At 49.4% G+C, this 50707-nt stretch carries 52 protein-coding genes; 38 read left to right on the forward strand and 14 right to left on the reverse strand.

The window, feature by feature from the left end:
- Positions 1–389 precede the first annotated feature (389 nt).
- From WC052_04310 to WC052_04330, 5 genes are all read left to right on the forward strand, one after another.
- The gene (locus tag WC052_04310; protein ID MFA7286851.1) at positions 390–1433 is read left to right on the forward strand and encodes a C2H2-type zinc finger protein; all 1044 of its coding nucleotides are present in this window, start codon (positions 390–392) and stop codon (positions 1431–1433) included.
- 503 nt (positions 1434–1936) lie between these two features.
- Entirely contained in the window at positions 1937–2308 is a 372-nt protein-coding gene (locus tag WC052_04315) for a hypothetical protein (GenBank protein ID MFA7286852.1), read from the forward strand.
- Between the two features lie 525 nt (positions 2309–2833).
- A complete protein-coding gene (locus WC052_04320; GenBank protein MFA7286853.1) occupies positions 2834–3157 on the forward strand; it encodes a hypothetical protein in 324 nt (107 codons plus the stop codon).
- A 130-nt stretch (positions 3158–3287) separates the two neighbouring features.
- The gene (locus tag WC052_04325; protein ID MFA7286854.1) at positions 3288–3632 is read left to right on the forward strand and encodes a hypothetical protein; all 345 of its coding nucleotides are present in this window, start codon (positions 3288–3290) and stop codon (positions 3630–3632) included.
- Positions 3633–3742: 110 nt separating this feature from the next.
- A complete protein-coding gene (locus WC052_04330) occupies positions 3743–4066 on the forward strand; it encodes a hypothetical protein (protein MFA7286855.1) in 324 nt (107 codons plus the stop codon).
- 45 nt (positions 4067–4111) lie between these two features.
- On the opposite strand, the gene WC052_04335 is transcribed toward WC052_04330, so the two are convergent.
- Together WC052_04335 and WC052_04340 are read right to left on the reverse strand one after the other, a co-directional pair.
- The gene (locus tag WC052_04335; protein MFA7286856.1) at positions 4112–6145 is read right to left on the reverse strand and encodes a hypothetical protein; all 2034 of its coding nucleotides are present in this window, start codon (positions 6143–6145) and stop codon (positions 4112–4114) included.
- Positions 6146–6226: 81 nt separating this feature from the next.
- Positions 6227–6583 (reverse strand): hypothetical protein, encoded by a 357-nt coding sequence (locus tag WC052_04340; GenBank protein MFA7286857.1) that lies wholly within the window; start codon positions 6581–6583, stop codon positions 6227–6229.
- Positions 6584–6673: 90 nt separating this feature from the next.
- Here WC052_04340 and WC052_04345 point away from each other — a divergent pair, with 90 nt between their 5' ends.
- The 4 genes from WC052_04345 to WC052_04360 all read left to right on the forward strand — a co-directional run bounded on the left by WC052_04345 (position 6674) and on the right by WC052_04360 (position 10654).
- Positions 6674–7519: a hypothetical protein gene (locus WC052_04345; protein ID MFA7286858.1), complete on the forward strand. Its 846-nt coding sequence runs from the start codon at positions 6674–6676 to the stop codon at positions 7517–7519.
- Positions 7520–7838: 319 nt separating this feature from the next.
- Positions 7839–8432, forward strand: a complete 594-nt coding sequence (locus tag WC052_04350; GenBank protein ID MFA7286859.1) for a hypothetical protein — start codon at positions 7839–7841, stop codon at positions 8430–8432.
- An 84-nt stretch (positions 8433–8516) separates the two neighbouring features.
- Positions 8517–9878 (forward strand): hypothetical protein, encoded by a 1362-nt coding sequence (locus tag WC052_04355; GenBank protein ID MFA7286860.1) that lies wholly within the window; start codon positions 8517–8519, stop codon positions 9876–9878.
- 83 nt (positions 9879–9961) lie between these two features.
- Complete coding sequence (locus WC052_04360; GenBank protein ID MFA7286861.1) at positions 9962–10654, forward strand: hypothetical protein; 693 nt, start codon at positions 9962–9964, stop codon at positions 10652–10654.
- A 152-nt stretch (positions 10655–10806) separates the two neighbouring features.
- Here WC052_04360 and WC052_04365 read toward each other — a convergent pair whose 3' ends face one another.
- From WC052_04365 to WC052_04375, 3 genes are all read right to left on the reverse strand, one after another.
- Positions 10807–11460, reverse strand: a complete 654-nt coding sequence (locus WC052_04365) for a hypothetical protein (GenBank protein MFA7286862.1) — start codon at positions 11458–11460, stop codon at positions 10807–10809.
- Positions 11461–11548: 88 nt separating this feature from the next.
- Positions 11549–12175: a hypothetical protein gene (locus WC052_04370; GenBank protein ID MFA7286863.1), complete on the reverse strand. Its 627-nt coding sequence runs from the start codon at positions 12173–12175 to the stop codon at positions 11549–11551.
- Positions 12176–12218: 43 nt separating this feature from the next.
- Entirely contained in the window at positions 12219–12824 is a 606-nt protein-coding gene (locus tag WC052_04375; protein ID MFA7286864.1) for a hypothetical protein, read from the reverse strand.
- A 71-nt stretch (positions 12825–12895) separates the two neighbouring features.
- Between WC052_04375 and WC052_04380 the strand changes: the two genes are divergently transcribed.
- The 23 genes from WC052_04380 to WC052_04490 all read left to right on the forward strand — a co-directional run bounded on the left by WC052_04380 (position 12896) and on the right by WC052_04490 (position 37532).
- A complete protein-coding gene (locus WC052_04380) occupies positions 12896–13093 on the forward strand; it encodes a hypothetical protein (GenBank protein MFA7286865.1) in 198 nt (65 codons plus the stop codon).
- A 112-nt stretch (positions 13094–13205) separates the two neighbouring features.
- Positions 13206–14303: a hypothetical protein gene (locus WC052_04385; GenBank protein ID MFA7286866.1), complete on the forward strand. Its 1098-nt coding sequence runs from the start codon at positions 13206–13208 to the stop codon at positions 14301–14303.
- 64 nt (positions 14304–14367) lie between these two features.
- A complete protein-coding gene (locus WC052_04390; GenBank protein ID MFA7286867.1) occupies positions 14368–15441 on the forward strand; it encodes a hypothetical protein in 1074 nt (357 codons plus the stop codon).
- 62 nt (positions 15442–15503) lie between these two features.
- The gene (locus WC052_04395) at positions 15504–16574 is read left to right on the forward strand and encodes a hypothetical protein (protein ID MFA7286868.1); all 1071 of its coding nucleotides are present in this window, start codon (positions 15504–15506) and stop codon (positions 16572–16574) included.
- Between the two features lie 90 nt (positions 16575–16664).
- Positions 16665–17717, forward strand: coding sequence for a hypothetical protein (locus WC052_04400; protein ID MFA7286869.1), 1053 nt, complete (start codon positions 16665–16667; stop codon positions 17715–17717).
- Between the two features lie 70 nt (positions 17718–17787).
- Entirely contained in the window at positions 17788–18855 is a 1068-nt protein-coding gene (locus WC052_04405) for a hypothetical protein (protein MFA7286870.1), read from the forward strand.
- Positions 18856–18966: 111 nt separating this feature from the next.
- A complete protein-coding gene (locus WC052_04410) occupies positions 18967–20043 on the forward strand; it encodes a hypothetical protein (protein MFA7286871.1) in 1077 nt (358 codons plus the stop codon).
- 101 nt (positions 20044–20144) lie between these two features.
- Positions 20145–21203, forward strand: coding sequence for a hypothetical protein (locus WC052_04415; protein MFA7286872.1), 1059 nt, complete (start codon positions 20145–20147; stop codon positions 21201–21203).
- 80 nt (positions 21204–21283) lie between these two features.
- Entirely contained in the window at positions 21284–22381 is a 1098-nt protein-coding gene (locus WC052_04420) for a hypothetical protein (protein ID MFA7286873.1), read from the forward strand.
- A 75-nt stretch (positions 22382–22456) separates the two neighbouring features.
- Positions 22457–23527 (forward strand): hypothetical protein, encoded by a 1071-nt coding sequence (locus WC052_04425; protein ID MFA7286874.1) that lies wholly within the window; start codon positions 22457–22459, stop codon positions 23525–23527.
- A 63-nt stretch (positions 23528–23590) separates the two neighbouring features.
- Positions 23591–24652: a hypothetical protein gene (locus tag WC052_04430; GenBank protein ID MFA7286875.1), complete on the forward strand. Its 1062-nt coding sequence runs from the start codon at positions 23591–23593 to the stop codon at positions 24650–24652.
- A 177-nt stretch (positions 24653–24829) separates the two neighbouring features.
- Positions 24830–25867 (forward strand): hypothetical protein, encoded by a 1038-nt coding sequence (locus WC052_04435; GenBank protein ID MFA7286876.1) that lies wholly within the window; start codon positions 24830–24832, stop codon positions 25865–25867.
- A gap of 79 nt (positions 25868–25946) precedes the next feature.
- Entirely contained in the window at positions 25947–27023 is a 1077-nt protein-coding gene (locus tag WC052_04440; protein MFA7286877.1) for a hypothetical protein, read from the forward strand.
- Positions 27024–27127: 104 nt separating this feature from the next.
- Positions 27128–28222 (forward strand): hypothetical protein, encoded by a 1095-nt coding sequence (locus WC052_04445; GenBank protein ID MFA7286878.1) that lies wholly within the window; start codon positions 27128–27130, stop codon positions 28220–28222.
- Positions 28223–28324: 102 nt separating this feature from the next.
- Positions 28325–29389 carry a hypothetical protein gene (locus WC052_04450; protein ID MFA7286879.1) on the forward strand — a complete coding sequence of 355 codons (1065 nt, stop codon included), beginning with the start codon at positions 28325–28327 and terminating at the stop codon, positions 29387–29389.
- Positions 29390–29443: 54 nt separating this feature from the next.
- Complete coding sequence (locus WC052_04455) at positions 29444–29632, forward strand: hypothetical protein (GenBank protein ID MFA7286880.1); 189 nt, start codon at positions 29444–29446, stop codon at positions 29630–29632.
- Positions 29633–29662: 30 nt separating this feature from the next.
- A complete protein-coding gene (locus WC052_04460; protein ID MFA7286881.1) occupies positions 29663–30490 on the forward strand; it encodes a hypothetical protein in 828 nt (275 codons plus the stop codon).
- A 67-nt stretch (positions 30491–30557) separates the two neighbouring features.
- Positions 30558–31613 carry a hypothetical protein gene (locus tag WC052_04465; protein MFA7286882.1) on the forward strand — a complete coding sequence of 352 codons (1056 nt, stop codon included), beginning with the start codon at positions 30558–30560 and terminating at the stop codon, positions 31611–31613.
- Between the two features lie 111 nt (positions 31614–31724).
- The gene (locus WC052_04470) at positions 31725–32774 is read left to right on the forward strand and encodes a hypothetical protein (GenBank protein ID MFA7286883.1); all 1050 of its coding nucleotides are present in this window, start codon (positions 31725–31727) and stop codon (positions 32772–32774) included.
- Between the two features lie 72 nt (positions 32775–32846).
- On the forward strand, positions 32847–33992 hold the full coding sequence (locus WC052_04475) for a hypothetical protein (protein ID MFA7286884.1): 1146 nt from the start codon (positions 32847–32849) through the stop codon (positions 33990–33992).
- A 161-nt stretch (positions 33993–34153) separates the two neighbouring features.
- Positions 34154–35218: a hypothetical protein gene (locus WC052_04480; protein ID MFA7286885.1), complete on the forward strand. Its 1065-nt coding sequence runs from the start codon at positions 34154–34156 to the stop codon at positions 35216–35218.
- An 86-nt stretch (positions 35219–35304) separates the two neighbouring features.
- Positions 35305–36372 carry a hypothetical protein gene (locus WC052_04485; protein ID MFA7286886.1) on the forward strand — a complete coding sequence of 356 codons (1068 nt, stop codon included), beginning with the start codon at positions 35305–35307 and terminating at the stop codon, positions 36370–36372.
- Between the two features lie 116 nt (positions 36373–36488).
- Entirely contained in the window at positions 36489–37532 is a 1044-nt protein-coding gene (locus WC052_04490; GenBank protein ID MFA7286887.1) for a hypothetical protein, read from the forward strand.
- Between the two features lie 8 nt (positions 37533–37540).
- Here WC052_04490 and WC052_04495 read toward each other — a convergent pair whose 3' ends face one another.
- Complete coding sequence (locus tag WC052_04495; GenBank protein MFA7286888.1) at positions 37541–38701, reverse strand: hypothetical protein; 1161 nt, start codon at positions 38699–38701, stop codon at positions 37541–37543.
- A gap of 367 nt (positions 38702–39068) precedes the next feature.
- Here WC052_04495 and WC052_04500 point away from each other — a divergent pair, with 367 nt between their 5' ends.
- From WC052_04500 to WC052_04520, 5 genes are all read left to right on the forward strand, one after another.
- The gene (locus tag WC052_04500) at positions 39069–40151 is read left to right on the forward strand and encodes a hypothetical protein (protein ID MFA7286889.1); all 1083 of its coding nucleotides are present in this window, start codon (positions 39069–39071) and stop codon (positions 40149–40151) included.
- A 418-nt stretch (positions 40152–40569) separates the two neighbouring features.
- Entirely contained in the window at positions 40570–41166 is a 597-nt protein-coding gene (locus WC052_04505; protein ID MFA7286890.1) for a hypothetical protein, read from the forward strand.
- A gap of 149 nt (positions 41167–41315) precedes the next feature.
- The gene (locus tag WC052_04510; GenBank protein MFA7286891.1) at positions 41316–42038 is read left to right on the forward strand and encodes a hypothetical protein; all 723 of its coding nucleotides are present in this window, start codon (positions 41316–41318) and stop codon (positions 42036–42038) included.
- Positions 42039–43003: 965 nt separating this feature from the next.
- Positions 43004–44059, forward strand: coding sequence for a hypothetical protein (locus tag WC052_04515; GenBank protein ID MFA7286892.1), 1056 nt, complete (start codon positions 43004–43006; stop codon positions 44057–44059).
- Positions 44060–44211: 152 nt separating this feature from the next.
- Entirely contained in the window at positions 44212–45306 is a 1095-nt protein-coding gene (locus tag WC052_04520; protein MFA7286893.1) for a hypothetical protein, read from the forward strand.
- A 19-nt stretch (positions 45307–45325) separates the two neighbouring features.
- Here the strand turns inward: WC052_04520 and WC052_04525 are convergent, their stop codons facing one another.
- The 7 genes from WC052_04525 to WC052_04555 form a co-directional block, all read right to left on the reverse strand.
- Positions 45326–46543 carry a hypothetical protein gene (locus WC052_04525; GenBank protein ID MFA7286894.1) on the reverse strand — a complete coding sequence of 406 codons (1218 nt, stop codon included), beginning with the start codon at positions 46541–46543 and terminating at the stop codon, positions 45326–45328.
- 65 nt (positions 46544–46608) lie between these two features.
- Complete coding sequence (locus WC052_04530) at positions 46609–46950, reverse strand: DUF5654 family protein (GenBank protein MFA7286895.1); 342 nt, start codon at positions 46948–46950, stop codon at positions 46609–46611.
- Positions 46951–47042: 92 nt separating this feature from the next.
- The gene (locus WC052_04535; GenBank protein MFA7286896.1) at positions 47043–47690 is read right to left on the reverse strand and encodes a hypothetical protein; all 648 of its coding nucleotides are present in this window, start codon (positions 47688–47690) and stop codon (positions 47043–47045) included.
- A gap of 71 nt (positions 47691–47761) precedes the next feature.
- Positions 47762–48286, reverse strand: a complete 525-nt coding sequence (locus tag WC052_04540) for a hypothetical protein (GenBank protein ID MFA7286897.1) — start codon at positions 48284–48286, stop codon at positions 47762–47764.
- A 150-nt stretch (positions 48287–48436) separates the two neighbouring features.
- Positions 48437–48829 (reverse strand): hypothetical protein, encoded by a 393-nt coding sequence (locus WC052_04545; GenBank protein MFA7286898.1) that lies wholly within the window; start codon positions 48827–48829, stop codon positions 48437–48439.
- Positions 48830–48959: 130 nt separating this feature from the next.
- The gene (locus tag WC052_04550) at positions 48960–49532 is read right to left on the reverse strand and encodes a hypothetical protein (protein ID MFA7286899.1); all 573 of its coding nucleotides are present in this window, start codon (positions 49530–49532) and stop codon (positions 48960–48962) included.
- Positions 49533–49620: 88 nt separating this feature from the next.
- Positions 49621–49914, reverse strand: a complete 294-nt coding sequence (locus WC052_04555; protein MFA7286900.1) for a hypothetical protein — start codon at positions 49912–49914, stop codon at positions 49621–49623.
- A 158-nt stretch (positions 49915–50072) separates the two neighbouring features.
- On the opposite strand from WC052_04555, the gene WC052_04560 reads away from it, so the two are divergent.
- Positions 50073–50273 (forward strand): hypothetical protein, encoded by a 201-nt coding sequence (locus tag WC052_04560; protein MFA7286901.1) that lies wholly within the window; start codon positions 50073–50075, stop codon positions 50271–50273.
- Positions 50274–50336: 63 nt separating this feature from the next.
- Here the strand turns inward: WC052_04560 and WC052_04565 are convergent.
- On the reverse strand, positions 50337–50707 hold a 371-nt coding region (locus WC052_04565; GenBank protein MFA7286902.1), incomplete at its 5' end, for a hypothetical protein.

Consider the following 50707-nt stretch of genomic DNA (forward strand, 5'->3'; position numbering starts at 1 on the left):
GTAGAAAAAAACTCCACCGTTTTGGTTCGAAACCTTTTTGGTGGAGCTATCTGAAAAAAAGTTAGCGCGAAAACGACGTCATAGCTATCATGTTTACGATTGCACATTTACTTGGTAGTAGTCGTATTTTTTATCAACAGTGATGTGGTGATAGATATATGGTTAATTATCATGGTACGAGATAATATAATCGAACGATATATTGCATATAATATGTGTAAATTGTAAACATAACAACAATAAATTGAAATTGAGGCGATTAAGGCGTTAAACGATCATGATAACGACTACAATGGCGACGCAACGATCCGATATCATCCCGAATGGGTGTGGCTACTGGTGCTAAATTATGTTAAAGATTGAGAATAGGTCATATAATCATTGCGAAGATGGCCGAGATATCAAATGACCCTGCTTTGCAGTGTAAGCGGTGTGGGGAGAATTTCACCGAAATCGAACACTTGACACGACATGTCAGACAAAAAACACCATGTGACCCCGCCCCACTCTCATTGGAAGTCGATCATTCATCGAAGCCCGAGAAAATTAACAAATGTCAAGAATGTGGCAAAGTGTATTCCACTCGCGGCAACCTTCATCGGCATATCAGAACAACGTGCAAATTCAAGAAATTTGACAGGCTGGGAGACGCTACCAGAAAGGCAGAAACATTTAACAAACTATTACATGTTGCTAACGAGCTCATTGGAGAAACTAAAGTAGTTGACATATGCACCGAGGCATTAATATCAAATATATCATCGCAAATGGTGGTGAGTGGTCTTTCTAAGATTCAAGATAGTAACCCACAAACTAATTACAATATTGTCAATGCCGCCATACAAAACAATGTCGTACAAAACAATACCGTACAAACTATACAAAACAATATCGTGCAAAACAATGTGGTACAAAACAATATCGTGCAAAACAACATTGTAATCATTCCATGGGACAGTGACTCGCCTATTACGATAACCGCAGAAGATATCACAGCTGCGTTTGCTGACAATGCTAAACTACAAGACTACATGCAACTTCATGATTACGAACGAACTGACATGAAGGTTGCGCCGCCGTACGTGGCGGAGATGTACGTGGATTTGATTCGCAAAGTTCACCAAAACCCTGCCGCTCAGAACATTTATCTGAACCCCAAACGTTCCGATCAAGTTCTTGTCTATCATTCAACAGGGCAATGGAAAATATTATGTCTGAGTGATGCTTCCGCTCGTTTGCTCAGTGGCGTACACGATTCTATGGGTAAAATAGTATTAAGCGCCGATGGATTGGCTCAGATTCCACCCGATACCCTAAACGCCGCTTCGATTGCGAGAATGATGTACAATGCGGAGCCGGAAGAGTATGCAAAATTGGTTAAAGCTCCCCTTGTGGCGCATCTGGCCAACAATGCCAGCTCTGCCGGCAAGTGACATACTTCTTGCAAACGTGGTCTTTGCGAGGATTTAGCGTTTTTACGGGCCACGGTACCAAATTTGATTGCTCAAACATGGAGAGTATCAAAGCATGGCCGCCAGGTATTACTATCCGGGCGCGATTCATGTAACTCCCTGCGGCAAATGCAATGGAGGCCTTATCGAGGTGACAGACCGCCGGCGCGACATGCTGACCGGCGTTGAGCGGGCGCGGACCCGCAGCGTCAAGTGCGAGGAGTGTAGAGGCGTGGGCCGCATGATTGAGGGCGACACGTACCACGGCGCGGCGGTGGACTGGTGTGCGTGCGAGGGGGTTCTCTACCTGGGAGCGGACAACGACTGTCATGATGCTAGATGCGCGGGGGACGCTAGCGCGCACAGCCACTGCCAAAAATGCGGAAAAGTATCCTACATACGTTGTGAATGCGGTTGTTTAAACCAAGGGACCTGACATTTTTTGTTAATGAGTTATATTTGAACAACACCTTGACTGAGACAAAATGGCGTCAGAAACTATGATTGCGTCGAGCGGTTCTATGACTGTATTGAAGATCAAACAATCCACGGTTTCGATAAGCGCCGCGTTGGAAGAAAAATGGCCAAACAGTACGGCCTTGCTGTACGTCACAACGATCGATAATGGCGATCTAGGACACGACATACCAACCACGTACAAGGTGAAACTCGCGGTCTACTCGAATGAGGACTGTGACGGGGAAAACATGCTATCACCAGGGTGGAGCGATAGCGGACACTGGCACGTGACACAAGAAGCGGCAGTTGGAGGCGTAGTAATTGCATTGCTACATAGTGAAGCCGTCAATACAGCGTACAAAACTCGCACGCCGACATGGAGAACGCTCATTCACTAAGAATCAATGCGGAATGTATCAATTACGTAGACGAGGTCTGAAATCAAGGCCGTTCTTAACAATTATTAAGAACGCCTCGATGTGAGACCTCGGCTAATTGTGTTTTTACAATTCCGTGCGGCGGCCAGTTGTCTAACCAACTCACCTTTGGCGACCTCAATTGTGTTGTTGCCCCTGGTTCTCATTTATGCATCAGTGAGCAACAAATTGTAATAGATTGCCAACCATAGTTTAATCCCGTCCATAATAGTTGAATCGACGAAAAATGATATTCCGCGGCGTGATTGCCCTGGTGGCCTATGGTCGAACCGCCCGCCAAATCTCTTTTGATGACTCTCAACTTTGAGTTGGCCCTGGTTCGCATTTAGGCACCTTTGATCAATAGGTTGGTCACACCTGCTGCTTGGTTTTAGAACTCTGGTTTTAGAACTCTGGTTTTAGAACTCGTGTTTGAACTTGAACCCTACCGCGTTTGCCGAAATTAAACAAGACGTTATATCGATTATAAGCCTCACCGAGCAGACCATGCAGACAGCTCTACCGCAGACAATTATTCAATCCACGGCCTCATTCAGCGCCGCAATGGAAGAAAGGTGGCCCGGCAGCTCGGTGTTGTTAAAATTCGTCACCGACGAGAGTATGTGTCTACTCAAAATTAGAGTGGAAATGGCGGTGTACTCGGGAGAAGACTGCGTAGAAAAGAACCGATTGACGCCATTTTACACTAGTGGGCGTTATGAAACACGAGAATCGGCTGTAGCGTCCGTGGTAATTTCTATTCTGGTAAATACGGGCGGCATTGATGCCACATATGACTCTGGCGCAAAAACGTGGCGATCTCCAATCTGATAAGTTGCGATCCATGAGACGATTTACTTAACCATGTAAGCTATAACATGATATGCAATCATTGTGATATTTATCAGGGTTTTTAGAGTTTTAAAACTGAACGCCATTTTTGTGGAGATTACTCTTATCAATGCAAAGAATCGTTCAATCCACCGCTTCATTCAGCGCCGCAATGGAAGAAAAGTGGCCTGGCAGCATCGTTGTGCTGCTGATAACACCGGTCAACAATAACCGCCATCATGGAACACACATCCACGCCGAACCCATACCAGACACGTACAGCGCGAAAATCACGATCTATTCGAGCGAGGATTGCGCCGAGGAAAACAGATTAGCAGGGCCCTTCGAGAGCAATTCGTGGCATGAAACACAAAAGTCGGCGGTTACTATGGCGGCAATGATGCTATTGCATGCGGAGGACGTTGATGTTGCTGTGCACAAACCAATCGAATTGACGTGGCGGTTTCGGATCTAGCACGGTTACAACGTCTCAGCGAGGGGTCGCTCGGTCAAAAATAATGCTAGTTTATCATGGTTTTAGCGTTTTAAAACTGAACATCATTTTTGTTGAGATTACCCTTATCAATGCAAAGAATCGTTCAATCCACCGCTTCATTCAGCGCCGCAATGGAAGAAAAGTGGCCCGGCAGCATCGTCGTGTTGCTGATAACACCGGTCATGAGTAAAACCGTCAACCCCGTACTGTACGGGTACAAGGCGAAAATCACGATCTATTCAAGCGAGGATTTCGTTGAGGAAAACAGACTAGCAGGACCCATTAAGGGTCGAAGCGAGTCGTGTCGGGGAACACAAGAAGCCGTTTCTGCGGCGGCAATGACGCTGCTACATGTGGAGGGCATTGATGCTGCATACCAATCCAGCGAACTGACGTGGCGGTTTCGGATCTAGCAGCACGAATACGACAGCTCGGTCAAAAATAATAACAAGCAGTCTCTACGAAGTTGTGTTTTTTGCTAGATGCGAGAACGCATTCGTCACGGCAAGCGGACTCACGGCAAGCGGACCCACATCGACTAGAGGGTCAGTGGACATGATAAAGTATGTTGATGCCGATTTTGTGTCGATAACGTTGCCACTTGGGTCTTCATATACGTATGAGCCCGGCGCGAGATGTTTTTTGGCAACCAGATGCGGAGAAACGCTCAGTATGATATGGGCGGCAGAATCGACCCACGCCGGGAGAATGAAGAACACTGTCTGCGGCTTCTCGACGCTCATGTTGTCGACAAAGATGCGCGCGGTTTTCTCCATTATGTCTTCGATGAAGGGCGGATTCACGATCCAGTTGAAGCCCGTGATGTCGTCTCGCGTCTGCTCGAAGAAGCTTCCGAGTGAGCCAACTTCGATGTCGGGGAACAAGCTGCAGTACTTGGCGCCATCCTTGCCGTAGAGGCGAGAGTTCAGCGCCGACGCGAATGCCTCTCGCCGCACGTTGAAGTTCGCGTAGAGATGGTCGACGTGCGCCGCCGGGATGGCCCACTGCTGCCCGCTGACGATGATCGTGTCGTACCGCATGGCGATACGCGCCGCCAATATCGGGGATGCCTCGGCCGAGATCAGAGATAGGCGCGCCGTCATTTCGGTTTTGTAGTGGGAACCGTAGCTGATGCTGGAGGCCGAAGTAGACAATGTTGCTAATGTTTGCATTGGCGGATGAGCGAGTCGCTTATCGATGAATGAGAGTATGCGAACAACGAGAGATGCCGCATCCCGTATATCCTGCACGAGTTTGAGCTTGCATGATGTCAGTTCACCGATTAGGCGGTTGTTGAACCCATCTTCGGCGGTTGTCGCGCGATACACGTGCGCCCACGCATTGGCTGGCCGAGTGGAATTGACCATGGCGATAAGCCACCGGCTCAGAATGTTGTCGATCTCGGCACGCGCCTTCCAATCCGTCACCCGCCTGTTCTCCCGCGCGTTGGCCAGAATCATCGCGCGGATGTCCGAGGTGATTCGGAGCTCGGCCGCCTCGGCGTCGAGGGGGGCGACGGCGGCCGCGTTTCCGGCGAAGAGGCTTGCGAGCTGCGGGCGGGCGAGGCTTGCCGCCCGGGCGACTCGCCACCAGTCGGCGAGGTCGGGGTACTCCGTCGGGTCCATTTCCCACGGCTTGCGGCCCAGGTAGTGGTAGGCGCGGATGTCGCGAGCGACCCAGTTCGGCTTCCACGGGATCGCGGCGTAGCGCTGGTGGATGTTCGTCCAGTCTTGGCCGCGACGGTCGGCGAAGTACTCCGCGATCGACTCCTCGTCGGCGCCGCTCTTCGTCTGGAACGCCGCGCCGTACGGGCCCGTGACCGCGTCGAGCATCGCCCGGTAGCCGGCGAGGTCGGCCGCCGACGGGCACAGCAGCACGAGGAACCCGCCGCCGACGACGGTGCGCCGCCGCAGCGACCGCGCGACAAGCTCGGCGGGGATGCGCGTGCCGTGGGGGAGGTCGCTCTCGCCCGCCGCGATGTACGGGTTGACGAGCCCGTCCTTCTTCTTCCACGGCTGAAGGTACGGCAGCGAGAAGCAGGCGGCGGGCGGCCGCAGACCGAACAGGTCGTCGCAGTTGACGAGCGGGACGATGTCGGCGTCGACGAGCAGCACGCGGTCGTAGTCGGCGAGCCCGAGGCAGTTCCACTTGGTGAAGGCCGCGTCGAGCCAGGAGCCGTACCGCTCCGTCTGGCGGTCGGACAGGAAGCCGCGCGCCTCGTGCCGAATGTACGGGACCTCGACGACCTGGTCGTACACGAGCCGCAGCGCCGCGCGGGACTCTTCCGGCACATCATCGGTGACCATGCAGACGAGCGAGTGGCGCGTGCGCAGGGCCCGCATCGCGTGCGCGACGACGACGGCGCCGGGAACGTAAGACCGGCCCAGCATCACGAGAACGACCCACGCGCACTTCAGGGGGTGTTCGAGCGCGGGGCGGCGGAAACCGTCCTCGTGGCTGGCACTCGCCGAAACAGACATGTTCGCGCTCATGTATTCATGTTTGATATGGTATTGGTTCAATTTTGTGTGGTTTGATGCGACAACGAAAAAGTGGACACGCGGAACCGGCGGTCATTCGCTCTCACGCATGGACACGACCAACTTATGACGAATATATCTCAGCCGCTCCTGTTTTGATTGAAAGATTGCCAGATCGCGATTGACTTCCTCTTCGGAGGGGTAGTACAGTGTATCGCGCGTCAGGTATGTAATGCGACGACCGTCGAACGGCAGCATTGGTGCCTGCCACCAAATCAACCAGTCCGTCGACGAGCTGGGCTCGTATGAGGTGAGAGTGAGTCGATAGTGGCCGTATCGACCCATAAATTTCCCTGTGTTGGTTGCTGTTTCGACAGTGGCTACATCGACTAGTTTCTGAACACCATTGCAACGAAATCGATGGAACAGCAGACCCTGCAACGAATACATAGCTAATAGTTTCGTTATATACGAGAAATTGTTGTAAATCAAATTTGAATATGTTTTACCCGATTATTACCACCGATCCACTATATCGTAATGAATTACGACACTGAATCGGAATGGACTGAGTTCTCGGCCAAAATCGATGCGCTTGCAGCAATTCAGACGGAGGCGATCAAAGCCAACCCGGACGAATTCTCGGCCAAAATCAATGCTCTGGCAGCCGCTGCCAAAGTTTCGGCAACTACCGCTGATGAAATCGAAGAATCGCTGGCCGAAGAATCTGCCAACGCGCCGCGAAAAAAGAAATTAACAATCATCGACTACACCATCCAGTATTGCCTCGATCTGAACGCGTCGAGAAACTCAAAGCGGACACTGGCAATCCTCAAAAATGGAACAATTGTCGAGCTTGACCTCAAGCAACATAAGGGAGAATTGCCACGAGACACGTCGATTCGGTCGACAAAATCGTTGGATCGAGCACGGTGCGCATGGGAGAAACAAAAACAGATGAAATGTGATCTTGGTGAGTGTATGCGTTGCGCGATGACAACCGTCAACAACCATGTGACAAAAACGCGTCAGAAGCCCTACATTGTTTCGACTTTGACAAAGGCCGCAGAAGTTGAGTATCGTTCCGAGGGTTTGCGATACTGGGGCGATCTCTTCGTCATGACGAAAGGCAACAAAGGAGAATATGCAGTTTCTATCGTCGGGATACTGCGAGGCAACATGGAAGGCGACACTCTTGAAATTCGCAGTCACTTGCAATCCCGCTACATCGACGACATGGGCGCACCCGAAATTGTCGCGATCGTGTGGTTGGACGGGATCGTGTCGGAATTGTCGCCCGACGAGACCACCTACAGCTGGAGCTCCTCCGACGAGGAGATGGTGTTTCGCCCCAGCAAGAACTGCCCCAAGCCGGTCCCTCTCTGAGCTCCCATAAAGAATGGGACCAATTTTTACTAAAATTAGTTTATCTCAGACGTTGACCAACTTAAGTATCCAGCGAGGGATGATTATCGAATTCTGATGATTAACCCATTTTAACCAACCGTAACCATTCTTAACCCAATGGAACATAACGCAATCAAGTCCGCGGCGAAACTAATGATTGAAATGGGTTCCGGGGGGGGGTAAGATGGGTTACCGGGGGTTAAGATGGGTTCCGGAGGGTTAAGATGGGTTATCGGGGGAGTTAAGATGGGTTAAAATTGAAAGGAAATTAAGAGATTAAAGACTGCGCTCGCTTACCATGGCGGACGAATTGATAGTGAACTCCCCTAGCAAGAACTGCCCTGATTGGCTAAACGGCATGATATACGCCATGGAAATGTGTGTAGACGAGACATGCGTCATATTTAGCGGCGGATCGGTTGTCACCGTGGAAGATGAAGACGCTGACATTGGCCGCGAATTAATCACGGATGCTTTCTCGGGTCGGGGAGCCGCGCCGCCCACATGCTCAAACATCGGCTACGTCGTTCGAACACAGACATGGCAAACACGCGCGCCGGGCGACCTCGGCTCTGCGGTCAGAAAGGCCTGGCGAAAACTGATCAACTATGGTGAAAAAATTCGATTGATCAAGTGCATTCCTCTGAAGACACCTCAATTTCTTGGAAAGATCCGGGCCAACTTGGAAACTGATGACAACAATGATAATGTATTCACTGTTCGAATCCGTGAACCGAATCACGTTATGAAAACTGCGCTCTGGCGCAATTTCAGAAAGGATTTGAGCGAACCCGTCGTGGCGGCCATTAAAATGAAGAACGGTGACGTCTGGTTCACCAGCCTCACCGACGAAAACGCGACCGAATTCTACCCACTAGATCGGTCTCAGTGAAAACCAGCGCTGTTCTTTTTCCTGGTGGGCGCCGTCCGGCAGCACTAAAATTGAACATGGTCGCCAACATTATATAAAAGCCATATGGCCACTAAACCCTCTGGTACCGCTGGGCGGGTGGCCGAGAGCCCCCCGGCTTCCGCGACGGCCAAGAGTGCTACGCCGGCCGTTGCGGCCACGAGTGCCGCCAAGCCGGCCACGTCGACTGCAGTTGCCGCCAAGACTGCTATGCCGGCCGCCAAGCCAGCCGCTGCTGTCGCCAAGACTGCAGTTGCCGCCAAGTCTGCCACGCCGGTCGCCAAGCCAGCAGTTGCCGCCAAGCCGGCCGTTGCGAGTGCCGCTAAGACGACTGCCGCCAAGCCGGCCGTTGCGAGTGCCGCTAAGACGACTGCTGCCAAAACTGCGGTTGCCGCCAAGCCGGCCGTAGCGAGTGTCGCTAAGACGACTGCTGCTGCCAAGACTGCAGTTGCAAGTGCTGCCAAGACGACTGTTGCTACCAAGACTGCCACGTCGGTCGCCAAGAAACCGACAGTTGCTGCTAAGAGCGTCGCCGCGGCTAAGACTGCCGCCGCCGTGGCCAAGAGCGTCGCCGCTGCTAAGAGCGTCGCCGCGGCTAAGACTGCCGCCGCGGTCATCGCTCCCAAGAATCCAGACATCACTGTCGCAAACGACGAACCCACCCCCGTTGAGACCGCCACCACGGATGTGAATGAGAATCCCGCCGCGGTCGATGTGGCGGACACAACGACGCAGGCGCCGTCGACCGACGATGATGAACGGGCAGAACGAGCGCGTTTGGAGATAACTCGTGCATCGATGACCGCCGTCGGACGGGCGGCGCAGATACGACTGGAGTTGGCATTGGTGTACACCCTGGTGAAGGAAATGGGATTGACTCGTGTAATCTACATGAATGCCGCTGTCGCAGTGGTGAAAGACACAGATCCCGAGATCAGTATCGACAGGATTGCGGCCTTGATTACATCCAATGAGAGGGCGCGGTCGGCTGCTTGGCAGTACGGGATCGAGGGCAATGTGGGCAAAGCAATACGCCAAGGCGCCGCCCAATTGGCGTCAATCAGAGAGGATTGCGAAAAGAACAACAATGGAGCGTATGTGGTCGAGATTCAAGTGGTGCCACCGATGGCCGAGCCACGAACCGAGGAAGAGCGAATAGCCATCGCCAATGTGGAGCTACTGCGCATCGTTCCAAAGAAAGATTCAGTCAATGCATCAGTCTACACGTTGGTGTTGCACGACATCCAGGACGGCCGGAGCGTCGGGACGTGCTCCACGACGCGCCAAGAAATCTGTCTGAGCGCTTTCGAGAGAATCAGGGGCGACGCACACACGTCCTCCGTCATGATGGTCGTCCTCGCCAACGGTGAGATTTGGATGCCGGGCCCGAACAACACGCCCGTGTTTGTGCGCCAGGGCGCTCGCTAGTGATCGCGTACCCGCCCGCGCGGCACATTTTTTGGGTCGGCGGGTTGAAATTGAAGCCCCTGACTCGAACTGATTGCGCCGCCATGCCGACATTCGAAAGTCTCAAGCCGATCACGGACGACGGCACGGCCGATGAATTGGCAGACCGAATCGACTTCTTGATCCGAACGATGCAGGTCACTGCATCCTACCTGGACACCGCCCTTCGCACGGCGACCTGTGTCGTGTTCGCCAACGGCACCGTTGTCATTCCCGAGTCGGCCGATCCCGAGTTCGAGGGATTCCACGCGGTGCCGGAGTACAACGAGATACGCTCCGCCGACGAGGAGGGGGCGGCCCCCGCCGACCGCCACTGGGAGCGACAGCGAGTGCTAGGTGGGCCGGTCGGCGTCGCGATCCGCAAAGCATTTCTGCGCCTGATTCGCGCCGGAATTGATGTCGAACAGGGTTCCAGCGCGGAAATCAGAACTCAGAGAGCAATTAATCCGAGCCCGGGAGAAAATGATCACAGCTCCATATTCGTTCTGCGTTCCAACGTATTCGTCGGGGAGGAGGAAGAGCCGAGAGTGTTCCTGATGTCGTCGTTGGAAGAAGGGGGAGACGAGAACGAAAATGACGTGGCCAATGAGGCCTTTCAGCGGTTCGTCTCGGATCTGCACAGTCCCGCGGCGGCTCTGGTACTGTTGGCCGACGGCAGTGCCTGGACTTATTTCCAAGACAGCATGAACGGAGTATTCGAGTTCCGGTCGGCAGGCAATCGTGAAAATATCGAATGAGCACTGTGCTGCTTTTTTAATTAACTCAACCTCTCTATTTCTATCGGGTTTATCAACATGATCAAAATAGAAGGATTGATATTGTGTTGCAATATATTTGCGACCCTGTATGGTATTTGGGAAAAGACATGTCGAAATTCTCGTCTCGGTGATCAAGCAAGACGCTGAATGGTCATGCCTGCAGTCGTGACTGGACTGCTGTCGATGGGAGAGTTGCCAGTGATGGTAGTTGCACCACTGTTAACCAATTGGATGACGGTGGGAGTGAGGCCGTTTGTCGCGATGATGATGGTGCCGGTGAGCTCGATACCTACTGCCAGTGGGGTAGAAGTGCTCGCGGATGCGCCGACGCGGGTAGACCCCAGAATGCCAGGGGTACTGGTGACGGCCGGAGCAGTGATGGAGCCACTCACCAGATTGATGGCCGCTTGCCAACCAGAGCCCAAGACACCAGAGCCGCTGGCTCGCCACGTCACGCGATACACACCACCTGTCGGAAGACTGAAATTCGTATCGCTCGTCTTGGTAATTGCACCATTTTGGTATCCAGTTGCCGCAAACACGAAAGGAGCACCCGTGGCGACGGTCAATTGGCCAGGAGTGGCCCAGTAATCGCCAATTGCAGAACCAAAGATGGGGGCGTCATTGATGAAGACGTCACCGTTGATATTGATCACCGGCACGTCTTCTGCGGCGCCGTTGTCAACGTGGATGGCCGCGTCCTTGCCGACAAAGACGTCGGTGGCGCGGGCTGTACCGAGATACAGCTCCCCGAAAGGGTCGATGCCAGGTCCTGTAGTAGCCATTGCTAGCTGAAGTTGGTATACACGGCCCGTAAAAAATGGGGAAACGAGGGCACACGATAGCTCAGGCAATGATGCTCGAGGTGGCCGTTCAAGCGATGCGCTGAATCACCAGCCCGGCATACGTGTAATCGACGGTGTTCACCTGCGCCGCAACATTGATGGTGGAAGCGCCACTGTTGACCAACGAAATCGCCGGAGTGCCTGCCGTCACCACCAGAATGGCGACTCCCATGATCTCTGAGCCGCCCGTGGTGCCCGTGGTATTCGAGCCGGTCGCGGTTCGTGTGATGGGGCTAGTCGCGGCCACTCCGTTATCGGGAGCAGCGAGGGCGCCTGACTCCAGGTAGAGACTGCACTGGATGCCGGCGGCACCCGTGGCGCTGGCACCGGTGAGACGCCACTGAACGCGGTAGACTCCCGCGCCGGGCAAAGTGAAAGTCACGTTGCCGGTCTTGACGATGCCGCCGACGGAATATCCGGTCGAGGCGAAGGGGACTTTTGCTCCCGTCGTTATGGTCGTTGAGGTGCCTACGGACCAGTATTCGGCGATGACTGGCGCGCGGACAAGATTGCCGCTGATCGAGACCGTGGGCCCCGTCATTGGCGTGTTGTCGACGAGAATCGCATTGTTTTCTCCGATGTGGACTGACGTGGCGCGGGACGTACCGAGATAGAGCGGACCAAAGGGGTCGATGCCTGGGCCGGTGGTGCTCATGTTGGAAAAGAGTATACCGTCGGGGGAAATACTGGCGCGACGATCACAGGATGCGCTGGACAGTAATGCCGGCGTTGGTGATGGATGTCCCGTCCACGATATTGTACGTGTCGTATTCGTCATTTCCGCTATTCACGATCTGAAACTGGACATTGCTGCTAACCGTGACCAGAATAAGGGATGAAAACGTCTGCGCGGTGTTTGTCCCGGTTCCGACGCGAGTGCGGTCGATGAGTTCGCCCGCCGATATGGCGGCGTCGGGACCGCCCAGAGTCCCCTGGATGAGCTTCAGGCAGGACTGGAATCCGGAGGAGCCCAGCGCGCTGACACGCCAAGTGACAAAGTAGACGCCCGGGGTCGAGATAGCCACCGTGCCGCTGTTGATAACTACGTAATCGTCGGTGTGGTAGCCCGTCTGGGCGAGGTCGACGAAGCTGCCGGGCCCGGGAAACACGGTGGCGTTGAGCGATCCCCACGACTCGCCGATGGTGGGTGCGGTCACAGTTCGGCCATTGATCGATACGGTGGGAGGATTTGGGACATTGTTGACAAGAATTGCGTCATCGACACCAATGTGAACTGACGTGGCCCGAGATGTGCCGAGATAGAGCGGGCCAATAGTGTCGATGCCGGGACCCGTAGAGGACATGATGTCTCGATATTCAAAACGTTGAGCTTCTGCGAATACAAAATTGATAGACTTGTATTCGGGGATTAACTATGCAGACCCGATTGGGCGATCGAACCGTTCGGACGCCGCCTCGAGCGGAACGGACGCTGCCCCTAGCGGAACAGCCGGCGACAGAGCCGGCGCAAGAACAGTCACAACATGCCGACGACAATGTAGACAACAACGTACAAAATCACGTAGACATGCTGTCGTGTTGTTTAGACTTAGAAGACGACGTCGATGATTAAAATCTCCCCGTATTACGTTTGTCGAAAAAAGTAGAACGCATCAGCTCCACGCGAATGCATAATGTTTTTATGCCAAAAATGATACGTACCCGTCGAAATAACATAATCGTACATGGATCATCCGAGTTTAACGCAATATCTGGGGTCAGTGAATCAAGACCCTGATATTCTGGCAACCATTGCGAACGAGGACTGGACATTGGACATGGCGCTGGCTGTCGCGGGACACAATCCGACCGCATTGCCCCCCCGAATAAGGCTAACCATAATGACTTATGTGCCGATTCGATTCCATACCAGGGATGTATGGAAGAAGGCCGTGTGTTCCGTGTATAACTTGTACGCGCTCATGCCAAAAGAATTTCGAGATGAGCGATTTCACGGAGAAGTTACACGTATTTGGCCAATTCTATATGGGCGCATACCATTACACTGTCGCACATCGCAATTGTCGCTAGACACATTCATCAACAAAATTGTTGATCCGGATTTCCTGATGCTTGTTCCGCCTGAGAGTCAATCGGATGAATTGATATTACGCGCCTTGACTGTATCGGTGCATAACATAAAATATGTCACCTATCCCACGATTCAGCAACAGATAGTTGTGTTGGAGCAAGATCCGAAAATGATCGCACATATCGAGCCACAGACAGAAGAACTCTGTAAATACGCCATGAACATAGCGATAAATAGACCACAATATTCCCCAAAAATCATTTGTGATGTACTGTCTGCGATCAGACATCAGTCGGATGAGATTTGTTTGCTTGCATTACAACATTGGCCACGGGCGATGGAGTTTATTCGCGATCAGCGAGAAGAATTGTGTCTAGCCGCAATTGCTCAGTTCAAAAAATTTCGGAATGATGGCGAGCGCTCAATGAACATGGTTGTTTCATCAATGTTGAAATTGATACGCAATCAGACGCTTAACATTTGCATGGCCGCCTACAACAAGTATAAGTCGAGCTTCATTTGTATCCGAGATCGCACGATGCGCAACCGAATTGTCCGCTTGGTGCTGTCCCGGGCTATCATCGCGCTGCGAGAAGTGCATCTCTCGACATTGCTGCTGACCGAGGTGTGTGAGGCGGCGAGACCAGCGCTGTTCCCCGTGCCGGCATACTGCGAGAGAAACGTGCTGACGCCACCACAGCTGTGGCAGCTGGCCAAGTTGGTCCGTGAATGGTCGATTGAAGCGCCGTGAACAGTCGTTCGAAGACGCCCATCTTTTTGCGCAAAATTGATGCATGATTTGTCATTGATTTGCCATGGATCACCCAAGTTTAGTGCAGTATCTGGGCTCAACAAATACAAATCCGCACGTGTTGGCCACAATCGGGGACGAAACGTGGACACTCGAAATGGTGTTAGCCGTGGTTAGTTACAACCCGCCCGGATTGCCGGCCTATCTAAAGAAAAGAATCATGACCTACATTCCCATTCGATTTCATTCCAGGGGTATATGGTTGACCGCAATATGTAAAATCGACGATCTGTGCGATATGTTACCAAAAGAATTTCATAATCAACGGTTCTACGACGAGGCGGTACGCATTACACCTAGATTATTTCAAAGCATACCATTGTGCTATCGTTCTCCGCAGTTAACATCGATATCATTCATTGCAGCGGACAACTTCCAAAAACGTCGTTACTTGCAACATGTCCCCCCTGAGAGCCAAACTGATGAATTGGTGAAACTAGCGTTGGTGGCGTCCGCACAAAATGTGAGATTCATCGAACGACCCTCTCTTCAACAGTGTTACGATGCGATAGAGCGCGATCCAAGAGAACTCCGAAATATCGGCGATCAATCAGACCAAATTTGTCGTCTCGCAATCGACTCCGCGAACGATGTAGCTGATCCCATGATACTCTGCGATGTGTTGTTTATGATTAGACGACAAACAGATGAGATCTGTTTGTATGCAATAGGTTGTTTGCCGCAAGCGATGGAGTTCGTCCATGAACAGCGAGAAGGCTTATGTTTGGCCGCATTCGCCCAGCTGGACCAAACGTCGGGCGACATGACCGGCGATGCCGGCCGGTTACTGTGGTCTGTTCGCAACCAGACGTTCGACATCTGCATGGTCGCGTACAGCAAATCCCCGCCAGTGTTCTTCGAAATACGCGATCCCACGATGCGCGACCGGGTTGCCCGCGCCGTGCTGTCCCGGGCGATCATTGCGTTGCGCGGCGCCAATCTTTCGACCCTGCTGCTGACCGAGGTGTGCGAGGCGGCGACGCCGGTGCTGTTCCCCGCGCCGATATACTGCGGGCGGACCGTGCTTACGCTCGCACAGCTGTGGCGACTCGCTAAGCTGATCCGGGACGCTGCTTGATCGACTACGTTTTTTTGTGGGCGCAAATTGAACGGCGCTGCAAAGAGCATAACCTCCAGTAAATGTTGCGGGCTTTGTTAAAAACGGGAACCAGTACGATCTACAATTGTCTGGAACATATTCCAGAATGTGAATGGACCGAAGAAATTGTGCTCGAATTGATTGGGAAAACGTCTCTAGAGAAACAATATGTTGCATTGATCGTTAGCATCCCAGAACGCTGTAAAACATACAAGGTATGGCTACAACTTTCTGTCGTTTGCATGGGGTTATTGAAACGTGTGCCGTCGAAGATCGCAACGCAGTCATTCTACGAGGATGTAGTGCGTGAAAAACCCATGGCGTTGAAAAAGGTACCACTGTGGTATCGCACAGCCAAACTGTGTGAAATTGCGCTTGACAAAACAATACAAAGGGCTGCTACTGGCTCAGTGCTGCGTTATGTGCCACACGACATCCAAACGGAAGAAATGATATTGGTATCTATCGATGTGCATGGTGGACACGATTTGGCATCGGCGGCATTCCAGACGCGAGCCATCTGCATGAGAGCGGTCGAGACCGAACCAAAATCTATCTCGTTAGTTGTCGAGCAAACTCCCGAGATTTGTGAAGCGGCTATTCAAAGCACAACTATCGCAATGGAAGATTATGATGAAATTCGTGACGTCATCTCATCGATCAGAGATCACACACAAGAAGTCTGCTTCAGTGTTTTGAAGGTTTGGCCTCTGGCGTTGAACCATCTTCGAAATCATTCACGAGAGGTTTGTCTCGAAGCCATTCGCCTCGCACAACCGGTTGATGCTGCGGTGCTGCTTACATATGCTCGCGAGCAACATTTGGAAGTCTGTTTAGCAGCTTATCGAAATGAACGCTTATCGTGTTATGTAATTCGTGACGTTGCGATGCGCCGACGCGTGGAAAGACTGATTCTTGCGAATACGCTACTGATGCCGCTGCGCGCGATCAATCTTTCGACCCTGCTGCTAATCGAGGTGTGCGAGGCGGCGACACCGGCTCTGTTTCCCGCGCCAACATGTCGCAAGAGAAGTGCGTTGACGCCGCCGGCGATGTGGCAGCTCGCCAAGCTGATCAGGGATGCGAACTGTCATTCTCTAACAACGCACTAATGATTTACGGCGTTTTTACATTCACACACTAATAGATTGCATTTTTTTGATGTAAAAAAAAAATGAATACTGATTGGCTACCTACACATTATGTCCTTTCCAATGGCATTGACGCCACATCTAGTGCCATCGTTGGAAGCTGTCAAATACATAAACGATGTCCCGGACAGTGAATGGACAGAAGAATCAGTCCTCGCATTGATCGAACGATTAATACCCCCCACTTTGGAGAGAAATCAAGATGTTTTATTCAACCGTCTTCCGGAACGTTGCAAAACATATAACGTTTGGAGGGAGGCCTCTGCCAAATGCCCAACATGTTTAAGATTGGTGCCCGCGAGTGTCGCTACGCAATCGTTCTATGAGGATGTTGTGAACCTAAATGGTCAGGCGATACGAGAGGTGCCGCGGCAATTCCGCACATCCGAACTGTGTTGTATCGCTACTGACAATTCTCAATTCTCGATTCTCAGTGAGGTACCCTACGAATCTCAAACAGAAGAAATGATATTGGCCGACATTGAATTCTTTGATGGAGAGTCGTTGATGTGGGCAGCCTTTCAAACTCGAGACATTTGCATAGCGGCTGTCAAAAGCATTCCAACAACCATCGAATTGGTCAAAGATCAAACATTAGAAGTTTGTGAAAATGCTATTCAAGCGGCCTCAGAAAGAAACGATGGTGACAAAACGTTGCATGAAGTGGTTGCTTTGATCAAAAATCACACACCGGAAATATGTAATATAGTCTTGCGTCATCACCCCTGGTCGATTGCGCGTTTGAGAAATCATTCACGAGAGGTATGTCTCACCGCGATTCATAATACGGACCCGGTAGAAGTATCACTAATCCTGAATGATATTCGTGAGCAGACCTTGGAAATATGCATCGCGGCCTATCGAAAATCACGAGAATCATATCGTGCGGTGCACAATCCTGTTCTGCGGCGAAACATGATACGAACGATATTAGCATCTGATGTGATTCCCCTGCATGGTGCCGATCTCTCGACGTCCCTGCTTACAGAAATATGCGAACACTTGCTGCCCGAGAAATTCCCGCCAGTGTTGTGGGAGAAACCGCAACTATTGACGCCATCACAGTTGTGGTCTCTTGCGGCAAAGGTGAAGCACGCCGCATGATAGCCGTATCGAATTTTTGTCTGTGGCAACGCAAAATTGAATATCGTACCAAACCACATAAAAACATCAAATGTCGAAACAATCACTGATGTCGATCGTAAATGGTGCGCCCAATGCCAAAACATTATACGATGCTATGGAAAAAGCCCCAGACCATGAATGGTCAGAAGACATCGTTCTCAAGATGATTGATCTAATAACGTGGCATCAGATGGGGGACTGGGGTTATGTTGATTTATATTACCGTATTCCAGAGCGCTGCAAATCATACAAAGTTTGTCAAGCTATTGTTGCCGGTTGCCCGACGCTCTTGACACAAGTTCCATCGAATGTTGCAACACAATCATTCTATGAAGCTGTGGTGAAACTGAACGGCATGGCATTGTTTGAGGTGCCGCGCCAACACCGCACGACAAAAGTGTGTAACCTAGCGTTCAACAATCATAAATTCGAGAATCCTTCCAGATTAGAACTCGCGCCATACGAATCTCAAACCGAAAAGATGATATTGGCAGCAATTCATTGTCACGGTGGAGAAGAACTGGAACTGGCGGCGTTCCAAACACATGACATTTGCATGAAAGCGGTGAAAATGGACTCAAGTACTATTGTGTGGGTCAAAAATCAAACTCCCGAAATTTGTGACGCAGCTATTCAGAAAGCCGCGAGTAGTGGAGGACAGGCATTACGCGATGTACTCGCATCGATCAGAAATCATACGTTGGAAGTGTGTCGAGAAGTTCTGCGACACTACCCCCTAATGTTGGAACATCTTCGAAACCAACAGGAGGAGGTTTGTTTCATCGCAATTCAATTCGCTAGCGTAAAAGATGTGTCAATTATTCTGACAGATATTCGCGAACAAACAGTGAAAATATGCATCGCCGCGTATCGGAAAGCAACAGATGCATTTCATTCAATTCGGGACGATGTTATGCGACGACACGTTGTGCGATTGGTTATGGCCGAAGACGTGCTGATGCCAATATGTGGTGTCAATCTTTCTACGTCCCTGCTTACGGAAGTGTGCGAACACTTGCTGCCCGAGAAATTTCCGCCAGAGATGTGGGAGAACCTCCAGTTATTGACGCCGCCTCAATTGTGGGCTCTTGCGGCGAAAGTGAAGCACGCCGTGTAAGAGTCATATTTTTCACCCCGCGACATCACAAAATTGAAGATTGTGTTGAATGGTGTATTAATTACGTATCCGAGGTCTGAAATCGAGGCCATTCTTAACAATTACGATTAAATGTCGAGTAATTTGACAGCATTGGAGTCCGCCATGGAGATTGGCGATCCGCATGAAATATCATTTGCCGTGCATGATCTTGAAGAGTGGGAGTGGTCGGAGGAAATAACTCTCCGACTTATTTACCAATTGGCGGACGTGGATGATTGGGAATATTACAACATTCTATTCCACGCCATTCCGGAGCGTTGCAGAACGTACAACGTTTGGCGACAACTTTGTGTGGACAATCCGGAACAATATTTGGAATGGGTCCCGTCGGATGTTGCAACTCAAGAATTCTACGAAGATGTCGTGAGTGGAAATGTCGCGGCGCTGTGCGGAATACCACGACAATTTCGCACAACCAAATTGTGTAACACTGCGATCAATCATTCCAAATTCTCAGAAGAATCTGGCCTTCGACACGTACCACACGAATCCCAAACGGAAGAGATGATATTAGAAGCCATCAATGTATACGGTGCCTCTGAATTATCGATGGCTGCGTTTCAAACTCACGACATTTGCTATAATGCGATTACGAATGACGCGACGTCAATTATGTGGGTCATTGAACAAACATTCGATGTTTGTGAATTGGCTATCAATGTCGCCGTAGAAGAAGGAGATGACGAAAACGTGTTGCATGAAGTCATAGCGTCAATCAGAAATCACACGCCAGAAGTCTGTATCAGTGTTCTGAAACGTAGACCCCTGGCATTGGAGTATCTTCGAAATCAACAGAAAGAAGTATGTCTCGCCGCTATCCGGTTTGCGGCACCGCCGGATGTGCCGGTTGTTATGGGTCAAATTCGGGACCAACTTCTGGAAGTGTGCATCGCGGCCTATCGAAAATCACAGGAGTCGTATTATGCCATACGCGAACCCACAATGCGTCGGCGTGTGGTGCGCCTGGTTCTCGCGACTGACGCATTGATTCCGCTACATGGTGTCGGTCTTTCGACCTCGCTGCTCACAGAAGTTTGTGAAGGTCTGCAGAATGACAAATTTCCACCAATGATGTGGGCTAGTACTCAACTGCTGGCTCCGACACAGCTGTGGGCTTTGGCGGCCAAGGTGAAACACGCCACATGAACATGGGCGTGATTTTTGTCTGGCGCGGTGCAAAAATGAACACCATGGTATTAGCCGCATAGTAGTCTCGGCAACATAATAGATCCTGCCTCGACAATCAAATGTCGAGTGAATTGCTGACATTGAAAAATGCCATAAGACTTAGTTCTCAATCTCATATATTCGGGTGCATAGAAGACCTTCAAGAAAGTGACTGGACGGAGCAACTCGTACTCGAACTTATTGAACGATTGTCATTCGATTATCTTGATGATTTGTTAGATCATATTCCAGCGACGTGCAAAACATATAAAGTTTGGCGAGAATTCACCGTTCAATGTCCAAAATTGCTGGAGAAGGTGCCGACGAAAATGGCGACACAATCATTTTACGAGGATGTCGTAGTAGAGAACGCCGAGGCTATAAGTCATGTGCCATTGCAAAATCGCACCACTAAACTGTGCCGCATTGCGATTGAGAGATCACCGATACCCCTTCTCTGTCATGTTCCCTACGGATCCCAAACAGAAGAAATGATATTGGCCTCGATTGATCGACATGATGGTGAAGAATTGATGGCAGCGGCGTTTCAAACGCGAAACATTTGCATGGTGGCGATTGAAATAGACCCAACCTCCATTGAATGGATCAAAGATCAGACGTTAGAAATTTGTGAAAAGGCTATTCGGGTCGCTGCGGCCGTTCGCAGAGGCGGAAGAGAAAAAACACTGCTCGACGTTGTGGTCTCAATCAGAGACCACACTCCGAAAATTTGTAATCTGATTCTGCATTTCATGCCTCAGGCAATTGCGATTCTCCGGAACCATTCACAAGAAGTTTGTATCAATGCCATTCAGATATCAAGTACACTGAATGTACCTCGGGTTCTGAAAGACATCCGTGAACAATCCCTGGAGGTGTGTATCGCCGCATTTCGGAAAGAAAGATTGTCGTATTATGCAATTCGTGATACTACTATGCGGCAACGAGTTGTGCGACACATCTTAACTACTGACGCATTGATTCCGCTGCGTGGTGTCTATCTCTCAACTTCACTACTCACAGAGGTGTGTGAACAGGTGTTGATTAAGAAATTTACGCCGATAGTAACTGAAAATCCACAATTATTGACACCGGCGCAGTTGTGGACCCTGGCTGCGAAAGTGAAACATGCCAAGTAGAGTCGTTTCGTCATTTTTCTACTTACTGTGGTTCCCATGCAAAATTGAACAACACGAAGAAACAATACATGATAGCATAAATGAGCGCAATTTCGAATCTGCATACCATGATCAATCATGGAACCACGTCCGACTCATTATTCGAATGCATGCGAGCAGTTCCAAGGAATGAATGGACAGAAGACAACGTTCTCGAAACAATCAGATTGTTTCCTGAGAACCGATATATTGTGGGGGGATTTTATGAAGTTCTATTCGAATATATTCCGGAGAGATGCAAAACATATAATGTTTGTCGACTCGCCACTAACAATCGTCCAAAAATGTTGAGCCACGTACCGAAAGTTATCGCAACACAGTCGTTTTACGAAGATGCCGTAAGTCAATGCAGCATTCTATTAAGTGAGGTGCCTAACCAATTTCGCACAACGAAATTGTGTATGATCGCGGTCAAATCGATCGGCAATTCATACTCGACCGACGTGCTTCATCATGTTCCCTTCGAATCGCAAACAGAAGAAATGATATTGGCCGCTATCGAGACACGAGGCGGAATTGTATTGTCATCGGCGGCCTTCCAAACGCAAGAAATCTGTATGAAAGCAGTTATCGATCGTCCAACAATCATCGCGTTTGTCGATGAACAAACTCCCGAACTTTGTGAATTGGCCATTCAGGTCGCAGCTACATTCGACATCGATGATGGCACCATCGATGTGTTACGCGGAGTAGTGTTGGCAATCAGAGATCATACACCGGCGATCTGTATCAGTGTTTTGAAACATTGGCATCTGGCGATGGAGTATCTCCGAAATCACTCGCTCGAAGTGTGTCTCGAAGCAATTAAGATTGCTGATTCGGAAGAAGTGGCGGATGTTATGAAAGATATTCGAGAACAGACTTTGGAAATATGTGTCGCCGCATATCGAAAGTCTCGAACATCATATCAGACAATCCGTGGCGTCACCATGCGGCGGCACGTAGTTCAGCTAGTCCTCGCAACTGATGTGCTGATTCCACTGCGAGACGCCGATCTTTCGACATCGTTGCTCACAGAAGTTTGTGAGCAGATTATGGGCGAGAAATTTCCGATAACACTGACGATGAATCCCCAACGATTAACGTCGACTCTGCTGTGGGCTCTAGCGGCAAAGGTGAAACACTTTGCATCTGACTAGCAAGGACTGCTTAGCAAGGACTGCCTAGTTTGATGCCAGAGAATGGGCATATTTTGCGAAATTGAACCATAATAAATGGAGTATATCACATGCGAAATGTCACTCTCTGATATTGAAAAAGCAACAACGTTTGTGAAAGCCTACGAATCCGGCTTACTATCGTTTATCCCACAAGATGAATGGACTGAAGAAATGGCTATCCAAGTGATCAGACAAATTTCAGAAGAAAATTATGATGATGTGATGGATAAGATTCCACTCCATTGCTACACATACCGATTTTGGTTAAATACTGGAATATTCCGCCCGAAAATTCTGCGACGGGTGCCGATAGGCGTCGCTACACAAACATTCTACGAGGATGTCGTGAGTGGAAACAGCGAGCTATTGCGAGAGGTGCCGTACGCGTATCGCACAGCTAAACTATGTAACATCGCTATCAACGGTGCTACGGCAGGAGATCGTTCTCTATTAATAGAGATCCCCGAAGAAATTCAAACGGAAGAAATGATACTGAAGGCCATAAATTTACACGGTGGCACTGAGATGTTCTACGCGGCCTTTCAGACTCGAGACATTTGTATGAGTGCGGTTGAAAACGCACCGTATGTCATCGAGTTCGTAAAAGAACCTACGTTTGAAATCTGCGAAATGGCTATTCGAACCGCTGCGGCAGACGCAGATGATTATGCATTGATTGAAGTAGTTAAATGCATCAAAAAACATACACCAGAAATCTGTGCATGCGTTTTGAGATATCGACCATTGGCTCTGGAGCATCTTCGAATCCTCTCCCATGAAGTAAATATGGTGGCAATTCAGTTCTCCACACCATCGGAGGTGCCTCTGGTTCTATCGTATGTTCGTGAACAAACCCTGGAAGTGTGTCTCGCCGCTTATCGAAAATCGCACGAGGCGTATTATCAGATCCGTAAAGCTTATCTGCGTCGATGGATGGCGCGACTGGTCATGGCGACCGACGTGCTGATTCCGCTGCGGGGTGCCGATCTTTCGACATCTCTACTGATCGAGGTATGTGAGGCGGCGACCCCTGTACTGTACCCCTCCCCGGCATGGCGCATGATAATCGGATTGACATTGCCGCAATTATGGAAGTTGGCTAAATTGATCAAAGAACGAGCATAAACCACAATATTCGTGCAAATTTTTGCACAAAAATGAATGCATCATTGTTTCAATACCAAGTAAATGTCGCACGTACTATTATTGATATCAATTTACAATACTAGTATTGATGCTAACGAAATTCGCAAAGGTATGAGACAAATTCCTGAGTGTGAATGGTCCGAAGATTACGTCCTCGAACTGATCAGCATATTGTCGAATAATTATTACGACGATTTATTCGAATGCGTTCCAGAACGTTGCAAAACACGCGATGTATGGGTAACTGTTTCTGTCTATTGTTCCCCGTTTCTGACGCGAGTACCATCAAAGATCGCAACACAATCATTCTACGAGGATGTCGTACGCCAAAGCCTCTCACCCCAATGCAGCACGCTGTTAAGTTATATACCACGACGATATCGCACCACTAAGTTATGCATGATCGCGATCGAATCTGCACACATAGATGATGTGCTTCAGCATGTACCCCACGAATTTCAAACGGAAGAATTGATATTGGCCGCCCTCGAAATGCAAGGTGGAGCATCGTTGGCTGTCGCCGCTATCCAAACACGAAACATCTGCATGGCCGCGGTCGGAACCGCCCCGACAATTATCTCATGTGTCAAGGATCAGACGCTCGAAATTTGTAAAATGGCTATTCTAACGGCCGCCGCAACGGATGATGTTCGCGAGCTGCGCGATGTAGTCCTCGCGATCAGAAATCATTCCACGGAAGTTTGTATCGGCGTGCTGCGATACTGGCCCAATGGGCTGGAATATCTTCGAAACCATTCCCTAGAGGTGTGTCTCAAGGCTATTGAGCTCGCCACTCCGCCGGGTGTGCCACAAGTTCTGAAAGATATTCGCGAACAGACGTTGGAGGTGTGTTTAGCCGCCCACCGAAAAATGCGATCTTCTTATCAGTCAATCCGCGACCCCGCCCTGCGACGACAGGTTGTACGATTGGTCCTGGCGCACGCGCTGATCCCGCTGCGCGGCGTCGACCTTTCGGCATCGCTGCTTACCGAAGTCGGCGATTGCTTGACGGGGAAAAAGTTTCCACCAATTCTCTGGGAGGACCCACAATTATTGACGCCTATGCAAATGTGGGCGCTTGCGGTAAAGGTGAAACATATTTAATATAGTTCACGTTATTTTTTACCACAAAATTGAATACACCAGAAATGGTAAACAGTCACTTAAATGGCAGACAGTTATTCATTAACACAACACGGATTTAAGTTTGTATGCGCCTGTAGAACCGGTTCTCTGAAAAATGTTCCAGAGAGCGAATGGACAGAAGAAATTGTTCTCGAAATGATCTCACGATTGACAAGTAAACACTACAATGATATAATCGATAACGCTCCCGAGCGATGCAAAACATACAAGGTTTGGTGGCATTTGGTGTCCACATGTCCGTCGTTTCTGAAACGTGTGCCGACGGAGGTAGCAACACAATCGTTCTACGATGATGCCGTGCGCAAAAATTGCATGGTGTTGTGTGTTGTACCACGTCGAAATCGTACTACGGAACTATGTATGCTCGCGGTCGCCAGCCATAGATTTCGCGCTGAATCTGCACTGAGCAATGTGCCCTGCGAGTCTCAGACAGAGAACATGATATTGACCGCTATCTCGGTACATGGTGGATACGCGTTGGAATTTGCGGCGTTCCAGACCCCTGCCATTTGCATCGCCGCGGTAAAAGCCGATCCGATAGCCATCACGTGGGTCATTGAACAAACACCCGCGATTTGTGAGATGGCCATTCAGGTTGCCTCGGAAGAAGGAAAAGACAATTTACGTGACGTCGTGACCGCGATCAGAAATCAAACGCTTGCAATTTGTGAAATGGCCATTAAGACCGCCGAGGGTTATGGCATCGGAGAGCGCATCAGCATCGTGACCGCAATCAGAAACCATTCGTCGGAAGTTTGTATCAGTGTTTTACGACGTCTCCCCCAGGCGTTCGAGTATCTTCGAAACCATTCACGAGAGGTTTGTCTTGGGGCAATTGAGATTGCGACAGACCCGGTAGATGTGAACGTGGCACGGATCCTGACGGATGCTCGCGAACAAACTTTGGAAGTGTGCCTAGCCGCTTACCGAAAATCACTGCAATCTTACCGGGCCATTCGCGACACCGGTTTGTGTTGGCAGGTGATGCGATTAGTATTGGCGACTGACGTGCTAATACCGTTGCGTGGCGCCGATCTCTCGACGGCGTTGCTTACTGAAGTCGTCGATTGTCTGATGGACGAAAAATTTCCACCAATGTTGTGGTCGTACGCGCAGATGATGCCGCCGGTGCAAATGTGGACCCTCGCCGCGAAGGTGAAACATGCCGTGTGATACAACCGGAGACCCGACGTCGCCATGACATATTTTTCATGTAATACAAAACTGAATATCATATAAGATTTGATACTCAATGTCGGAACAATCGTTGCAGGTGGTGAAAAGAATCATAAACGTTCCTGGTAAAGTTGGGCCGATATATGATCGCTTAATAGCCATTCCAACATGTAAATGGACGGAAGAAATGGTCCTAGAGGTTCTGAAGTTCTTAACAACTCACGGCATGTCGCAATATTATTATAAGACATTATTCGCTCACATTCCGACCAGCTGTCTAACATACAAAATTTGGCGAGACATTTCTGCCGGCTGCCCCGCACTTATGCGCCAGGTACCGACTGGTGTCGCAACACAATCATTCTATGAGGATGTAGTTCGACTGAATAGTCGGGCGTTGATCGAAGTGCCGCGACATCATCGCACGATCAAATTATGCAGCATAGCCGCCAAATATTCTAACACCGATAACAATTTTACGCTGGAACACGTACCATATGAATCTCAAACGGAAGAGATGATATTGGCCGCGATCGACGCACAAGGCGGACATGAGTTGAGGGTTGCCGCGTTTCAGACGCGCGAAATCTGTATGAAAGCAATTAAGAATGACCCCAAATCGATCAAATGGGTTAACGATCAGACTCCCGAAATTTGCGAAACGGCCATTCAATCCGCCGGACTGTATGGGGAAGACGGGGTGCGCGAGGTGCTAGCATCCATCAGAATTCATACATTGGAGGTTTGTATTAATGGTGTGCACCAAATGGAGAATGTACTTGAGTATCTTCGAAATCAACAACCAGAAGTATGCCTCGCCGCAATTAAGTACTCATCAAGAATGAATGTCGGACGTACCTTGTCAGATGTTCGAGAACAGACCTTGGAAGTGTGCATCTCTGCGTATCGAAAAGAACGAGATTCTTATCGGTCGATTCGAGACAATGTGATGCGCCGACGTGTGGCGCGCCTGATTCTCGCATCTGATGCATTGATCCCACTACACAGTGCTTGTCTTTCGACGTCCCTGCTAACAGAAGTGTGTGAAATCCTGCAAGTGGCGAAATTTGCGCTGATGATATGGTCGAACACTCAGCTGCTGACGCCGGTGCACATGTGGGCCCTAGCGGCGAAGGTGAAGCACGCCAAATAGGGCCATCCATCCCTGTTTGTTTTTCGATGGCACACTACTTCCCCAGATTGGATGGCCTAACTTTAGCCCAAATTGAATGGCCTAACTTCTTAGCATCTTGTTTAATGTCACGCGAGCTGTTGCTGTTGTTAGAACAAAACGTCGCAGACTGGGGGATCGAGACCAATCAAGTGCGCGACGCTATGCGTAACGTCCCGGATTGTGAATGGACTGAAGCAGTTGTATTCAGGGTCATCGGATGGTTGGAAAGATACAGACGAACGCCCGTGGCAGAAGAACACAATGCTATCTTGTTCGAATGCATACCAGAAAGATGCAAAACACATGATGTGTGGGTGGAGATGTCTGTCAATTATCCGCCGTACCTGAAACGGGTGCCGCCGAAGATCGCGACACAAGAGTTCTACGAGGACGTCATGCGCCGGAACCCCATGATAATAGGTGAGGTGCCGCGGCACAATCGCACACCTAACTTATGTCGAATCGCAATCGGCAATTCCGAATACACGAGCGTGCCGCTGCTCAAGTATATTCCTTATGAGTCTCAAACCGAGGAATTAATATTGGAGACAATCAATGTGCATGGTGGAAATGAGTTAGTGTGGGCGGCCTTCCAGACGCGAACTATATGCATGAGAGCGGTTGAAACACACCCGACCTCAATCGTTTGGGTCAACGATCAGACGTTCGACATTTGTGAAAGAGCAATTCAGGTCGCAGCGGGCAGAGAAAATTATTACGAAATACAGGGCGAGGTGGTTGAATTGATCAGAAAACACACGCCTGAAATTTGTGCAATGGTTGTGCGGGAAATGTATTGGGGATTAGGTTGCCTTCGAATTCAATCACGAGAATTATGTCTCGAGGCGATACAACGCTTGAATGACCACGATATAGGGCAGATACTGGTTGATATTCGCGAACAAACACTGGAAATATGTCTGGCCGCGTATAGAAGGCAACGACGTTCATATGCCTCAGTTCGTGACGCTGTTATGTGTCGTAATATGGTGCGACTGGTCTTGACAATTGAAGCACTGATTCCTCTACACAATGTTGGCCTTTCAACATCTCTATTGACAGAAGTGTGTGAGCAGTTAATGCCTGACAAGTTTCCGCCGGCGCTGACGAGAAACCCCCAGTTATTGACGCCGGTGCAAATGTGGGCCCTCGCTGCGAAGGTAAAGCACGCCCAGTAGGGCTTTTGTGACAAGGTGAAACACACTCCGTGAACCGTGTCAAATTTTTCGAACAACGTGAGCTAATAAGTGTGCAAAATTGAACAAGATATACTCGTTCACATGCCAGCCCAAATGAGTGCGCAAACATTGCTAACAATGATCAAACGCGGCGATACGACTGAATTGATTCATGATGGTATGCGGGACCTTCCGGAGAATGAATGGACGGAAAACATTATTATGTGGATTATCAACGCATTGCCATCGCTTGATCGTTATAACGTTTTGTTCGATTGTATTCCGGAGCATTGCAAAACATACAAAATTTGTGAAGTCGTATCATCCATTTGTCCAAAAATGTTGAAACGAGTACCGTCGACTATTGCAACCCAAGCATTCTATGAAGATGTTGTGAAACGAATCTTCATGGCAATATGTGAGATACCTCGCCAATATCGCACGACTAAATTATGTGAGAAAGTGATCTACGGCGGGCATCTCGGTCAGGATATGCTGCAATATGTGCCCCACGAATCTCAAACGGAGAAACTGATTTTGGCCGCCATCGCCGCCTCAGGTATGGGACATGTGTTAAAGTCGGCGGCATTTCAAACGAGAAATATTTGCATCGAGGCCGTAAAAATGACACCAACATCTATTAGGTGGGTTGATCACCAATCATTCGAAATCTGCGAACTGGCTCTTAGGCTTTCTGCGAGATGCGTAGAAACAACGCGCGCCGTGATTGTATCAATCAGACATCACACGTTAGAAGTGTGCAAAACTTTCCTGGAATATATGCCAAATGAATTCTCCTATCTTCGAAACCATTCGCGAGGTGTGTGTTTATATGCGATTCAAAAATCATTTGTATTAAATGTGCCAATGATTCTGGCAGATATTCAAGAACAAAACTTAACCATATGCGTTGCTGCATATAAAAGACGACGGGATTCGTATTTATCGATCCGTGACAATGTTATGTGTAGTAATCTTGTACGACTAATCTTGGCAACCGAAGCACTGATTCCACTACACGATGTTGGTCTTTCAACATCGCTACTGACAGAAGTATGTGAGCGGTTGATGCCTGACAAGTTTCCGCCGGCGCTGACGAGAAACCCCCAGTTATTGACGCCGGTGCAAATGTGGGCCCTCGCCGCGAAGGTAAAGCACGCCGTGTAGACCGTTGCCATATTTTTCGATTCGCAAAATTGAACGTCGACACGACATACTCAAATGTGGCGCATTCCGTCTTTTGAAACGGTTAATAGCGATGCCGGATCGATATACCTACATGCGAAATATTTACCGGAGAACGAATGGACAGAAGAACTCGCTCTCGAGTTGATTGAACGGGTGACAGAATCGTATCTAGATCTTTTAATCGACAGCATACCAACTAGCTGTAAAACATACAAAGTTTGACAGGCCATATCTATCAACTCTCCTAAATTGATGGATCAAGTACCTGCGAATGACGCAACGCAAATCTTCTATGAAGATGTTGTGCGCCAAAACAGCTTGGCTTTCTTCGAAGTGCCATGCCAATATCGCACAGCTACAGTGTGTATGATGGCGATCAACAATTCTGGAATGTCGTTTGGATCTGTTCTATGCGACATTCCCTACGAAATTCAAACGGAGAAAATGATATTGGCCGCGATCGATGTGCATGAAGGACCAGATGCGTTAGAAGGAGCGGCGTTTCAAACACGAGACATCTGCATTGCCGCGATAGAAAAAAATCCACAGGATATCCTGTGGATAGATGACCAAACACCTGACATTTGTGAAATGGCGATTCGAATTTCCAAAAAGAAAGGAATCGGAGTGCGTTATGTTGTAGAGTCGATTAGAATTCACACGCCGGAATTGTGTATGTTCGTAGCTCGCAATATACCTACGGCGATAAACTTACTTCGAACTCAACAGCGAGAAGTCTGCCTTGAGGCTATTCGGAGCGCACATATAGAAGATGTTAAGTGGGTGCTATCGGAGGTTCGCGAGCAATTTCTGGAAGTGAGCTTGGCTGCTTACCGGAGATCGCGACCATCATATCAATCAATTCGCGACGCGAAATTACGTCGATGCGTGGTGCGATTGATTCTGGCAGAAGAGATATTTATTCCATTACGGGACACCAATCTGTCGACATCGCTGCTGACTGAAGTTGCTGATTGTCTGATGGAAGATAAATTTCCACCAATGTTGTGGAAAAACCCGCAAGTATTGACACCAACACAAATGTGGGCCCTCGCTGCGAAGGTGAAACATACTAAATAGCGTGCGTTGCCATAATTTTTCAAATCAGATATGTCACAAAATTGAACAAAGTTTCACCCACAAACCAATGGCGGATATTGTGTTGCTAATACAGACATTCATAGACACGGGTCGGTCCGACCTAATATGCGAAAGTCTGAAAATTGTTTCAAAGCATGACTGGACAGAACTGATGATTCGCCAAATGATCGAACGGCTGCCGGAATCATATTATCGGCATTTGTTTAATTGTGTGCCAAATCATCTCAAAACAAGCAATATTTGGCTGGCCGCGTGCACTAAATACCCGGGATTTATGTCCCAAGTGCCGGCTAATGTCGCAACCCAATCATTCTACGAGAACGTTGTAGACAAACACTCCTTGGCGATACGACATGTACCACGCCAATATCGTACAACTAAACTCTGTTTGACCGCTATCAACGCCACTGGCGGAGATTACTGGGGTCCATTCATGTTAGAATACGTGCCTTATGAATCTCAAACAGAAGAGATGATAATAGCCTCTATCAAAATTCATGGTGGGCACGAATTGGCGTCAGCGGCGTTCCAAACGCGAGATATCTGCATGGCCGCTGTTGCATCTGGGCCGATAGCCATCAAATGGGTCAATGATCAGACATTCGATATTTGTGATATGGCCATTCGTCACGTAGCAAATAGAGGAGACATACGCGATGTGGTGTTGTCAATCAGAAACCACACCGCGGAAATTTGTATCAGGGTTTTGCATATCGATCCCATGGCGCTGGTGTATTTGCGAAACCATTCGCGAGAGGTGTGTCTCGAGGCAATTCGAATCGCAGATGTATCAGAGGTGTCTCAGATTCTGGATACCATGCGAGAACATTCCTTGGAAGTATGCATTGCGACATATCGAAAATCGCGTCTATCTTATCTGACAATTCGCGATGTTGGTCTGCGTCAACGCATGATACGATTGATCATTGCAAATGATATATTGATTCCTTTACGCGGTGTCAATCTTTCGACAGCACTGCTTACGGAGTTGTGCGGGTGCCTGATGGATCACAAATTTCCGTCGCTGATGTTTGTGAATCCCCAGTTACTGACGCCGATGCAGCTGTGGGCGCTCGTGGCAAAAGTGAAACATTTCGAATGACGCGTCAGAATTTTTTGGTCATCGTGACCGGTGTCATAATTTTTGAACATCACGACCGAGCAACGAGCAAAATTGAATAAAGTGTCATCTAGTATATCTCAGCTCGCCTAAATGTCGCATATTCCATCATTCGTGAAATCTCTCATAAACAGTGGTGATTCCGAATTGACAATCACTGGGCTGAAAAACATTTCGGAGAGCGAATGGACAGAAGATATGGTTCTCGAATTGCTCCCACTACTGCCGCAAAGGTTCTATGAAACGTTGTTCGATTGTGTTCCGGAACATTGCATAACATCCAATGTCTGGCAAACTGTTTATTTAATCCACCCGGAACTAGTGCCAACAGCCATTACGACTCAAGGATTTTACGAAGATGCTGTGCGGCGCAATCGAAATACGTTGTGTAAAATTCCTCGGCGGAATCGCACTACCAAACTATGCTTGATAGCAATTAACAACACCGAACGCGAGGACTGTTCTTTGCTACATATTGTGCCATATGAGTCTCAAACTGAGGAAATGATATTGACCTCTATCATGATTAATTGTGGAAATGTGTTGGCCGCCGCGGCTTTCCAGACTCCGCGCATCTGTATGTTGGCGGTCGAATACGAGCCGACGTCCATCATGTTGGTCAATGATCAAACGTTTGCCGTTTGTGAAAAGGCTATTCAAGTAGCCGCGCAGAGGGGTGAAAATTATGTCATGCGCGATGTGATTTCATCCATCAGAGAACATACGGTGGAGATCTGTATCATAATATTGCGATACTGTGGGTCAGTGGTACTGGAATCCCTTCGAAATCATCAGCGAGAAGTGTGTCTGGAGGCCATCCGGCTCGCGACTCGATCAGAGGTGGTGATAGTTCTGAGAGACATTCGCACGCAAACTCTGGAGGTATGTCTCGCCGCGTATCGAAAGGACCAAAATTCATATCAGGTGGTTCGAGACATTGTTATACGGAGGCGCCTCTTACGAATGGTTTTGGTGAACATGCTGATTCCACTGCGCGGTGCCGATCTTTCCACGGCATTGCTCACAGAGGTGTGTGAGTGTCTGCTGATCGAGAAATTTCCGCCAATGATTTGGGAAAATCCACAATTATTGACGCCGACGCAATTGTGGAAACTCGCGGCAAAGGTGAAGCACGCCAATTAGTTGTACGATATACTATATGATTTTTTGCCACCGACGATGTGTGAATTTGAATAAGATTTTGTAAAGGAACAAATGACACAATATCCGCCAATAGCCAAGACCCTCGAGATTATCCAAGCGTGCCAATCCGGCTCGTTGAAAACTGTCCCAGATTGTGACTGGACAGAGGAAATTGTTCTCGATGTGATTCCTCTCTTGGTAGAAGCTTATTATGATGTCCTATTTGATCATATTCCGGAACGTTGCAAAACATATAAAGTTTGGTGTCGAATTTCGGCTATTTATCGAAAAATTCTGGAACATTCACGAGTGCCGACAGAAATCGCAACGCAGTCGTTCTACGAGGATGTCATGCGCCAAAATTGCATGGTGTTATCCGTAATACCGCGAAGATACCGCACAACCAATCTATGTATGATCGCGGCCAACAATGACGATTTAAAATCCTCTGATTATTTCTCCGGCAGCGTGCTCGAGCATGTACCCCATGAATCCCAGACGGAGGAAATGATATTGTCCGTCATCGGCAAACATGGTGGGTTTGAGCTGCAATATGCGGCATTCCAAACGCCGGCCATTTGCATCGCCGCGGTAGAAACTGAACCGATTATGATTGCAATCGTCATTGACCAAACGTTCGCCGTTTGTGAAGCGGCCATTCGAGCTGCTGAAAATTTACAAGAGGTATTGATCTCGATCAGAAATCAAACGCCTGAACTTTGCATAATGGCCATTAATTCAGTTGGTAACGGTTATACGCACGACGAATTGCGAGATATAGTATTTGCCATAAGAAATCATACATTAGAAGTTTGTATCAGCATAGTGCGTTACAGACCACATATGTTGGCGTTTCTTCAAAATCATCACCAAGAAATATGTCTTGAGGTAATTGATCGCATTCACCCATCGGAAGTAACACATATTCTGATTGATATTCGAGAACGAACATTAGCTGTATGTATTGCCGCTTATAAGAAAGATCAGAATTCTTTCCAGGCGATTCGGGACCCTGGGATGCGACGACAAGTGGTACGACAGGTTCTATCAAACATGCTGATTTCACTACGCGGCGCCAATCTTTCGACATCACTGCTTACGGAAGTGTGCGAGTGCATGTTGGACAAGAATTGGCCTTCGATGATGTGGATGAACCCACAAATATTGTCGCCGACGCAACTGTGGGCTCTCGCGGCAAAGGTGAAGCATTTCGAGTGATTATCGCGTCATCGGTTTTTTAAACTTCATGCGGTCCGCAAACCATATGTACGAAGTAATCGCGGCTCGAATTGAATTCGAGCCGTTACAAAATTGAAAGAACGTTAAGAGAGTCGATAACATAAGTTTAAAAGGCTCGAAGACCTCGGTAACAAACATACATGACGTATGTTCTACTTGTGCTGAAATCATTTATAGACACAGGACAGCCCGATGTAATACGCAATGGGTTGATAAGTGTCCCAAAGGCCGACTGGACAGAAAACATGATTCGCGAAACGCTATTCATATTGCCGCGAGCATATCATGGTAACTTGGTTGACTGTATACCCGAACAATTAAAAACATACAAGGTATGGGTGTATCTTTGTAGCCAATCTCCGGCGGAATTTGTGAGACTCGCACCTACCAATGTCGCGACTCAAACATTCTACGAAGATGTCGTCAGCCATAATCCCACAGCATTGTGTTGGGTGCCGATGCAATATCGCACAACTAAATTGTGTATGATCTCGGTCTACGATGTTAGATTTCAGGACGACATACCTGTGCTGAGCCAGGTTCCCTATGAATCTCAAACAGAAGAACTTATATTGGCCGCCGTCGCGAAACCGGGTGGATACGAATTGACATCGGCAGCGTTTCAAACAACGAAGATTTGCGTGGCAGCGGTTGAAGTTTGTCCAACTTCCATCAAGTGGGTTAATGATCAAACATATGCAGTCTGTGTCTCAGCTATTCGTGTCGCCTCTGGTAATGCCGGTTTATATGGCATTCGAGATGTGGTGTTGTTAATAAGAAACCACACACCGGAAATTTGTTTCGCTGTGTTGGGCTTTAACCCGCGCGCATTTGTATTTCTACGGAATCACTCACATGATGTGTGTATCAAGGCCCTACGTTTAGTAGGCACATCAGACGTGTCGAGTATTCTGAATGATATTCGTGAACAAACACTGGAATTGTGCATGTTTGCATACCGAAGATCACGAAATTCATATCGATCAATTCATGACACTGTTCTGCGTCAACGCATGATACGATTAATCATTGCAAATGATATACTGATCCCTCTACATATTATTGATCTCTCTACGTCTCTACTGACATATGTGTGTACGAGTCTGATGCGCCACAAATTTCGACTAATGGCGAGGGACAATCCACAGTTACTGGCACCGACGCAACTGTGGGCTCTCGCGGCGAAGGTGAAGCACTTCGTCTAGTGAGGTCGATTATTTTTAGTTTCTTGTATGTTTGTATCGAGTAAAATTGAAATCCGCATGATCAATCATTACGTGTCGAGTCACCGATGGCTAATTTCTGGGAAAATACCTCAATTTCAAGATGGGCATTGGGTAAAGAACCTAAAATGTCTACGGCGGCTGCGAAAGAATTGTTTCGCGAAATTCCCTCAAATGTCTGGACGATGGAACGAATTATAGATCTCGTCTGGTTTGTCTCATGGGGGTTTCGCGATGAGAAATTTGTTCTGATAATGGAATATATTCCTCCCGAACTTCGGACAAAAGAACTGTGGTTAGCCGTAGTTGCCAAGAAATCTAGCTGGATCGAATTTGTTCCAGTCGAGATGCTTACCGAGTCATTTATTATCGAAGCAGTACGATTAACAAAAAGTCGATGCTTGAAATACGTTCCCGACAGCCTAAAAGCATACAACGTGTGTTGCGCAGCAATTAAATTCGCCAGGGACAAAATAACATTAGACATGGATGTGATGTCTGAGATACCGCCAATACATCAAACCGTTGATTTGATAATGTTAGCCATGGATAGCGCCCTGTGGGCGGGTCGCTGGAATTTAGAATCGATTGTAAATCAAACCACGGAGATTTGTGTGGCTATTGTAAAAAGGATGCCTACTGAAATTAAGCATTTGCGCGAGCAGCCCAGAGAGGCCTGTTTAATAGCTCTTGCAGACGGCGGACCGGAGATACTGGATGTTATACGAGAACAAACAGAGGAACTGTGTCTGATCGCAGTTGGAAAAACAAATTCCGACGGTCCCGCATCGTTGCGATGCGTTCGCGACCAAACCGAAAAAATATGCTTGGCCGCGCTGAGGGCGTGCACCACGGATTATCGGCGTTTGGCAGCCGCGTTGCGTAATATTCGGTCCCAAACGCCTCTCATTTGTCTCACTGCGTATAGTTTAGATAACATTGCATACGTGATCAGAGTAATCGGCGATACGTTGCTCGTTGTGCGTATGCCACCCGGGTTGTGTTGTATTTGCGTGGGGCCAATCTGTCAACTAATCTGTTGGTTGCTGCGTGCGAGCAGCTGGCACCTGCCTTCTTTCCACGTACGTGGACATGGGCTTTCCCGCTGTCGTCAACGCAACTGTGGGCGATCGTGACCTACTCCAGATTGTTCGTCGGCTGATGCGGCATCTTTTTCATGCACTGTGACAAAAATGAAGCACGCTAACCTAACATATCAATTACGTAGCCGAGGTCTTCGAGCCTCTTAACAATGGCGGATTTCTGGATCAACTCGCCGGTGCAACATTGGGCATTGGGGCGAAAGCCTGTCTTGTCGGCAGCGGCCGTGAAACAAATGTTTAATGCCATCCCAGCCAGCACGTGGACAGAAGTTCGGATCAATACTCTCATCGGTTACATTGCCAGAGATCCATGCACTGAGATGCAAGACAAGAATTTCCGACTGATAATGTTACACATACCCGTCATTCTGCGAACAGAAAAACTGTGGCTGAATGCTATTGCCCAGAATGTTCGCTGGATCGATTTGGTCCCCAACATGCTACTTGTCGAAGAATTTCTCGTCAAAGTGATGCGATTGACAAAAGGTTGTGGTTTGGATCACATACCTGATAGTCTGAAATCATATGGGGTATGCTGTGCAGCAATCAAACATGCTATATTTCCGAGCACCGCCTTCAGTCGCTATAATCCTTTGAGAGCGGTACCTCAATTGCATCAGACCACTGAACTGTTATTGCTGGCTATGGATGCTCCCAACTGGTCGTACCGGCATTTCGACGTGATCGAAAATCAAACAACGGAAATGTGTGTGGCCATTGTAACAAAGAACCCAAAGGCAATATCGTATCTTCGAGAACAATCCAGAGAAGCTTGTCTGGTTGCACTATCTACACCATACGGCTCACATCGAATATATGATATTCGCGAACAAACAGATGAATTGTGTTTAGCGGCGTTGACCGCCGCAGCACTACATCGCACTGGAATAGATGAAGTACTTGTCAACATACGCAATCACACGCCTGACATTTGTTACGCGGCATACACGTTGGACAACACTGTCTTTGACCGAATACGAGGTAAACGAAATCAACAGTATGTCGCCCGATGTGCGTATGCTGAGCTCATCGTGCTGCCCTTGCGAGATGTAAACTTGTCAACCAATTTGTTGGTCGCCGTGTGTGAACTGCTGACGCCCGCCCTGTTTCTGAATGTGAAGCCGTGGGCGCCTCCGTTGTCTCCTTTACAGATATGGGTCATCGTGACCCATTCCAGACTGTTCGCCGGATGACGGGCGCGTTAGTACCCACGGCGCCTTGATTTTCTGTCAGAGCGGGATTTCATCATCTCATCGCGATTGATTTGCATCAGTTCGTGATCCACCGGCGATTCCAGGTCGGTTTCATACTTGTTCTGATGAGAATCAGCAACCATCTCGGCCGTGGGGAAGACGAGACAGGTCAGGCGGTGTCGAGGATAGAACTGGAAGTACTCGTCGATCGTGAATAGCGACCAGCTGCGCACTGCTTCGTGGGCGGCGACGACGTCGTGTACGAGGTTGGCCAGCGCGAGCCGCACGTTCTTCGCCGCGTGGACCGACTTGTAGCCGGTGTACGATAGCGAGACGACCATCGCGCCGTGGCGGGAGATGACGACGTCGCCGGCGAACCGCATGTTGGCCGACAGCCGGATGGAGCTCGCCAGATCGATAGACGACGGAAATGTCGTGCTGCGAGGGTGATTCGGGTGCGTGTGAAATAGATAAAGGGCGGGTCGGTTCTCGTACTTGGCGACGATCTTCTCGGGGATGCCCGCGTTGTAGTTCTCGTTGGGGCCCTCGTCGTCGCCCTCGCCGATGCCCGTCGGCGAGGCCTCGAACGCCGCGATGCGCAACGTCCGGCCGTCGGGGTCGAGGTTGATGACGCCGATGTACTCGCGGTCGTGGTCCAGGTACGGTCTGATCTCGGCGAGCACCGCCGTCCAGTCCTGCTTCGGGCTCGTCATCACGTCGGCGCGCAGGCGCGAGTACTCGGCGAAGGCGCCCAGGTCCTTGTACATCTCGGCCCAGGTCGCGTACTGCGTCCAGGGCTTCTTCGGCGCCGGGGGCCCTCGCGCCCCGCCGGTAGCTACAGCGTCATGTGTGGCTACATCGTCATGTGTGGCCGCGCCCTCGTAGCGCGTGCGATCGAGCGGGTGGCGCGGCGCCTCTTCGGGGTCAAGCTCCCGCGTGCGGCGCTCGAGGGCCGTCTCGAAGGGCAGGGGGGCCGGGTGCCCCTCAAGTTGCGACGCGCCCCCGAGCGCCGACGCGCCCTCAAGTTGCGACGCCGTGTTGCCGAGCGCCGAGCCGTCCCCGCGCGCAAGAGCCAGAGCGGCGACGGTCGCGGGCCGCCACGCCACAACGAGCGCCGCCAGCAGAAGAAGGATAATGACCAGCAACAGAACGTACGCCGACGCCGCCATCCCCGTCTTTTCTATATCGGCGGGAACACTCACCGCCGAGCGGGGCAAAATACGATCAGAGGGCCGCCGTCAAGGATCGTAGCCGGCCTCGAGTTTTCAAACAACATATCGCATATATACCCCATTAATCCTAATTCATTGAAAATTGACATTTCGCGGGACGATTACCATGGTGGCCAGTGAGCGAACCCCGCGCCAACTTCTCTTTGACGGCAGTGTCGGAGCCCGATCTCTTCAATCATGAGTTGCCGTTGCTATTCGCCTTTATGCACCCGTGATTAATCCCTGGCTGGCAGTCCTTGCTAGCTAAATAACGCGCCACAATGTTTAATCGATTTTAAATCAAGAATACGATATATAATATCATATGACAAATTTGAATGGCCATCAACCAAGAATAATGACGCATCGAGACTATGATCCCAGCTCAATTGAGCCAGAACGTTTGGCAACATTGCCATACAATGAATGGGATGTAAATCTTGCCGAACTGGCCATGTCACATGACGTTGTGCTGTTCAAATATATCCCAGACAGATTCAAGACTATTAAGTTGTGCTGTCAAGCAATTGCCGGTTTGCCATGTCTGTTGAAGTTTGTTCCCGATAATATTAGGAATGGCAGGGAACTGTGGATCAGAGTGATCAGAAGTCACGCAGAGAACGTTTTCGACCTGATTCCTATGCAGTTGCGAACGGCAGCATTATGTATGGAGGCATTGAAGGCTGACGGGACCAGTAGTCTTAATAATGTGTACAGCTACGCATGGGCGATTCGCCTACTCAATTATTTACCTGATGAAGAGATTACAGACGAGCTTCGCATGCGACTACTGAGACTTAACGGGTTTCATATCAGATACTTGAGATCACAGACAGAAAAAACGTGTTTAGCCGCGATTAGCGAACGAGTTGGTGAATTCATATATGTTCGGAATAAAACACCCGCTATATGTGAACTAGCGTTGACAAAAGATGGCATGTTTATACAATACGTCACAGAACAAACAGATCATTTGTGTAAACTGGCCATCGATCAAAATCCTCTGTGTTTGAAATTCTTGACACACCAAGCATGCGAATATTGTGTAATGGCCTTTACGAAAGCGAAGCAACGTTACGCGAACGACCACAACAGTGCGATAACTTTCTACTTAGAGGACAAGATGGATGGAATACGGATACAGACCAGGGAAATTTGTCTCGATGTTTACAATGTCAACCGCCTAGTATTTCAGGGTATTCGCGCTGTCGAACACCAACGGTTTGTCGCCCGTGCGACATTCGCCGCCATGGCGCTGACCCTGAAGTCTGTTCGGCTGTCGACGAACTTGCTCGTCGAGATTCTTGACCCATTGTCGCCGGTACTGTTTCCGCGGCTCAACTCGATCAGCAATCCGCTGTCGCCGACGCAAATGTGGTCGATTGTCGCCATGATCAATCTCTTGTGATATGCCTCTTGTGATATGCCTCTTGTGATATGCCTCTTGTGATATGCCTCTAGTGATATGCCTCTTGTGATAGGCCTCTTGTGATAAGTCTCATTTTTGGGATTTTGTAATTATGGTTATTTTACGGCGATTTTAACACTCAACTCTTAAATGAGGCCGTTTTACCATGAATTTACAGTTCTTAAAATGAAGAGAAAAGTAATGACTGAATAGAATGTCGACTAGATTGTCTGTCCTGTGCGAAAACATCTGTAAAGGATTTGCAGATGTGCGTGATCTGGAATCAGCTCCCGAAAACGAGTGGACGAATGAATTGGCAGCGCGAATGTGCGATAGCATTTCGTATAGCGTTCGCTACATGCCCAAATTCGTATTATCCCCGGAGATATGTAGAACGGCTGTTTACAGAGATTCTAAAATGTTTGAATTCATTCCAAATGAATTCAGAACATATGGAATTTACAAACATGCTCTTAGAACACTAAAATCAAATATTAAACATGTGCCGGTCGAGATGTTGACCGCAGAATTCTGTGAAGATATATTTGGAAGAGACTTAGCGTTCTCGACGAGCCTAGAATTTGCATCTCGTATGCCCCAGACAGAATTGATGAAACTGATGCCTATCTTGATAAACAAGTACAGAAAAGATATTCTATGTACTCTGACTGTACAACCCAAAGAAATATGCCTGTTATCCTATCAGTTAGCACGATGGTCATACCCGAGCATTCGTTCTGATAAACGTCGCCGATTTGTTGTTCGAGTTGCCATGTCGGATATTGTCGTGGCGATGCGGGCTGCTGGCCTGTCGACTAATCTGCTGGTCGAGATGTTCGAACAAATGGGTACTGCTCTGTACCCCACGCCGAACCGCAGCGGCTGCCCGCTGTCCCCGGTGCAGATTTGGTCGATTGTCGCCGCGGCCAATCATTACGATACCGAGGTCTTCGAGCCTCATAATCACGATACCGAGGTCTTCGAGCCTCATAATCACGATACCGAGGTCTTCTAGCCTCATAATCATTACGATACCGAGGTCTTCGAGCCTCATAACCACGCATGACCTACTACTTGTTAGTTCGCGGCCAGATGGGTCGTTTTGTTATTTTCAGACCATGCGTGTCGCATGATCAAAATTGAACTAACCGATTATGTTTTAAAATGTCGATCAGCCTGGCTGATCTTTGCGATCAGATCTGTAATGGAGTTAGATCCGTCGATAGTTTATCTGTCTCATCGTTCGATGCGAATGAGTGGACATCAGAGCTGGCCACGCGATTGATAGCCAACTGTGCGGAAAGTATTGTGCATGTTCCAGAACGTTTGATGACAATGGACATGTGGCGAATAGCCGTTAGCACAAAACCACGATTGCTGCAATATACTCCAGACAAATTCAAGTCCCATGAAGTTTGTATTAGCGCGCTAAGGGTACTCGCCGGCTGCATACGATGGGTGCCGCCCGAAATGTTAACGGCAAGTTTCTGTATTAATGCGCTCGCGGGATACTCTGTAATACTCGCACCGGTCATGCAGTATATTCCCGAGACGGAATTGAAAGTCCTGCTACCTTTCTTGACGCAAAAATGTACGCACATTCTTTCTGAATTGCGTAAACAGCCTAAAGAAATATGTCTAGAACTCTATCAGCGTTCAAAATGGGAGTATCGACATATTCGTTCTGATAAACATCGTCGATTTGTTGTTCGCGTGGCTATGACGGATCTAGTTGTAACGATACGGGCTGCCGGCCTATCAACTAATCTGCTGGTTGAGATGTTCGAACAAATGGGTTCTGCTCTGTATCCCACGCTGAACCTCGGCGGCTGCCCGTTGACCCCGATGCAAATTTGGTCGATTGTAGCCGCGGCCAATCATACATAATTTTAATACTGATCGTATTTTGGTTATTTACGACGATTTTGATACTCTTAAAATGAATAAAACATATTTGAGAGATGAATGACGACCAGCCTATTGGATCTGTGTGAGCAAATATGCTATGGGCGGGAACATATTCCCAAATTAGCGAATGTGCCAAAAAATGAGTGGACGGAGTTGATAGCCGAGATATTGATTGACAGATACCCGGTATGTGTTCATTACATACCCAATCACGTATTAACTGAGTGGATGTGTAAGATGACTGTGCTTCGTTCACCTGGATTATTTCAAAACATTCCTATTAAATTCAAAACACATGAGATTTGCAAACTCGCAATCAAATTACAGAGCGACAACATTTACTGGGTGCCGGACGAAATGTTGACTGTAGAATTCTGTGTGGAACTGATTAAGGACAGTTTCCCCAATATGTACGAATATACTATACAATCGATTATTGAAAAGATTCCTGCAGCCAGATTGAATGTTCTTGCGCCCCTCCTGATACGGAAGTGCCACATCAATATTCTGTGGGACTTGAAAATACAGACTAGAGATCTGTGTTTGATATGCTATCGACAATCACGACGGTCGTATCATATCATTGAGTCCAGTCAGCATCGTCGATTCGTTGTTCGCGCGGTCATAACAGATATTGTCGGGGCTTTACGACCCACCGGCCTGTCGACTAATCTGCTGGTTGAGATTCTGGAGCAGATGAGTAACAATCTTTATCCCTCGATGGGCGAGTGCAAAGGTCCGTTGTCCCCGACGCAGCTTTGGTCGATTGTCGCATTGGTCAAGCACATGTGAAGTTATGCATTTTTTAGGCGTAACGATTACGAATGGTCTCGATGACAGACCTCAGCATCATAAAGATTACGGTACACATTTGAACCATAACTATATAGCTATATTCTTATAAGCTTACGGAGTTTGAGAATTCGTTGCTACGTTATCTAACGATGATTAAATGGATTGACGAATTTGTGGAAGAGAGTTTCTCTGGAACCAGTCTAGACATATATTGTGAAACCAATAATCCGTGGATTAGTACAGATTGTTTGGCGGGTGTGCCAGATGCAGAATGGAATGTGGATAATGTGAATAGAGCACTAACGATAAATTACAATGTGTTACGGTATGTACCAGAACGATTGAAAACACAAATAATGTGTCAACGGGCATTTGATGCAAAATTTGATTTGATAACACACGTGCCGAAAAAATACATCACCAAAAGCATGTGCATATCGATTCTCAAGAATGGAAGTCTGTCACTATTCACACACATACCCCTTTGGTTAAAAACCGCCGACATATGGTTCGAGTCTCGAACAGTATTTGTCCATATGTTGCAAGGATTACCGTATTCGATATTCACTGATGAGTTCTGTATTCGACTGGCTAGACATCATGGAGACCATCGCCTTTTACAGTATTTACCTCGACAACCACCAACTGCATGTGAGAAAATCATTGAACGACACCCAAACGCATTGGAATATGTTTGGGACAAAACACCGGAATTGTGTTTGATGGCCGTTATCATGGCTCCGGAAACCATACGATTTCTCTCGAAGAAACAACAAACAGATGAATTATGTCAGTTGGCAATTGACAGAGCTCCACACAATTTACGTTTCGTGAAAAACCAAACGCGAAAATTATGTGCGTCGGCCGTCAAAAAATCCGCGCTCTCGACGGTACAGGACAAATCGGACAGCACCGCGGTAATGCATATGATAAGGGTTCAGACGCGAGAGACGTGCCTGGCCTGTTATGAAGTCAACAGAAATGTATTTCAGGGTATTCGAAATGACTCCCATCGTCGATTCGTTGCGCGACATGTCTCTGTTGATTTCGTGTTGGCGCTGCGCGAGGCCGGACTGTCGACGCACTTGCTGGTCAATGTGCTCGAACAGATGGAGTCTGATCTGTACCCCACGCTGAACTATAACAGCAATTCATTGTCTCCGACGCAGCTTTGGTCGATTGTCGCCTTGGCCAATCATGCATAACATCAATTGCACCTATTTTCTAGAAATCAAATACTTGATGCGGCGCGCAAACTATATGTGCTGTACCAATGATCGGCCATTTCTTTCTGGTAACATACTACACATGACATCCCCCCCAATTTGAATATGCGGTTTTGGAGCCAATATCAACAATGTCGAGTGAACCCAATCAACAAAACGAAGAAGTTGCCCAATCATTGCTGGACATCTACTGCGCTAACAATAATCCGGCGGTGAGAGTTGATTGTTTGAGGCCCGTACCGGACAGTGAATGGAATGAGAATAACGCCAGAGATGCTATGATTATCAATGTTGAAGTATTTCAATTCGTACCAGATCGATTAAAAACACAAGAAATGTGTCAATTGGCAGTTAATGCCAGTGGATATCTAATAAATTATGTACCAGAGCAATACTTCACTAATGATATGTGTATAAAAATTATTAAATACGGTCGTATACCAGAATACATGAGATTCCCGCGGCATTTGAGAACAGGAGCGATATGGCTCGAATCTCGAACGGCAAACGTGGAAGCATTAGCATGTCTACCACTTTCTGAGTTTACTGACGATTTCTGCATTCAAGTAGCGAAACAGTATTATCATGCAGGTCATGCTCTAAAATATTTACAGCGACAACCTATTGAAGCATGTGCGATAATTCTTGGTAGACATCCCGACATGTTGATGTTTCTCCGAGACAAAACACCGGAATTGTGTCTGATATCTATAACGATATTGCCGAGAGCTTTACAATATCTTTCAAAGGAACAACAGACAGATAAATTATGTAAAGTTGCGATTAACAAAGACCCCTACAGTTTGCGATATGTGATTGATCAATCACTGGAATTATGTGAATTAGCATTCTATAAACTAAAGCTTTCTCCGCCATATGGTGGATATCCGACATTTCTTAATTTCGTAAAACGTATGGTGGATTTCATCGATTTAATGTCATCGATAACGTTGCAAACACGAGAAATATGTTTGGTAGGTTATCAAACATTCAGAGTCGTGTTTCAGGGTATTCGAAATGACTCCCATCGTCGATTCGTTGCGCGACATGTCTCTGTTGATCTCGTGTTGGCGCTGCGCGAGGCTGAACTGTCGACGCACTTGCTTGTCAATGTGCTCGAACAGATGGAGTCTGATTTGTACCCCTCGCTAAATTTCAGCGGCTGTCCATTGTCTTCGACGCAGCTTTGGTCGATTGTCGCCTTGGCCAATCATGCGAGTGACTAAAATAAATCGCTCGTATGGCTCACTTTTTCTTGTCGGCCTTCTTTAACTTTGTCGATTTTTCGGCTTCTTTGTCGATCAATTCCTGAAGTTCTTTAGAACGATTCCAACTGTGGTGCAACATTGCGTTGTCGACCCTAGACTCCTGATTCGACGCGTAAGTGTACCGCCAGTAGTCCGATGTGTACTGGGGTGTTGGATACACCAACAACTGCATCTGATATTTCGGATAGATTGCCTCATACTCTGCCATATTCCATGGCGCCCAGCTTCTCACGGACATAAGAGCCGCGCAGAAATCATGTGAGAAATGCTCGACGGCTAAATGAAAGTTTTTGGCTTCTCGTTGCTTGAGAATTAGCGGATTTGACATGCGTGCCACCATCGCGCCATATTTTGATATGACAACGTAGCCGGCAAATCTCGAGAGGGCTTCGAGATGAATTGCACCGCTAATGTCGGGAGGCGAGGGATATGGATGACCGCCATTTGGGTGCGTATGAAACACGTAAAGGGCGGGTTTATCATAGTATTTTGTCACGAGATGAATGGGAACTTCGGCACCGTAGATACCCTTATGGCTCTCGTCGGCAAATTCGCCCATGATAGTTGGAGATGCATCCATTGCTACAATTTCCAATGTTTTTCCATCTTTGCCTAAATCAATGTGGCCAATATATTCTCGGTTTTCATCCAGATGAGGGGTAAGCTTTGCGAGCACTCCGGACCAGTCTTGGTTGGGGTTGTCTCTCGTGGCCGCCCATTCCAAGGTATATTCGTTCCACGCGCCGGCATCTTCTCCAAAGCTGTCCCAGGTGTCGTGGTCTCGCCATGGCTTTTTCGCTTTTGGGGGCGAGGGGGCGCCGCCTGTCGTCATGGGCGGCGGTGCGGCTATCTCGCCAGCTTCGTCCAGGTATTGCAACATTGCGGCGTCCAGCGGTGTTAGCTTGTGGGGCTGGTGCGGGACCACCTGACGATCGTTCCCGCCCAGTTTAGGCGGCGTCTTCTCTGGGTCGATCTCTCTGGAGAGCTCCTCGATTGCGATCTCCACGGGCTGGGCCGGCGACAGGGCGAACGGCTGCGTTTCACGCCCCTCGTCCGCTGCCGTGGTTTTCCGCGCATGCATGGCGGCGAGACCCCCCAGTATCAGGGGGGCCTTGCTTCGGCTTTGGGCGATAATCAACGCCAGCAACACCAGCACGACCATCAGTACGAGCACCGTTATCGTTTTGGTGTTCATGGCCTACTATAATGAGCCGCCAGACAAAAACACCCGAGCGACGTCAAGAGCCCGGTGGCACCGCGTCAAGAGCCCGGAGGCTCCCACAGCTTGACGACGGGCATGTGCGTCGGCGCGTTCGAGGCCGTGATAGCCGCCTTCGATATGAATCCTGAGCCACTCGCGCGGCGCTGTTTCATGCGCAGACCGGCGTAGTGCGCCAGCTTTCGCGCGTGGTTGATCGCCCCCACGACGACGATGACGAGGATTGTTATCGCGACGGCGTAGGCGATGGTCGCCTTGAGAGCCGAGTTTTTGTCCGTGGCGGGAAAGTAATGCAGGATCATTTTGCTGACCGCGTCGTTCCAGGCCAGGGCGACGGTGAAGCCCAGGGCGCTGGTGGCCAGCGTCATGTAGCTGATCGTCATCGTGTCGTTCTATAACGCGCGGACGTAAAATATGGCGAGCATTGACTCGCGATCGTAAAAATACTGGGTGGGCAGTCCTTGCTGACGAGGCACTAAATTTGCATGATTTTGTCCTTGTCGGTTTGGGGCTCGGGGCAGTACGCGGCGAGGAGTGTCTCGCGGCAGTTGGCGATCCCCATGTGCTCGGCGAACGGGGGCGCGGCGTTGACCACCGCGTAACTCACGGCGTACATGCTGATCTTTCCGGGGCCCAATGTAATCGGGGCCATTTTGATGAATTTCAACTGAACGACGAATTGCTGATCGAGAGAGCCGATTTGGCACCATTTTTCATCCGGGAGAGTTGAATAGGACGGAATAGCAGTCTCAATCAAAATCTTTTCACTGGGTGTGAGATCTTTCGCTGAACGACCGACAGCGTTCGTAATTTCCGGCAACTGCTTGCTGACGTCCAGCGTCGGGGTTTCGATCGCGTCGAATGGATGCGTGCCCGGTGCGTAGCTGGCGTTGCCCATCTCGCATGTAATAACCAGTGTGCCCCGAGTCGGGGCGCGACGCGGCATTTCGTAACCACGCCGAAACGACAGCCGGCCCCCTTCGACGGTTTTCGGAGTCGCACCTGCAACTGGGATGGCCAAGATGATGGGCATCTCGTTGTCTTGCGCGACGAGGGTGATTCCGAATGCGCAGGCTTCGTAGTCCGGTTCCCATTTGACCACAGAATGATGATTCGATGACATTGACTATGTTATGTTATCAGTTCTCGCCTAACCCGCTTCAATTATTGCAGACGACTTAGCGAGTGACCGTCTTAGTGTGTGGGGACGATAAATCGCATTATTCCCACGCCCGTCAGCCTCATCGGCGCCGCGGGGGCGTCGCGGGGCACCGTGTTCGTTGTGACCGTCGCCGCGCCGCCGGCCAGCGAGGGGCCGCCTAGCGAGGGGCCGCCCAGCGAGGGGCCGCCTAGCGAGGGGCCGCCTAGCGAGGGGCCGCCCAGCGTGGGGCCGCCTAGCGTGGGGACGAAGGGGAGGCCTTTCGCCAGCGCCGCGACGAGGCCCGCCCCGATCGACGCCGGGGTTGGCGATGACGCTGCGACCTCGAACCCGACAAGGATGGCCGACGTCCCCGCGACCCGCTCGGTGGGCAGCGCCCCCGCGAAGCCGAAGGTGAGGTACGGCCCGTCCTCGTCGACGGACGCCGGCACGTAGGTGATCTCCGTGAGCGTCGTCGCCTCGTAGTACCGCGGGCGCGTGATAGCGTACCAGGCGACCAGGACAATGATCAGGGCCACAATGATTATCGCGACCAGCTGCCCCTTTTCGGATCGTTTCATTGACGTGCGAGTTATTATAGAACCCGGCGAAATACAAACCACCATACATCAAGGTCTTCCAAAAATGCAGTATGAATAGAACCACACGTCAGATATGTTGCTGGGGAATCAAAGAGGTAAAATAAATGGTTTGCTGTGCCTGCTGAGAGTTCATTTCTTCATCGGACGAATGATGCGCAAGTGGTCTCCTTTGTCGAACGCGTAGACGCCTGTGCCGACGTAGGCACCCGGCTCGGTCGCGATGCCGATGGTGTGGCCGCCGATCGCCGGCGGGATAACGCCGACCACGAGCGAGCTCAACTCGCCGAGAGACTTGGTGTAGACTTTGATGCGCGCGCCAGCCCATGCTGATTCGGAGAATTCTTTGATCTTTGTCGATCCGGCCACTGCGGCGGCCAGTCGAACGGAGCCGTCGGTCTGCACCGAGAGGCCGAGGACGTCGAGCTTGACGACGTAGTACTTGCAGTAGGCCCATGAGGCGACGAGGACGATGATCAGCAAGATCAGGGCCCCGTAGATCAGACGGCGGTGCTCGGTTGTCATTGCGCGCTTAGGCAGTCCTTGCTATACTCGCCCACCACAAAAATGTTAATTAGCAGCGTCCGCGAACCATTTGTATGGCGCCTGTCGACTAGTTTGCCAATGCCGAACTGGGTTTAAAACGGTCCGTGCGTCAAAATTCGGTGGGCTCCAGAACTCGATAATGGTTGTTTTCGTTGTGCAGCATGAGCGGGTCGGAGCCCAAGGTGTCGACTGCGGCGTGCAGGACCGCCTTACCCGCCGCGACGTTAAGCACTATAACACTGCGTTTTTTGATACTAACATACGCACAAATGGTTTCAGTGTCGGCCATTTGTCCAAGAATCGCGAAATCTGCATTGATATCCAGATCGTGCGCGTATCTCGTAGCCAGCGGTGCGATTTCGTCTTTGAGCCGCAGCGCGGCAGCAGGCGACTCCGTAGCACAGAGATAGAAACACATGTTGTAATCAATGCCATCAATGGCGGCACCCTTGTCGACTGCAAGGTACGAACAGCCCCTAATCTGAATTGCTCCCATGTCGTTGTAGCCCCAGGGGATCTCCGTTATCTCGATCCCGCCGAGAAAGGCCATATCGAGGTTAGAGCCTAGCAAAGGTTTTGGCAATGGGGTTTGAAGACTTGTCATGGGTTTGATACCATAAGCGCGTTCACAATCTGGGCTGGCCGCCAAGTTGGCCAACATTTTCAAGTATGATTCGGACATGGTTCGATTGGTTGAGTCAGCCGACTTCAGTTTTAGATGGGATAAAATAGAGTAATTGGCGTTATTTTGATCGGTCAGTGTCGATGTTCTAACGATTTTTGGGGCCGGGGAACGATGCGTTTACCATTTGTTCGGCTTTTCGATTCTCCTGAGCCATGGTTTCCATCAACTCCACAAAACGCCCCTGGTAACCCTGCGCGGCTTGAACGAGCTGCTCCATTTCATTTTCACAGTCCAGCCGTGTTTGTTCGGCGCTTGCCGGGAGGTCCCCGATCCGGTCCTCGACGAGATCCGCGATCTGTTTCGTTGCCTCGGCCACCTCGGACCGAATGTCTCCCGTAGTTGCCGCGCGAGAGGCTGCGCCACCGATCAGTTCAGCCATCCTATGCGGGCACGAGGTCGCTTATTCAACTCGGCTCCCCCCAGGGCGGCCCGTCGCGCCTCGGCGGAAATATTCAGAACGATCGCGACCACGACCAGTAGGACTATAATGATGAAGGCGAGGCGTGATGTCATCGCTGCATATAGTTAGGCGAACGTATGACCTGCGATCTTTGTCTGGCCTCCCTGGTGGCGCTCGTCCTCATTCTGGTCGTCGTTCTGTGGGCCACTTACCGTAAGGGCGGACACGGCCGCGAGCATGGTCACAGCCGCGAGACTTATCTCATCTATCCCTACCTCGACCTGGACACCCCCGGCGAGCGTGGCTCCTATTACGCCATGAGCGAACCTAGCCCGTGAGACCGCGAGCCCGTACATGAACTATGTCCGCCACTGATAGGCACGCAGTCTCGAGAGATGATGTCATACAGTGTAATGGCCGCGATTTTGGTCGTGTTGGTTCTCCTCATCGCGTGGGCCGTGTGGCGCCACGAAGCCAACGAAGGCTTCCACCGCGGTCGCCGTCACTGCCGCGGTGGCCAATGTTCGGGCCCCCACAACATCGGCCTTTACGACTACCCCTACAAGTACCCCAGCTACGAGGGACGCTCGGCCATCCGCTGGGACGGCGACCGGCGCTGCGTGGCGTACTGTGGCCAGTCGCCGTGCACGATCTGGTGTCGATGATGAGACCCGCTCGATGATGAGACCCGCTCGATGATGAGACCCGCTCGATGATGAGACCCGCTCGATGATGAGACCCGCTCGATGATGAGACCCGCTCGATGATGAGA

The organism is Patescibacteria group bacterium (assembly GCA_041675205.1).
In the GTDB taxonomy this organism is placed as follows: domain Bacteria; phylum Patescibacteriota; class Patescibacteriia; order GWA2-46-9; family GWA2-46-9; genus JBAYUF01.

Bases quoted from the DNA above. Each gene is read 5' to 3' on its own strand.
- WC052_04310 (MFA7286851.1), top strand. From the start codon at position 390: ATGGCCGAGATATCAAATGACCCTGCTTTGCAGTGTAAGCGGTGTGGG.
- WC052_04315 (MFA7286852.1), top strand. From the start codon at position 1,937: ATGGCGTCAGAAACTATGATTGCGTCGAGCGGTTCTATGACTGTATTG.
- WC052_04320 (MFA7286853.1), top strand. From the start codon at position 2,834: ATGCAGACAGCTCTACCGCAGACAATTATTCAATCCACGGCCTCATTC.
- WC052_04325 (MFA7286854.1), top strand. From the start codon at position 3,288: ATGCAAAGAATCGTTCAATCCACCGCTTCATTCAGCGCCGCAATGGAA.
- WC052_04330 (MFA7286855.1), top strand. From the start codon at position 3,743: ATGCAAAGAATCGTTCAATCCACCGCTTCATTCAGCGCCGCAATGGAA.
- WC052_04335 (MFA7286856.1), bottom strand. From the start codon at position 6,145: ATGAGCGCGAACATGTCTGTTTCGGCGAGTGCCAGCCACGAGGACGGT.
- WC052_04340 (MFA7286857.1), bottom strand. From the start codon at position 6,583: ATGTATTCGTTGCAGGGTCTGCTGTTCCATCGATTTCGTTGCAATGGT.
- WC052_04345 (MFA7286858.1), top strand. From the start codon at position 6,674: ATGAATTACGACACTGAATCGGAATGGACTGAGTTCTCGGCCAAAATC.
- WC052_04350 (MFA7286859.1), top strand. From the start codon at position 7,839: ATGGCGGACGAATTGATAGTGAACTCCCCTAGCAAGAACTGCCCTGAT.
- WC052_04355 (MFA7286860.1), top strand. From the start codon at position 8,517: ATGGCCACTAAACCCTCTGGTACCGCTGGGCGGGTGGCCGAGAGCCCC.
- WC052_04360 (MFA7286861.1), top strand. From the start codon at position 9,962: ATGCCGACATTCGAAAGTCTCAAGCCGATCACGGACGACGGCACGGCC.
- WC052_04365 (MFA7286862.1), bottom strand. From the start codon at position 11,460: ATGGCTACTACAGGACCTGGCATCGACCCTTTCGGGGAGCTGTATCTC.
- WC052_04370 (MFA7286863.1), bottom strand. From the start codon at position 12,175: ATGAGCACCACCGGCCCAGGCATCGACCCCTTTGGTCCGCTCTATCTC.
- WC052_04375 (MFA7286864.1), bottom strand. From the start codon at position 12,824: ATGTCCTCTACGGGTCCCGGCATCGACACTATTGGCCCGCTCTATCTC.
- WC052_04380 (MFA7286865.1), top strand. From the start codon at position 12,896: ATGCAGACCCGATTGGGCGATCGAACCGTTCGGACGCCGCCTCGAGCG.
- WC052_04385 (MFA7286866.1), top strand. From the start codon at position 13,206: ATGGATCATCCGAGTTTAACGCAATATCTGGGGTCAGTGAATCAAGAC.
- WC052_04390 (MFA7286867.1), top strand. From the start codon at position 14,368: ATGGATCACCCAAGTTTAGTGCAGTATCTGGGCTCAACAAATACAAAT.
- WC052_04395 (MFA7286868.1), top strand. From the start codon at position 15,504: ATGTTGCGGGCTTTGTTAAAAACGGGAACCAGTACGATCTACAATTGT.
- WC052_04400 (MFA7286869.1), top strand. From the start codon at position 16,665: ATGTCCTTTCCAATGGCATTGACGCCACATCTAGTGCCATCGTTGGAA.
- WC052_04405 (MFA7286870.1), top strand. From the start codon at position 17,788: ATGTCGAAACAATCACTGATGTCGATCGTAAATGGTGCGCCCAATGCC.
- WC052_04410 (MFA7286871.1), top strand. From the start codon at position 18,967: ATGTCGAGTAATTTGACAGCATTGGAGTCCGCCATGGAGATTGGCGAT.
- WC052_04415 (MFA7286872.1), top strand. From the start codon at position 20,145: ATGTCGAGTGAATTGCTGACATTGAAAAATGCCATAAGACTTAGTTCT.
- WC052_04420 (MFA7286873.1), top strand. From the start codon at position 21,284: ATGAGCGCAATTTCGAATCTGCATACCATGATCAATCATGGAACCACG.
- WC052_04425 (MFA7286874.1), top strand. From the start codon at position 22,457: ATGGAGTATATCACATGCGAAATGTCACTCTCTGATATTGAAAAAGCA.
- WC052_04430 (MFA7286875.1), top strand. From the start codon at position 23,591: ATGTCGCACGTACTATTATTGATATCAATTTACAATACTAGTATTGAT.
- WC052_04435 (MFA7286876.1), top strand. From the start codon at position 24,830: ATGATCTCACGATTGACAAGTAAACACTACAATGATATAATCGATAAC.
- WC052_04440 (MFA7286877.1), top strand. From the start codon at position 25,947: ATGTCGGAACAATCGTTGCAGGTGGTGAAAAGAATCATAAACGTTCCT.
- WC052_04445 (MFA7286878.1), top strand. From the start codon at position 27,128: ATGTCACGCGAGCTGTTGCTGTTGTTAGAACAAAACGTCGCAGACTGG.
- WC052_04450 (MFA7286879.1), top strand. From the start codon at position 28,325: ATGCCAGCCCAAATGAGTGCGCAAACATTGCTAACAATGATCAAACGC.
- WC052_04455 (MFA7286880.1), top strand. From the start codon at position 29,444: ATGTGGCGCATTCCGTCTTTTGAAACGGTTAATAGCGATGCCGGATCG.
- WC052_04460 (MFA7286881.1), top strand. From the start codon at position 29,663: ATGGATCAAGTACCTGCGAATGACGCAACGCAAATCTTCTATGAAGAT.
- WC052_04465 (MFA7286882.1), top strand. From the start codon at position 30,558: ATGGCGGATATTGTGTTGCTAATACAGACATTCATAGACACGGGTCGG.
- WC052_04470 (MFA7286883.1), top strand. From the start codon at position 31,725: ATGTCGCATATTCCATCATTCGTGAAATCTCTCATAAACAGTGGTGAT.
- WC052_04475 (MFA7286884.1), top strand. From the start codon at position 32,847: ATGACACAATATCCGCCAATAGCCAAGACCCTCGAGATTATCCAAGCG.
- WC052_04480 (MFA7286885.1), top strand. From the start codon at position 34,154: ATGACGTATGTTCTACTTGTGCTGAAATCATTTATAGACACAGGACAG.
- WC052_04485 (MFA7286886.1), top strand. From the start codon at position 35,305: ATGGCTAATTTCTGGGAAAATACCTCAATTTCAAGATGGGCATTGGGT.
- WC052_04490 (MFA7286887.1), top strand. From the start codon at position 36,489: ATGGCGGATTTCTGGATCAACTCGCCGGTGCAACATTGGGCATTGGGG.
- WC052_04495 (MFA7286888.1), bottom strand. From the start codon at position 38,701: ATGGCGGCGTCGGCGTACGTTCTGTTGCTGGTCATTATCCTTCTTCTG.
- WC052_04500 (MFA7286889.1), top strand. From the start codon at position 39,069: ATGACAAATTTGAATGGCCATCAACCAAGAATAATGACGCATCGAGAC.
- WC052_04505 (MFA7286890.1), top strand. From the start codon at position 40,570: ATGTTTGAATTCATTCCAAATGAATTCAGAACATATGGAATTTACAAA.
- WC052_04510 (MFA7286891.1), top strand. From the start codon at position 41,316: ATGTCGATCAGCCTGGCTGATCTTTGCGATCAGATCTGTAATGGAGTT.
- WC052_04515 (MFA7286892.1), top strand. From the start codon at position 43,004: ATGATTAAATGGATTGACGAATTTGTGGAAGAGAGTTTCTCTGGAACC.
- WC052_04520 (MFA7286893.1), top strand. From the start codon at position 44,212: ATGTCGAGTGAACCCAATCAACAAAACGAAGAAGTTGCCCAATCATTG.
- WC052_04525 (MFA7286894.1), bottom strand. From the start codon at position 46,543: ATGAACACCAAAACGATAACGGTGCTCGTACTGATGGTCGTGCTGGTG.
- WC052_04530 (MFA7286895.1), bottom strand. From the start codon at position 46,950: ATGACGATCAGCTACATGACGCTGGCCACCAGCGCCCTGGGCTTCACC.
- WC052_04535 (MFA7286896.1), bottom strand. From the start codon at position 47,690: ATGTCATCGAATCATCATTCTGTGGTCAAATGGGAACCGGACTACGAA.
- WC052_04540 (MFA7286897.1), bottom strand. From the start codon at position 48,286: ATGAAACGATCCGAAAAGGGGCAGCTGGTCGCGATAATCATTGTGGCC.
- WC052_04545 (MFA7286898.1), bottom strand. From the start codon at position 48,829: ATGACAACCGAGCACCGCCGTCTGATCTACGGGGCCCTGATCTTGCTG.
- WC052_04550 (MFA7286899.1), bottom strand. From the start codon at position 49,532: ATGTCCGAATCATACTTGAAAATGTTGGCCAACTTGGCGGCCAGCCCA.
- WC052_04555 (MFA7286900.1), bottom strand. From the start codon at position 49,914: ATGGCTGAACTGATCGGTGGCGCAGCCTCTCGCGCGGCAACTACGGGA.
- WC052_04560 (MFA7286901.1), top strand. From the start codon at position 50,073: ATGACCTGCGATCTTTGTCTGGCCTCCCTGGTGGCGCTCGTCCTCATT.